Source organism: Pseudoalteromonas sp. APC 3250, from assembly GCF_030407915.1.
Classification (GTDB): Bacteria; Pseudomonadota; Gammaproteobacteria; order Enterobacterales; family Alteromonadaceae; genus Pseudoalteromonas; species Pseudoalteromonas tetraodonis.
In genome coordinates, this window is record NZ_JASDCM010000022.1 from 1 (window position 1) to 55,679 (window position 55,679).

49 protein-coding genes are annotated in these 55,679 nt (G+C 40.9%); 29 read left to right on the forward strand and 20 right to left on the reverse strand.

The genetic code is table 11. The annotated features are described in order from the left end of the window. Positions 1 to 10: 10 nt before the first annotated feature. The 5 genes from QL986_RS18885 (at position 11) to yacG (ending at position 3,874) form a co-directional block, all read left to right on the forward strand. Positions 11 to 91 carry an IS3 family transposase gene (locus QL986_RS18885; protein WP_356736069.1) on the forward strand — a complete coding sequence of 27 codons (81 nt, stop codon included), beginning with the start codon at positions 11 to 13 and terminating at the stop codon, positions 89 to 91. Between the two features lie 133 nt (positions 92 to 224). Further along, complete coding sequence (locus QL986_RS16870) at positions 225 to 1,136, forward strand: A24 family peptidase (RefSeq protein WP_290191732.1); 912 nt, start codon at positions 225 to 227, stop codon at positions 1,134 to 1,136. Between the two features lie 2 nt (positions 1,137 to 1,138). Beyond that, the gene (gene coaE / locus QL986_RS16875) at positions 1,139 to 1,768 is read left to right on the forward strand and encodes a dephospho-CoA kinase (protein ID WP_290191733.1); all 630 of its coding nucleotides are present in this window, start codon (positions 1,139 to 1,141) and stop codon (positions 1,766 to 1,768) included. Positions 1,769 to 1,902: 134 nt separating this feature from the next. Continuing rightward, complete coding sequence (gene pilB / locus QL986_RS16880) at positions 1,903 to 3,579, forward strand: type IV-A pilus assembly ATPase PilB (protein ID WP_024601729.1); 1,677 nt, start codon at positions 1,903 to 1,905, stop codon at positions 3,577 to 3,579. A 64-nt stretch (positions 3,580 to 3,643) separates the two neighbouring features. Then, positions 3,644 to 3,874: a DNA gyrase inhibitor YacG gene (gene yacG / locus QL986_RS16885; protein ID WP_008114915.1), complete on the forward strand. Its 231-nt coding sequence runs from the start codon at positions 3,644 to 3,646 to the stop codon at positions 3,872 to 3,874. A gap of 59 nt (positions 3,875 to 3,933) precedes the next feature. Here the strand turns inward: yacG and QL986_RS16890 are convergent, their stop codons facing one another. Further along, complete coding sequence (locus tag QL986_RS16890; RefSeq protein ID WP_290191734.1) at positions 3,934 to 4,422, reverse strand: Spy/CpxP family protein refolding chaperone; 489 nt, start codon at positions 4,420 to 4,422, stop codon at positions 3,934 to 3,936. A gap of 167 nt (positions 4,423 to 4,589) precedes the next feature. Here QL986_RS16890 and QL986_RS16895 point away from each other — a divergent pair, with 167 nt between their 5' ends. Genes QL986_RS16895 through QL986_RS16905 form a run of 3 tightly spaced genes read left to right on the forward strand, consistent with a single transcriptional unit; the run spans position 4,590 to position 7,618 of the window. Continuing rightward, a complete protein-coding gene (locus QL986_RS16895) occupies positions 4,590 to 5,279 on the forward strand; it encodes a response regulator transcription factor (protein ID WP_016899750.1) in 690 nt (229 codons plus the stop codon). Further along, complete coding sequence (locus tag QL986_RS16900; protein ID WP_028835603.1) at positions 5,257 to 6,684, forward strand: ATP-binding protein; 1,428 nt, start codon at positions 5,257 to 5,259, stop codon at positions 6,682 to 6,684. Before QL986_RS16895 ends, QL986_RS16900 begins: the two co-directional genes overlap by 23 nt. Next, entirely contained in the window at positions 6,674 to 7,618 is a 945-nt protein-coding gene (locus QL986_RS16905; RefSeq protein ID WP_290191735.1) for an alpha/beta fold hydrolase, read from the forward strand. Before QL986_RS16900 ends, QL986_RS16905 begins: the two co-directional genes overlap by 11 nt. Here the strand turns inward: QL986_RS16905 and QL986_RS16910 are convergent. Further along, entirely contained in the window at positions 7,615 to 8,445 is an 831-nt protein-coding gene (locus QL986_RS16910; RefSeq protein WP_076916062.1) for a cation diffusion facilitator family transporter, read from the reverse strand. The genes QL986_RS16905 and QL986_RS16910 overlap by 4 nt on opposite strands. A gap of 157 nt (positions 8,446 to 8,602) precedes the next feature. Here QL986_RS16910 and trmL point away from each other — a divergent pair, with 157 nt between their 5' ends. Then, positions 8,603 to 9,067 carry a tRNA (uridine(34)/cytosine(34)/5-carboxymethylaminomethyluridine(34)-2'-O)-methyltransferase TrmL gene (gene trmL, locus QL986_RS16915; protein WP_013465943.1) on the forward strand — a complete coding sequence of 155 codons (465 nt, stop codon included), beginning with the start codon at positions 8,603 to 8,605 and terminating at the stop codon, positions 9,065 to 9,067. A 66-nt stretch (positions 9,068 to 9,133) separates the two neighbouring features. Here trmL and gpsA read toward each other — a convergent pair whose 3' ends face one another. Genes gpsA through QL986_RS16935 form a run of 4 tightly spaced genes read right to left on the reverse strand, consistent with a single transcriptional unit; the run spans position 9,134 to position 11,393 of the window. After that, on the reverse strand, positions 9,134 to 10,141 hold the full coding sequence (gene gpsA / locus QL986_RS16920; RefSeq protein ID WP_013465944.1) for an NAD(P)H-dependent glycerol-3-phosphate dehydrogenase: 1,008 nt from the start codon (positions 10,139 to 10,141) through the stop codon (positions 9,134 to 9,136). Positions 10,142 to 10,144: 3 nt separating this feature from the next. After that, on the reverse strand, positions 10,145 to 10,633 hold the full coding sequence (secB, locus tag QL986_RS16925; RefSeq protein ID WP_013465945.1) for a protein-export chaperone SecB: 489 nt from the start codon (positions 10,631 to 10,633) through the stop codon (positions 10,145 to 10,147). Between the two features lie 38 nt (positions 10,634 to 10,671). Then, a complete protein-coding gene (grxC, locus tag QL986_RS16930) occupies positions 10,672 to 10,929 on the reverse strand; it encodes a glutaredoxin 3 (protein WP_016899746.1) in 258 nt (85 codons plus the stop codon). 32 nt (positions 10,930 to 10,961) lie between these two features. Beyond that, positions 10,962 to 11,393: a rhodanese-like domain-containing protein gene (locus QL986_RS16935; RefSeq protein WP_013465947.1), complete on the reverse strand. Its 432-nt coding sequence runs from the start codon at positions 11,391 to 11,393 to the stop codon at positions 10,962 to 10,964. A gap of 447 nt (positions 11,394 to 11,840) precedes the next feature. Between QL986_RS16935 and gpmM the strand changes: the two genes are divergently transcribed. The 4 genes from gpmM (at position 11,841) to QL986_RS16955 (ending at position 16,647) form a co-directional block, all read left to right on the forward strand. After that, positions 11,841 to 13,385 carry a 2,3-bisphosphoglycerate-independent phosphoglycerate mutase gene (gene gpmM / locus QL986_RS16940; protein ID WP_290191736.1) on the forward strand — a complete coding sequence of 515 codons (1,545 nt, stop codon included), beginning with the start codon at positions 11,841 to 11,843 and terminating at the stop codon, positions 13,383 to 13,385. 3 nt (positions 13,386 to 13,388) lie between these two features. Continuing rightward, the gene (locus QL986_RS16945) at positions 13,389 to 14,528 is read left to right on the forward strand and encodes a peptidoglycan DD-metalloendopeptidase family protein (protein ID WP_290191737.1); all 1,140 of its coding nucleotides are present in this window, start codon (positions 13,389 to 13,391) and stop codon (positions 14,526 to 14,528) included. Positions 14,529 to 14,561: 33 nt separating this feature from the next. Next, a complete protein-coding gene (locus QL986_RS16950) occupies positions 14,562 to 15,827 on the forward strand; it encodes a S41 family peptidase (protein ID WP_290191738.1) in 1,266 nt (421 codons plus the stop codon). A gap of 67 nt (positions 15,828 to 15,894) precedes the next feature. Continuing rightward, complete coding sequence (locus tag QL986_RS16955) at positions 15,895 to 16,647, forward strand: divergent polysaccharide deacetylase family protein (protein ID WP_013465952.1); 753 nt, start codon at positions 15,895 to 15,897, stop codon at positions 16,645 to 16,647. A 58-nt stretch (positions 16,648 to 16,705) separates the two neighbouring features. Here the strand turns inward: QL986_RS16955 and QL986_RS16960 are convergent, their stop codons facing one another. From QL986_RS16960 to ftsY, 5 genes are all read right to left on the reverse strand, one after another. Beyond that, entirely contained in the window at positions 16,706 to 18,577 is a 1,872-nt protein-coding gene (locus tag QL986_RS16960) for a methyl-accepting chemotaxis protein (protein WP_290191739.1), read from the reverse strand. Between the two features lie 327 nt (positions 18,578 to 18,904). Next, positions 18,905 to 19,768 carry an RNA polymerase sigma factor RpoH gene (rpoH, locus tag QL986_RS16965; RefSeq protein ID WP_013465954.1) on the reverse strand — a complete coding sequence of 288 codons (864 nt, stop codon included), beginning with the start codon at positions 19,766 to 19,768 and terminating at the stop codon, positions 18,905 to 18,907. Positions 19,769 to 20,010: 242 nt separating this feature from the next. After that, entirely contained in the window at positions 20,011 to 20,997 is a 987-nt protein-coding gene (ftsX, locus tag QL986_RS16970; RefSeq protein WP_028835596.1) for a permease-like cell division protein FtsX, read from the reverse strand. Continuing rightward, the gene (gene ftsE, locus QL986_RS16975; protein WP_013465956.1) at positions 20,994 to 21,671 is read right to left on the reverse strand and encodes a cell division ATP-binding protein FtsE; all 678 of its coding nucleotides are present in this window, start codon (positions 21,669 to 21,671) and stop codon (positions 20,994 to 20,996) included. The genes ftsX and ftsE overlap by 4 nt, the downstream gene beginning before the upstream one ends. A gap of 85 nt (positions 21,672 to 21,756) precedes the next feature. Then, the gene (gene ftsY / locus QL986_RS16980) at positions 21,757 to 23,676 is read right to left on the reverse strand and encodes a signal recognition particle-docking protein FtsY (protein ID WP_290191740.1); all 1,920 of its coding nucleotides are present in this window, start codon (positions 23,674 to 23,676) and stop codon (positions 21,757 to 21,759) included. Between the two features lie 204 nt (positions 23,677 to 23,880). On the opposite strand from ftsY, the gene rsmD reads away from it, so the two are divergent. The 13 genes from rsmD to QL986_RS17045 all read left to right on the forward strand — a co-directional run bounded on the left by rsmD (position 23,881) and on the right by QL986_RS17045 (position 39,333). Continuing rightward, entirely contained in the window at positions 23,881 to 24,486 is a 606-nt protein-coding gene (rsmD, locus tag QL986_RS16985) for a 16S rRNA (guanine(966)-N(2))-methyltransferase RsmD (RefSeq protein WP_013465959.1), read from the forward strand. A gap of 145 nt (positions 24,487 to 24,631) precedes the next feature. Further along, positions 24,632 to 24,847 (forward strand): 30S ribosomal protein S21, encoded by a 216-nt coding sequence (gene rpsU, locus QL986_RS16990; RefSeq protein WP_002957797.1) that lies wholly within the window; start codon positions 24,632 to 24,634, stop codon positions 24,845 to 24,847. A 19-nt stretch (positions 24,848 to 24,866) separates the two neighbouring features. Further along, on the forward strand, positions 24,867 to 25,313 hold the full coding sequence (locus QL986_RS16995) for a GatB/YqeY domain-containing protein (protein WP_016899740.1): 447 nt from the start codon (positions 24,867 to 24,869) through the stop codon (positions 25,311 to 25,313). 166 nt (positions 25,314 to 25,479) lie between these two features. Continuing rightward, positions 25,480 to 27,231 carry a DNA primase gene (gene dnaG, locus QL986_RS17000; protein WP_058155287.1) on the forward strand — a complete coding sequence of 584 codons (1,752 nt, stop codon included), beginning with the start codon at positions 25,480 to 25,482 and terminating at the stop codon, positions 27,229 to 27,231. 124 nt (positions 27,232 to 27,355) lie between these two features. Then, positions 27,356 to 29,200 (forward strand): RNA polymerase sigma factor RpoD, encoded by a 1,845-nt coding sequence (rpoD, locus tag QL986_RS17005; RefSeq protein ID WP_028835594.1) that lies wholly within the window; start codon positions 27,356 to 27,358, stop codon positions 29,198 to 29,200. A gap of 71 nt (positions 29,201 to 29,271) precedes the next feature. Then, a complete protein-coding gene (prmA, locus tag QL986_RS17010) occupies positions 29,272 to 30,153 on the forward strand; it encodes a 50S ribosomal protein L11 methyltransferase (RefSeq protein WP_008114871.1) in 882 nt (293 codons plus the stop codon). A 282-nt stretch (positions 30,154 to 30,435) separates the two neighbouring features. Then, positions 30,436 to 31,407 carry a tRNA dihydrouridine synthase DusB gene (dusB, locus tag QL986_RS17015; protein ID WP_024601713.1) on the forward strand — a complete coding sequence of 324 codons (972 nt, stop codon included), beginning with the start codon at positions 30,436 to 30,438 and terminating at the stop codon, positions 31,405 to 31,407. Positions 31,408 to 31,426: 19 nt separating this feature from the next. Further along, on the forward strand, positions 31,427 to 31,717 hold the full coding sequence (gene fis, locus QL986_RS17020; protein ID WP_002957804.1) for a DNA-binding transcriptional regulator Fis: 291 nt from the start codon (positions 31,427 to 31,429) through the stop codon (positions 31,715 to 31,717). A gap of 332 nt (positions 31,718 to 32,049) precedes the next feature. Next, positions 32,050 to 33,636, forward strand: a complete 1,587-nt coding sequence (gene purH, locus QL986_RS17025) for a bifunctional phosphoribosylaminoimidazolecarboxamide formyltransferase/IMP cyclohydrolase (protein WP_290191741.1) — start codon at positions 32,050 to 32,052, stop codon at positions 33,634 to 33,636. Between the two features lie 109 nt (positions 33,637 to 33,745). Further along, positions 33,746 to 34,564 (forward strand): methyltransferase, encoded by an 819-nt coding sequence (locus tag QL986_RS17030; protein WP_290191742.1) that lies wholly within the window; start codon positions 33,746 to 33,748, stop codon positions 34,562 to 34,564. Between the two features lie 14 nt (positions 34,565 to 34,578). After that, the gene (purD, locus tag QL986_RS17035; protein WP_290191743.1) at positions 34,579 to 35,862 is read left to right on the forward strand and encodes a phosphoribosylamine--glycine ligase; all 1,284 of its coding nucleotides are present in this window, start codon (positions 34,579 to 34,581) and stop codon (positions 35,860 to 35,862) included. Between the two features lie 93 nt (positions 35,863 to 35,955). Continuing rightward, entirely contained in the window at positions 35,956 to 38,496 is a 2,541-nt protein-coding gene (locus QL986_RS17040; protein WP_290191744.1) for an EAL domain-containing protein, read from the forward strand. A gap of 21 nt (positions 38,497 to 38,517) precedes the next feature. Then, on the forward strand, positions 38,518 to 39,333 hold the full coding sequence (locus tag QL986_RS17045) for a DUF2797 domain-containing protein (RefSeq protein ID WP_028835589.1): 816 nt from the start codon (positions 38,518 to 38,520) through the stop codon (positions 39,331 to 39,333). Here QL986_RS17045 and QL986_RS17050 read toward each other — a convergent pair. After that, positions 39,306 to 41,834 carry an EAL domain-containing protein gene (locus tag QL986_RS17050; RefSeq protein ID WP_290191745.1) on the reverse strand — a complete coding sequence of 843 codons (2,529 nt, stop codon included), beginning with the start codon at positions 41,832 to 41,834 and terminating at the stop codon, positions 39,306 to 39,308. The two genes, QL986_RS17045 and QL986_RS17050, sit on opposite strands and share 28 nt — an antisense overlap. Positions 41,835 to 41,911: 77 nt before the next feature. On the opposite strand from QL986_RS17050, the gene QL986_RS17055 reads away from it, so the two are divergent. Then, complete coding sequence (locus QL986_RS17055) at positions 41,912 to 42,211, forward strand: DUF4144 family protein (RefSeq protein ID WP_024601707.1); 300 nt, start codon at positions 41,912 to 41,914, stop codon at positions 42,209 to 42,211. Here QL986_RS17055 and QL986_RS17060 read toward each other — a convergent pair. From QL986_RS17060 to QL986_RS17090, 7 genes are all read right to left on the reverse strand, one after another. Next, complete coding sequence (locus tag QL986_RS17060; protein ID WP_024601706.1) at positions 42,191 to 43,114, reverse strand: histone deacetylase family protein; 924 nt, start codon at positions 43,112 to 43,114, stop codon at positions 42,191 to 42,193. The genes QL986_RS17055 and QL986_RS17060 overlap by 21 nt on opposite strands. Positions 43,115 to 43,217: 103 nt before the next feature. Continuing rightward, a complete protein-coding gene (locus tag QL986_RS17065) occupies positions 43,218 to 44,759 on the reverse strand; it encodes a serine hydrolase (protein ID WP_290191746.1) in 1,542 nt (513 codons plus the stop codon). Positions 44,760 to 44,786: 27 nt separating this feature from the next. Then, complete coding sequence (locus tag QL986_RS17070; RefSeq protein ID WP_013465973.1) at positions 44,787 to 45,281, reverse strand: gamma-glutamylcyclotransferase family protein; 495 nt, start codon at positions 45,279 to 45,281, stop codon at positions 44,787 to 44,789. Positions 45,282 to 45,293: 12 nt separating this feature from the next. After that, positions 45,294 to 45,920 (reverse strand): LysE family transporter, encoded by a 627-nt coding sequence (locus tag QL986_RS17075; protein ID WP_290191747.1) that lies wholly within the window; start codon positions 45,918 to 45,920, stop codon positions 45,294 to 45,296. 2 nt (positions 45,921 to 45,922) lie between these two features. Continuing rightward, entirely contained in the window at positions 45,923 to 46,705 is a 783-nt protein-coding gene (locus QL986_RS17080) for a hypothetical protein (protein ID WP_290191748.1), read from the reverse strand. Positions 46,706 to 46,708: 3 nt separating this feature from the next. Continuing rightward, on the reverse strand, positions 46,709 to 47,179 hold the full coding sequence (locus QL986_RS17085) for a CreA family protein (protein WP_041708852.1): 471 nt from the start codon (positions 47,177 to 47,179) through the stop codon (positions 46,709 to 46,711). Between the two features lie 185 nt (positions 47,180 to 47,364). After that, complete coding sequence (locus QL986_RS17090) at positions 47,365 to 50,385, reverse strand: TonB-dependent receptor (protein WP_033103719.1); 3,021 nt, start codon at positions 50,383 to 50,385, stop codon at positions 47,365 to 47,367. Between the two features lie 315 nt (positions 50,386 to 50,700). Between QL986_RS17090 and QL986_RS17095 the strand changes: the two genes are divergently transcribed. Continuing rightward, positions 50,701 to 52,821 (forward strand): winged helix-turn-helix domain-containing protein, encoded by a 2,121-nt coding sequence (locus QL986_RS17095; RefSeq protein WP_024601702.1) that lies wholly within the window; start codon positions 50,701 to 50,703, stop codon positions 52,819 to 52,821. A 161-nt stretch (positions 52,822 to 52,982) separates the two neighbouring features. Continuing rightward, positions 52,983 to 53,312: a 5-carboxymethyl-2-hydroxymuconate Delta-isomerase gene (locus QL986_RS17100; RefSeq protein WP_008114843.1), complete on the forward strand. Its 330-nt coding sequence runs from the start codon at positions 52,983 to 52,985 to the stop codon at positions 53,310 to 53,312. An 84-nt stretch (positions 53,313 to 53,396) separates the two neighbouring features. On the opposite strand, the gene QL986_RS17105 is transcribed toward QL986_RS17100, so the two are convergent. Then, complete coding sequence (locus tag QL986_RS17105) at positions 53,397 to 55,274, reverse strand: methyl-accepting chemotaxis protein (protein WP_290191749.1); 1,878 nt, start codon at positions 55,272 to 55,274, stop codon at positions 53,397 to 53,399. Positions 55,275 to 55,679: the final 405 nt, after the last annotated feature.

The following is a 55,679-nucleotide window of genomic DNA, read 5'->3' on the forward strand; positions in this document are numbered from 1 at the left end:
TCGCTTTTATATCGAAAACTACTACAACTCAGTAAGAATGCATGGCACGCTAGGAAATGTGAGTCCCATGCAATACGAGTTAATGAATTAAAAACCCGTGTCTACTTTATCGGGGTCGTATCAACCTCGAACCTCGAACCTTGAACCTAACATCCTAACCCTAACTTTGCACTTATATAAAACAACTGTATTATCAACACAGAATTTAGTTTTAGGTAAAATAAATGCAAAGTCTTTTTATTGATATCACCACCGCAATGCAAAGCCATTTATGGTTTTACTTAACCACGATTGGCCTAGTGAGTTTATGTATTGGTAGCTTTTTAAATGTGGTGATTTATCGCTTACCGCTGATGATGCAAAAAGAATGGCAAACTGAATGCCGCTTATTATTAGCCGATGAACTAACCAGCCCAAAGGCTAAACAGACCACTGAACACACTACTGACACGTTTAACTTAGTTAAACCCAACTCATGTTGCCCAAAGTGCAAAGCGGCGATTAAACCGTGGCAAAATATTCCCATTATTAGTTGGTTATTTTTAAAAGGTAAATGCGCAACCTGTAACAACCCAATATCAGTGCGTTACCCTCTCGTTGAAGCCATTACCGCTATTTTAAGTTTAGTGGTTGCCTACACCTTTGGCGCTACAGAGCAGGCTTTATTGTACATTGTAGTGACTTGGGCGTTGGTAGCACTGACTTTTATTGATATTGATCACATGCTACTGCCGGACCAGCTTACTTTGCCACTTTTATGGTTAGCGCTAATCGCCTCGGTCATGGGCTACACCATTGCCCCTAGCGATGCCATTATTGGCGCGGCATGTGGCTATTTAAGCTTATGGAGTGTGTTTTGGTTGTTTAAGTTAATAACCGGTAAAGAAGGCATGGGCTATGGCGACTTTAAATTACTTGCCGTATTTGGAGCCTTGCTGGGCTGGCAATCGTTATTGACCATTATTTTGCTCTCAAGCGTGGTTGGCGCAGTAATTGGCATTGCCCTTCTGAGTATTCAAGGTAAAGACAAAGCAACCCCCATTCCTTTTGGCCCTTACTTAGCAATAGCCGGCTGGATCACTATGCTATGGGGAACGCAACTGCAAAACAGCTATTTTAACTTTATTGGCTACTAATTATGAGCAATACACAACATCACATAAAAAATTGGGTATTGGGACTAACCGGCGGGATTGGCTGTGGTAAAACCGCAGTTAGCGATATGTTGGCAGAGCTAGGCATTACTATTGTGGATGCAGATATTGTGGCTCGCCAAGTGGTTGAACCCGGCACTGAAGGCCTAAAAGCGATTATTGCGTATTTTGGCAATGATATACTCGATGAACATGGCGCTTTAAATCGTGGCGAGCTAAGAGCGCGCATTTTTAGTAACCCTGAGCAAAAAACATGGCTCAATGCCCTGCTGCACCCATTAATACGCACTCAGCTTATTATTGATTTAAAAAACGCGCAAAGCGACTACGTGGTGTTAGTTGCCCCACTTTTATTTGAAAATGGGCTTGATGGCTACTGTCATCGTACTTTGTTAATAGATGTTCCCAAAGAGGTGCAAATTGCACGTACTACACAGCGCGACAATATAAGCATTGAACAAGCAAAGCAAATTATTGACGCGCAAATGTCTCGAGAGCATAAACAACAAAAAGCGGATGATATTTTAAATAATAACCGCGACCTAAGCGATGTAAAACAAGACTTACTTAAACTGCATAATTATTATTTACAGCAAGCTAAGTCTACAATATAAATAAATTAGCCCAATGGCAGCGCAATAAACTGATATTTTTATCAGTAAATTGTCTGCTGCGTTGGTACGATTAATGTATTCCTTTCTTTTTTCTGATAAATTGCTGACTAAAGAAGGATTAAATCAGGTGCGCAATGAATATTAACTCACCGTTATTAAGAAAATTTATTACCCTCGGCCGGGTTGATACTGATACCGTAAAAACACGGCAGCAAGATTTTGCGTCAACTGCAGAGCTTATCTCTAAATGTGGAAAAATAGACAGTAAAGATTTAGCTGAGCAATGCATTGATTTATTTAGAGTGCCTTTTTTTGATTTAAAAGATTTTAATGTTGCACAAATATCAGCTGAGCTAGTTAAAGAAAAACTGATCCGCAAACACCACATTTTGCCTTTGGTACAAAAAGGCAGAAAAGTGTATATTGCCGCCTCAGATCCTACCGATTATGGTGCCTTCGAAAACTTTGAATTTAGCACGGGTTTATCGTGCGAAGTAGTTGTGGTTGACTACGTCCAGCTCGATAACAAAATTGAGCAATTACTCGATGCCACTGGCAGTTTAAATTTAAGTGAAGACGAATTTAAAGAGTTCGCTGAACTCGATTCTGAGCAGCACAAAGAACACACTCCTAAAGACGATGACAAAGACGACGCCCCAATAATTGTCTACATTAATAAAATTTTAATGGATGCAATAAAAAAAGGCGCCTCAGATTTACACTTTGAACCTTATGAACACAAATATCGTATTCGCTTTCGCATTGATGGTATTTTGCACGAAGTAGCCAGCCCGCCAAATACATTGGCCAGTAAGCTATCGGCGCGAATAAAAGTAATGTCGCGACTGGATATTGCAGAAAAGCGTAAACCACAAGATGGCCGTATTAAGCTTAAAATCACTGAGCGTAAAAGCATTGATTTTCGTGTTAGTACCATGCCAACTTTGTGGGGCGAAAAAATTGTAATGCGTATTCTTGATTCATCCAGTGCCATGCTAGGTATTGATGTATTAGGCTATGAACCCGAGCAGAAAAAACTATACCTCGATGCACTTGAGCAACCGCAAGGAATGATTTTGGTTACCGGCCCAACCGGTTCAGGTAAAACGGTTTCTTTGTATACGGGCTTAAATATACTAAATCAGCCGGAACGGAATATTAGTACCGCCGAAGATCCGGTAGAAATTAACCTCGAAGGGGTTAACCAAGTACAAATAAATACTAAAGCAGATATGACTTTTGCTAATGCACTGCGGGCGTTTTTACGTCAAGATCCCGATGTGGTGATGGTGGGTGAAATACGTGATTTAGAAACTGCGGAAATATCAATTAAAGCGGCGCAAACAGGTCACTTGGTGCTCTCAACACTGCATACCAACTCAGCGCCAGAAACGATTACTCGTTTGTTAAATATGGGTGTACCCGCGTATAATGTGGCCAGTTCTATTAGTTTAATTATAGCTCAGCGTTTAGCCCGAAGATTATGCTCTAAATGTAAAACACCAGAGCAGTTACCTCGCGAAGAGCTTATACGCCAAGGCTTTAGTGAACAACAAATTCAAGACATGGTTTTATACGCACCTAAAGGCTGTGAAAACTGTACCGATGGCTACAAAGGCCGTGTTGGTATTTACGAAGTAATGAAAATTACGCCTGAAATTGCCCAAATTATAATGCGCGGCGGTAACTCATTAGAAATTGCTGAGGTATCACTTAAAGCAGGATATAACAATTTGCGTTTATCGGGTATTCGTAAAGCCGCAGAGGGTGTGACCTCACTTGCTGAGATTAATCGTGTCACTAGTTTTTAAATAGAAAGCTTAGCCGTTTATTATAAATTGAGTCGCAAAGCCTATATTAATGTGAGAGTAAATTATGCCAACAGTGGTTAACTGCCCAACCTGTAAAGCAAAAGTAGAATGGTCAGAACAAAGTCCGAATCGCCCTTTTTGTTCAAAACGTTGCCAACTTATTGATTTAGGTGAATGGTCGTTTGAAAATAATAAAATTTCAGCGCCGATTACATCTGCAGATGAGTTCAGCCAAGACATGATTGAAGATATTGAAGCAATGATGGCAAAAAACGAAGATGACTTTTTTAAGTAATAAAACGACTTAAAAACAAAAGCCAGCTAAAAGCTGGCTTTTTGCTTTAGTTGAAAGCGTTATGCTCTTTGTTTGCGATGCTTTTTATCTTTACGTTGTTGCATTTTTTCAAGCTGTTCACGTTGCTCAGCATTTAAGACCTGCCAAATTTGATGTTGCGTTTTAAGTTTAATTAATCCCATTTGCTCAGCTTTTACTTGGCGCTCGCCAAGTAGCTCTTTGGCTGCGTTTTCATCAAATGTTGATGCTGATAATAACACCTCTTTTTTTTCTTTGTACGCTTCACGTATTGCTTTACGGGCTTCTTTATTAGCCCCTCTTAGTGCTTGGAGCTGTGTTTTTTGTGTTTCAAAAATCGCTTTTAGTTGTGTTTGTTGATCTTCAGTAAGCGCCAGTTTATCTGCTGCTCGCTCAGAGAGTAAAAAGCGTGCTTGAGAGTGGCCTTGTTTATAGCCATCACCTTTTGCAAGTGCGCTGCCCGCACTGAGCGTTGCTGCTGTTAAGCCACATATAAGTACTAATTTTGATAGCGTGTTTATCTTAGTCATAATCATCACCTTAATATTGAGTTGGTTGTTGGCTGCTAGCCAGTGTGTTCACTATAACCGGCTCAATGCAAAGTAACGCAAAGCAGTGTAAAGGTTATGTAAAGACTAACTTTTAGTACATTAAACGCGTAAAATAAAACCATAAAACAGCGCGTAAGGCTTAATGTATGAAACTATTAATGATTGATGATGACACAGGTTTATGTGAGCTATTAAGCGAGTATCTGAGCGCACAAGGCTTTAGCATACAAACCGCACATGATGGCCAACAAGGCTTAGAGCTTGCTTTACAAAACGATTACGCGCTTATATTACTTGATGTTATGTTGCCCTCTATAGATGGCTTTGAAGTACTCAAACAACTGAGGCAAAGTAAATTAACGCCGGTGATTATGTTGACCGCTAAAGGTGAAGACTTTGACCGTATTTTTGGTTTAGAGCTCGGCGCTGATGACTATATTCCAAAACCGTTTAACCACCGCGAACTCCTTGCCCGCGTTAAAGCCATTACTCGCCGTATTGAACACATTAATAGTGTAAGCAATAACAATAATAAAAAGCTCTCTTTAAACGGTATTACTATTAACTTTGCCACGCGTGAAGCCAGTGTAAATAACACCACACTCACGCTTACGGGTACCGAATACGAAATATTGGCTTTATTAGTAAAACACGCTCCTGATGTTATAAGCAAAGAGCAAATAAGCGAAGAGGTACTAGGACGGCGTTTAGCGTCATTTGATCGCTCTATTGATATGCATGTGAGTAATATTCGAAAAAAAATAGCCGAGCATATCGCGGGTGAAAAAATTAAAACTATTCGAGGGACGGGTTATGTCTTTATCCAAGGAGAGTAAAGTAACGCGTTTTAGCTGGTTAAGACACCCTCGACATTATTTGTTTTTTAAAGTCTTTGCTTGGTTTTGGCTAACGATCATTGGCACTTTTACTGCGCTATTTTTCTTAAGTAATATTTCGCTGATCAATGCTATTAGCCATGACCCCCTAAAAGGGCCGATGCAAAAAAATCTAGAACACTTGGCTCGAGGTATCGAACGTAGTGCACATAAACACAAGCGCTCTATTCATGACATTATTACTCACCCGCGTGTGAGTAAACGCAAGTTACTTTATTTAAATTCACTAAGTAGCGATGAGTTTTTGATCAGTAAAAAAGTTGAGAATAATATTGATTTTAGCTTACTGAACTTTAGTGAAGGCATGCCACCTCAAATTATTTTTACTGAATATTACCAAGCTTTTGGCCCTGTGCGCATTCGAGTACCTGAAGGCGAATTTGCGTTATATGAAATCGATATAAATCAACAGCGACCGCTCTTTATTCGCTTAAGATTGTTGCCGGTTTGGTTAAAAATTTCTATCGCCATTATCGCCTCACTTACATTAAGCTTTTTATTTAGTCGTAACTTAATTGCCCCTATAAATAGTTTAAAACAAGCTGCAATTAGACTCTCAAATGGCGATTTAAGTGCGCGCGCGGCAATAAATAGTCAGCGAAAAGATGAGCTTGGAGTTTTAGGACGCGATTTTAACCGTATGGCTGATCAATTAGAGCAACTACTTAGCGCTCAAAAGCGTTTACTTGCCGATATATCCCATGAATTGCGCTCCCCACTAACACGCTTAAAAATGGCCACAGGGCTGGCGCAAATGCAAGCGAGTGAGGCCAGCCAATCGTATTTATTGCGTATTGAAAAAGAAGCAAATCAACTTGATAAAATGATAGCCGATGTATTGCAGGTATCGCGCTTAGAAGCCAATAGCCAACCTTTATCACTGCAAGCGCAGTCGTTACAAGTTATTGTTGACCATGTGATTAACGATGCTCAGTTTGAAGCAAAACAGCACAATAAAACGCTGCATATTCAAGGTGATGCTGAGGTAAATATAGAGTGCGACGAAATGCTGATTGCCAGTGCTCTAGAAAATATTTTACGTAATGCAATTAAATACGCACAACATACTATTAGCATCACCTTAAAACACAGTGATATCATTACTATACAAATATGTGATGACGGCCCTGGCGTTCCCGCAGCGCAACTTGATAAACTATGTGAGCCATTTTTTAGGCAATCAGACGCCCGCGACCGAGTCAGCGGCGGCACTGGGCTGGGTTTAGCCATTGCAAAAAATGCGGTGATTGCCCACGGCGGAAATTTAGCTTTATCAAATAAGGACGCTGGCGGGTTATGCGTTGAGATAAGCTTACCAATACAAAAGAGAGACCATGTTTTATAGCAATGAAAGCGAGCTTGAAAATAACCTACCTGCCATTAATGAGTTTTATACTAATACACTCAAAAAAGCCTATTTAAGCACGGCTGCCGGTAAATTATTTTATGCTTACGCTAAGCCTAAACAGGCTCACACTGCCATTGTTATTAGTTCTGGGCGCATTGAAGGACTCGATAAATACAAAGAGCTGCTTTGGGAGCTTTATTGTAATAATTTTGCTGTTTTTATTGTTGATCACCAAGGCCAAGGGCGCTCTTATCGGTTATTAAAAAACCCCCATAAAGGCTATGTCAAACAATTTGAAGATTACAGTCACGATCTCAATCAATTCAATGTTGAGGTGGTAAAGCAGCATTGGCAAGGTAAAAAACTACTGCTTAGCCATTCAATGGGCGGCGCTATTGCGTTTGATTACTTAGCACGTTACTCACATGACTTTAGTGGGGCGTTTTTATCTGCGCCCATGTTTGATATTCATACTAAAGGAATACCAAAACCCGTAGCACAGTTTATCGCTGCCAGTGCGTCATTATTAGGGTTCTCAGGGTGTTATGCGTTAGGACAAAGCGATTATACACCTGAAGAGTTTGCGCTTAACACTTTAACCAGTAGCCAAATACGCTATGATCAATTTAGGGCAACTTATCAGCAAACGCCACTATTACAATTAGGCGGTGTTACCTATGGCTGGCTGCATACTGTTTTTTCATTTATTAAAGCGCTCGATAAACTATCCATAACAACCCCGTTATTTATAGCCAGCGCAGAAAATGACGAAGTGGTTGATAACCAAGCTCAGCATAAGCTTGCAAGCCGACATAAAAACACCCTAATAAAGCAGTTTAAAGGGGCTAAGCACGAGCTGTTTTTTGAGCGGGACGAAATTCGCCAACCATTGCTAACAAGCCTTTATAAATTTTGTGATTCAATAGGTTAACTACTAAGCGACAGCGGATCTAGGTGAATCAAAATATCAACTTCAGATTCAAATTGCTGAGTGATCATCAGCTCCACTTCATCTGCCACTTTATGGGCACGAATAAGCGGTAAATTGTCATCAAGCTCTAAATGCAGTTGAATAAACTTAACTTTACCGCCCTGTCGAGTGCGAATACCGTGCACCCCATAAACATCATTATGGTTACGCGCTATTTCAAAAATACTTTGCTTTTCTTCATCGGGTAGCTCTTTGTCCATTAAATGCGAGGCACTTTCGGTTGCTATATCCCAACTGTTATACAACAAATAACCTGCCACACCGATAGCAAACAATGGGTCGGCATACAGTACGCCATAGTAGGCGAGTAAAATAGCAAGCAATACCGCCGCATTTAAAATTAAATCGCCCTTGTAGTGAACGGAGTCGGCTTTGATGGCGATTGATTCAGTGTGCTTTACGACTTTATTTTGCACAAATACAATTACCAAGGTACAAGCAATGGCAAAAATACTCACCCATACACCTAATAATGAGTGCGAAAGCTCTACTGGGTTTATTAATCGCTCGATACCGTGAAACATTAATAAACAGCCCGAGCCCGCAATAAATGCAGCTTGGCCTAACCCTGCAAGCGCCTCCGCTTTACCGTGACCAAACCGGTGGTCATCATCCGCAGGACGCAGTGCATACGATAAAACTAAAAAGCTCATTAGCGTCGCGGTAATATCCATTAATGAATCAGTGAGTGAGCCAAGCATCGACGCCGAACCCGACGCCAGCCAAGCCCATGCTTTGGTCGCAATCATTAGGCTCACCATGACCATGGTCACTATGCTTGAAGCTTTGACCCAAAATTCATAACTGCGATTATGCACGTATCTGTCCAAGTGTAAGATGTATTTAATGTTTGTAGTATATCATTTTTTATTCATTGTTCGTGTATACTGAGCCAGTCAAATTAAAGATTTTATAGGGCTTATTGTGCTGGATATTGTTTTATACCAACCTGAAATTCCGCCTAACACCGGGAATATCATTCGTTTATGTGCCAATACTGGCTATTCATTGCATTTAATTGAACCGTTAGGGTTTGAGTGGGATGACAAACGTGTAAAACGCGCTGGACTTGACTATCACGAATTTAGCCATGTACAACGCCATGCCTCATTTGATGCTTACTTAGAAAAGTGCCAACCTAAAAAGGTGTATGCTTGCACCACTAAAGGTAGCCAATTTCATCACCAAGCACAGTATGAAGCGGGTGATTGCTTAGTATTCGGACCAGAAACCCGAGGCTTACCTGATGACATGATTCAAGCACTGCCAAACGAGCAACGCGTGCGTATACCTATGCAAGCCGATAGCCGCAGTATGAATCTGTCTAATGCAGTAGCTGTGTTTGTGTATGAATCTTGGCGCCAGCTTGGCTTTGTAAACGCGCAGTAATTATTTACCAATAATAAAAAACCGACATTATGTCGGTTTTTTAATTTTAAAAGAATAATGAAGCATTTATTCTGACTTTTGTTCACGACCTAATAACGCCATAGCAGCTGCTTTCATGTCTTTATTTTCATAGAGTACTTTGTATATTTGCTCGGTAATTGGCATTTCCACACCAGCGCGTTGAGCTAGTAAGTACACTTCTTTGGTATTTCTAAAGCCTTCAACTACTTGGCCGATTGATGCAATGGCATCATCAACACTCTCACCTTTGCCTAAGGCTAAACCAAAACGGCGATTGCGCGATTGGTTATCGGTACAGGTCAGAATTAAATCACCTAACCCGGCCATACCCATAAAGGTTTCAGGTTTTGCACCCAGTGCACACCCTAAACGCGACAACTCTGCTAAACCACGAGTAATAAGCGCGGTACGAGCATTTGCACCAAACCCCACTCCATCAGAAATTCCCGCACCAATGGCAATCACGTTTTTAACCGCACCACCGAGCTGTATACCAATAAAATCATCATTGTTATACACCCTAAACGAGCGCCCGCAATGCAATAAATCGGCTATTTGTTTAGCAAATGCCGATGATGTTGATGACACCGAAATTGCAGTTGGTGATCCCATCGCCATTTCTTTGGCAAAGGTTGGCCCTGAAAGCACCGCTAATGGCACCTCTTCACCTAGCTCTTGCACTGCTACTTCTTGTAACAAACGCCCAGTATTTGGCTCCAGTCCTTTGGTGGCCCATGCTATTTTTGCATTTGGGCGCAAAGCAGGTTTGATTTGCTTTAATGTGTCAGCAAATGCGTGGCTTGGCACAACAACCAAAACAATATCGCTACTTTGCGTTGCACGCTGTAAATCTGCTTCAAGGATTAAGGTGTCAGGAAAAGGAATATCAGGTAAGTAACGTTGATTTTTTCGCTCAGCTGCAAGCGTCGCAACGTCTTGGCTATTGCGTCCCCATAAAGTCACTTTGTGACCATTTCGGGCTAAACAAATAGCAAGGGCGGTGCCATACGACCCCGCCCCTAAAACAGTAACAGCTGATGTGGCTGTATTCATAAATTAAGCGTCTGCTGTAGCCTGCTCAGCTTGCGCTGTGCGTTGCTGCATGTACTGTGCAAATAATGCGTCAAAGTTAACTGGCGCAAGATTAAGTTGTGGGAACGTACCACGATTTACTAAGTTAGATACCGCTTCACGTGCATACGGGAATAACACGTTAGGGCAAAATGCACCTAGCATGTGCGCTAATTGCATTTCTTCAACGTCAGCAATCGTAAAGATACCTGCTTGTTGAATTTCACATAAAAACGCAGTTTCTTCACCGATAGATGCCGTTACAGTTAGTGCAAGCACTACTTCGTAAACACCTTCATCAAGTTTGTTAGAGCGTGTATCTAAATCTAATTTTACTTCTGGAGCCCACTCTTTTTGAAAAATAGCTGGCGAATTTGGCGTTTCAAACGATACATCTTTAGTGTAAATACGTTGAATAGTAAACTGTGCACCTGCATCAGCTTCTGCTGCTGCGTTTTGATTTTGTTCGTTCATTGTTATTCCTAACCTGTTATTTATTATAATTAATTAAATTAAGCACTGAGCTTAGCATCAAGGTGACCTTGCGCTTCTAGTGCCATCATGTCGTCACAGCCACCGATGTGTTCATCGTTGATAAAAATTTGTGGAACCGTGCTTGCGCCACCGGCTTTGGCGATCATTTCATCGCGAAGCTCTGGCTGAACGCCAATATCAATATTTGTGTATTTTACACCTTTACTGTCTAACAGCGCTAATGCGCGATGACAAAAAGGACAATATCCTTTGGTGTATAAAACAACGTTACTCATAATTAATCCTTAATCGGTTTAGCTAAGAGATATTAGCGACCGCTTGTTGTTGGCAGACTTGCTGATTGCCACGCACCCATACCGCCAGATAAAACATAAACCTGTTCATAGCCTGCTTTATGCATTGCGGTTGCAACACCTGAAGCAGTCATGCCTGCAGCACATACCACTATAATGGGTTTGCTCTTATACTTTTCAAGGGTTGAGAAATCAGATTCTTTAGCTTTTTCTGGGTTTAAGTGCACAGCACCGGCAATATGGCCGGTTTTAAACTCTTTTTGCCCACGCATATCAACAACCTGGCCGTCTTCGCGGTTAATAAGTAACGTTAACTGCTGAGGATTGATTTGACGAATTGCTGAAAATTTACTTTTTATTGCGCCACTAATAATAAGAAACGCAATCGCAACCCAAGCTAGGCTTAGAATTGGATGGTTTGAGACAAATTCAATATATTGATCCATTCGACTTCCACTATAAAGTTACATACTAAAACGGATGTTTTAGATATTTTAAATTCTTACCAATTGCACTTGCACAATGAGCAGTTACTCATCAGCAAATCAATAGAGCGCTGTTAGGCTACTCTGAATTTTCACCTACAAGATAGGCTTAACTTACCCCACAACCCTATTCAATACTTGAATAAAATAGAGATTAGCCGCGCAAGTATACCCAAATCAGCTAAAAATGCGAGTTTAAGCACGCTTGAAAGCCACAATGCCCTGCTCTTTTTAACTGAAAAATAACCTAGCCCTTTAAAGCTTTCAATTTAGCCAATCCTAATTGAAAATTTTTAATATCTTCTTTTCATTGCTGATCCTAGCTATAAAACGCGGTATGCTAAGACTTGGCATGTTGGCATTAATGTTAGCGTGTATTTTAGCAACGCTAATTTTTCAGGAGTGACTATGACAGAGCATAAAAAACCACTGGTATTAATGATTTTAGATGGCTGGGGATACAGAGAAGATGAGCAAAGCAATGCTATTTTAGCTGCTAACACCCCTGTATTAGATGAGCTTTGGGCCACACGTCCTCATACATTAATTTCAGCATCGGGTTTAGATGTCGGTCTTCCTGATGGCCAAATGGGTAATTCTGAGGTGGGCCATGTTAATTTAGGCGCAGGCCGTATTGTGTATCAAGATTTTACCCGTATCACCAAAGCCATTGATGATGGCGAATTTGATACAACTCCTGCACTTGTTGAAAACATTGATAAAGCCGTTCATGCCAACAAAGCTGTACACATTATGGGACTGTTAAGTCCAGGTGGCGTGCATAGCCACGAAGATCATATTGTTGCCAGTATACAACTGGCTGCAAAACGCGGCGCTAAAGAGGTGTACTTTCATGCCTTTTTAGATGGACGCGACACACCACCGCGTAGTGCTAAAGCGTCTATTGAGCGTATTGAAGCCTTATTTAGCGAACTTAAATGTGGCCGTTTAGCCTCACTAATTGGCCGTTACTATGCCATGGACAGAGACAACCGCTGGAACCGTGTTGAAAAAGCCTATAATTTAATCACCTTAGGTGAAGGCGATTTTGATTATGAAGAAGGCGTAAGTGCACTAAATGCCGCTTATGAGCGCGATGAAAATGACGAATTTGTAGCAGCCAGCACGATCACTCCTAAAGGCAGCGAATATGTAAAAGTAAATGATGGCGACACCATTATATTTGCAAACTTTAGAGCAGACCGCGCACGCGAAATCACTCGCGCCTTTGTAGAGCCTGGCTTTGACGGCTTTAATAAGAAAAAATCGCCTGAGCTGAGCGGCTTTGTGATGATGACTGAATACGCAGCCGATATAGATGCGCCTGTTGCTTTTGGCCCCACGCCGCTTAATAACGTACTTGGCGAATGGTTTGAAAAACAAGGTAAAACTCAACTGCGTATTTCTGAAACTGAAAAATATGCTCATGTTACCTTTTTCTTCAGTGGTGGACGAGAAGATGAGTTTGACGGCGAAACCCGTGAACTTATTCCATCACCTCAGGTTGCAACTTATGATTTGCAGCCGGAAATGAACTCAAAAATGCTTACCGATAAGCTAGTAGAAGCAATAAAAAGTGGAAAATACGATGCCATTATTTGTAACTACCCTAATGGCGACATGGTCGGTCACTCAGGTGTATTTGAGGCTGCAGTTAAAGCCTGTGAGGCAGTAGATAACTGTATTGGCCGTGTAGTGGATGCATTGAAAGAATATGGCGGCGAAGCACTTATTACCGCCGATCATGGCAATGCAGAGCAAATGGCAAACCTTAAAACAGGCCAAGCGCACACAGCACATACCAGTGAGCCCGTGCCGTTTATTTATGTAGGTCGCGATGCGCAAGCTTATTCAGGCAAAGCCTTGAGCGATGTTGCCCTAACCATGCTGCATTTAATGGGGTTAGAGCAACCTGCAGAAATGACAGGGTCGCCAATTATGGTGTTGAAATAACCTATGAAAAAAAGCGCATACCGCGTCATTGCGTGTATCTGTGTACTGCATTCATTAGTCACTGGCGTTGCCGTGGCTAATGAAGATCGTACTAAAAAAGACCTATCCCAAGTTCAAGTGGCTTTAGAGCAAAGCCAAGCTGAATATCAACAACAGCAAAAAGAAATAGCTAAACAGCAGCAAAAGCTAAAAGCACATGAACTCGCTATAGCGAAAAACGCTAAAGCACTCAATATGGCTGAGCAATCTGTTAAAAAAACACAACAACAGCAAGCAGAGCAACAACAACGCGCGGCAAAGCTTGAAAAACAACAAGCCCAATTTCAGCGTGTTTTAGCAGCACAGTTAAAAAGTGCTTATATGGCAGGTAGTGATGACTATTCAAAAATGCTGCTTAACCAAGAAGATACCGCTAAATTTGAACGTACGCTTAGCTATTACAACTACTTAAATAAAGCCCGCATAAAGCAGCTTGATGAACTTAAAGCGCTGCAAATAGAAATTGCGAAAAACCAAGCTGAGCTTGAAAAAACAAAAGAAAAGCTAGTTGCTTTATTTGATGAACAAAAAAGGCGACAAGCAGCGCTTCTTGACGCTAAAAATGAGCGCCAAGCCAGCCTAAAAAATCTAAAACAGCAGTTAAATAAAACAAAAAATTCAATTAGTTACTTAGAAGAGAACGAACAAACGCTGATCGCAACTATTAAAGAACTTGAAGAAGAAAAAACCACAAAAATTGAGCTATTGGGCCTAAATAAAAATAAAGGAAGATTAAGCTGGCCGAGTAAAGGCAAACTAACGCACAAGTTTGGCCAACGTAAGCACGGCGGAATTAACTGGAAAGGCGTGTTAATTTCTGCTGCAGAGGGCACTTCAGTAAATAGCATTCATAACGGTCAGGTGGTATTTGCAGATTGGTTAAAAGGTTACGGCTGGGTGATTGTTGTGGACCACGGTGAAGGCTTTATGAGCTTATACGGGCATGCACAAACCTTACTCAAAGATGTGGGTGATATGGTCAGAGAGGGTGAAAGCGTTGCTTTAGTTGGGCAAAGCGGTGGACAAGCCGATTCTGGTCTATACTTTGAAATACGCCACAAAGGGCGTGCTGTTAATCCCATAAAATGGTGCAGACGTATTTAATCTTAAAATAACTGCATCCTAGTAGAGGCAGTTATGATAAACACACACATTTGCCAAAAAAAAGTATCACAAAAAAAATCAATATTTTGGTTTTGTTTGCAGGTATTTTTTTTATTGGCACTTTTTGGCTTTATAAATAATGCTCATGCCAGTTCGGTCAAAGATTTAGAAAGCCAAAAAATAAATGAAATACTGTTTAATATTCATACCTACTACGTTGATGATTTAGCACTGCATAACAGTGAATACATTGAATACAACACCTCTCAATTTGAACGCTTATACTCTAAACTCGATCCCTACTCTAAATATTTAGATAAAAATGAGCTAAATGCGTTATTTGATAATACCAATGGTCGCTATACTGGCTTAGGCATTGAGGTCAAAAATATTGAGCAGCGCACCACGATTGTTAAAGTAATTAATAATTCACCTGCTAAACAAGTCGGCCTGCGAGCTGGCGATATTATTACAGCAGTTAATAATCAGCAGGTTAAAAATAGTCCTATTGATATAGTCGCGCAGCAAATTAAAGACAGCCCCAACAATAAAGTACAACTAAGTATTATCCGAAATAACAATCTAACACCGCTCATATTTAACCTCAGCAGAAAACAAATAAAACTGGCCAGTGTAACTAAGCAACTACTTGATGCTGGTAGCGGTTATATTGCTATAAATACCTTTTCAAATCACACCTTGCATGAAGTTGCCTTACAAATAGCCGCTATGCAAAACCATTACGGCCACGCATTAAAAGGCTTAATTATTGATTTACGAGACAACCCTGGCGGGACTTTAAAAAGCGCGGTTGCTGTGGCAGATCTCTTTTTACAAGATGGTCTAATAGTAACAACCAAAGGACGTTTTTATGATTCTAATCAGTCGTTTTACGCTAAACGCGGCGATATTTTAAAAGGCGCACCTATTGTTGTACTGATTAACGAAAACTCAGCCTCTGCAGCAGAAATACTGGCTGCAGCACTAAAAGAAAATATGCGTGCAAAAATAGTGGGGAGTCAGTCATTTGGCAAAGGGTCGGTGCAATCACTCATTCCATTAGGCGATGGTGATACCGCCTTAAAACTAACTACCGCACGCTACTTTACGCCATCAGGTGAATCGATTGAAGGTATTGGCGTGACTCCGAATGTGGCGATTAATCAAACAACGCTTCCACAAACAAATAAAGCCGTTATAATAAAAAATGAACAGTTAGAACAAAACACCGTTTTTAGCACTGAAGATTTAGCCGATATCCAGTTAACCAAGGCAAAACAGCTACTCAACATGCACTAAATTCGGTAAATTATTTTAAACACGACAAAGATAATAAAAATTATAAAACGTGAAAACTATAAATTTAATGGTGTTAGCTGGGCTGTTTTTAGCCTTATTTGCAACATCGAGTGCTGTTAAAGCCAAGCAAATAGCCATAGTGATCGATGACATAGGTTATCATCAACGTGATTTAGAATTCCTGAGTTTACCTGGGCAGTTGTCCTATTCAATATTGCCCCACACCCCCTATTCTCAAATATTTGCAACCCTTGCTAGTCAGTCAAATAAAGAGCTCCTGTTGCATGTTCCTATGCAGGCTTTAAATGGTAAAAAACTCGGGCCTGGTGCGCTCACTTTAAATATGGATAAAGCACAACTTCAACAAACGCTCGGGAATGCGCTGGCCAGTTTACCGCAAGTTAAAGGAGTTAATAACCATATGGGCTCTGCGCTGACTCAACAAAGCCAAGCAATGAAATGGACCATGGAAGTACTCAAAAAACGCCAGCTGTATTTTCTTGATAGCCGTACAACTGAATTAAGCCAAGCTCAGAATGCAGCCAACTTTTTGGGAGTGGAAAATATTAGCCGACATGTATTTTTAGACAATATAACGACCACAGAGCAACTACAATTAAGATTAGAAGAGCTAAAATCAAAAGCAACTAAGTATCAGTTTGCCATTGCAATAGCGCATCCCTATCCCGAAACCATCGATTTTTTACGCCACGCTTTGCCGCAATTAAGTGAGCAAGGATTTGAACTGGTGCCAGTATCGCAACTGGTCGAACGTAAATATGTACAAATAGCTCAGCAAGAAGCTATTTCATTAAACTGATGGGGTAAGTAACCCCCTTACCCCGTCAGTTAATTTAACTCACTTAAACACATTATATTTATAAAATAAACGTCGCTACTTTGGCATTTAAATCTGTAGCTCTGTCTTTTAATACTTCAGCTTGGCTTAAATGCGCAGTTGCTGAGGTAGTAATTTCATCGGTTACATCTTTAATGGCGACCGTATTTCTAGTAATTTCATTAGTCACTTGCGTTTGCTCTTCTGCTGCAACCGCTATTTGACCCGCCATATCAGAAATTTCATTCACTGCTAATGTGATTTCCTCTAGTGCATGAGCTGCTGCATTAACATCATCCACACTATTGTTAGCATACCCCTTACTGCTGTCCATCAAGCTCACTGCTTTTTTGGTCGTATTTTGTAAGGTTTCTATGGTGGTGTAAATTTCTGCTGTGGAGTTTTGCGTTCTTCTTGATAGTACACGCACCTCATCGGCAACCACTGCAAAGCCACGCCCTTGTTCACCAGCACGGGCAGCCTCTATTGCGGCATTGAGTGCTAAGAGATTTGTTTGCTCAGCAATTTCTTGAATGGTAGTCAAAATACTCGATATAGCCTGAGCATGTAAGCTTAGTTCGCCAATGACGGTGGTTGTTTGGTCTATTTCACCCGCAAGTGAATTAATCGTATTTCTGGTTTTATCAACTAACAGTTTACCTTCACGACTACTTTGCGCTGACTGCTGTGATGCCGTCGCGGTATTTTCGGCATTAGCAGCAATCTCATGGGTTGCACTTGCCATCTCTGTGACCGCAGTGGCAACCATCGCCACTTCTTGCTGCTGACGCTGCAACTCACTGACACTGTTTTGATTGGTGGTTAAGCTTTTCTCTGCATCAAAATCTAAATCAGTAGCTAACTGGCGAATATGGCTTATAAGCTCATGCTGGCTGCTTACAAAGCGATTAAAACTATCAGCCAGTACCCCAACTTCATCTTGTGTATCAACACTAATACGCTGGGTCAAATCACCGTTACCATCAGCAATTGTTGATAACGCTTGAGATACTCGGCTTAACGGCGCAAGCAACACACTTAATAACCATGAAATAGCCAACACGCTCAATAAAAGTGCCACACTGACTAATACGAGTTGAGTTACTAATAAACTAATTAGCGGTGCCTCTAAGGTTTCTTTATCCAGTACAAATAGCAACTGCCAATCGGTATTATTTATATTTTCACCCCAAACAAGCTTCTCTCGGCCTTCATCTTTAAAATAAAGGGGAGTAAATTCACCGTTTTGACTATTAGATAAAATGAATTGGTGATTTATTTTCGAGTCAATATGCGTAATATTTGCCATTACTTTTTTAGTGTCTTTATAGGCAATCACAGTGCCATCTTGATGCATCATGATGGCATACCCATTTGCCGGTAAAGACATAGTATTAACATCATTAACTAAAGACTCAATCGATAAATCACCCGCTACCACGCCACTTTGTGTTGTTCTAGCAATAGAAACAACCAACTGATTAAACGCAGTATCTAAATAAGGTTTGGTAATTACGGTGCCATTTTTCAGCTGTGCTTGTTTATACCATGGACGAGTGCGCGGGTCGTAGCCGGTTCGATCAATACTTGGATCAGAGTCAGTCATTTTCCCGATACTATCTCCAAAGTAAGTTAATTGAAAACCACCCGACACTTTGGCTTGCTGTAATGCGCTGAGCGTATTGTCCTCAACCTTACTCGCAACTGACTCTATGATCTGCTGACGACTAGCTAGCCAATCTTCAATACTCGCAGCTTGTTGCTTACCAGACTGACTTACATTATCAATACTGCTTTTTAACAGTAACGCTTTTTGAGAGGTGTAGCTATTCCACGATAGCAATACAATAATAACGGCTAGGGCAAGAACCACCGATAGCAAGATCTTTTTCTTTAGTGAATATGAGTTCATATTGAGTGTAAATACTCGCGTTAAATGAAATTGAAAGGCAATAAGCACAGCAATTAATAATTTAATTTAGGCTACGGTTTGAACGACAAGTCGCTCAGGTGCGCGAATATTTTCATATACCCAAATTAAAAACAAACTAAAATCATGTATTTAAATTAAAACCAAACTTATTCATTAACTTTAACTAGGGTATATTTAATTAAAAGATATACAGATGTGACTAGAGGTAAGCAAAATAAGAAAAAAGATACTTTTTGTTAACCTCTTTTTTTAACTAAAAAAAAGCCCCGCATTTTCATGCAGGGCTTTATAACTTTTTAAGTACGATTAACTCATCGCGCTTTGTAATTTTTTCATTGCTGTTTTTTCCAGCTGGCGAACACGCTCTGCTGATACGCTGTATTTTTCAGCCAACTCTTGCAGTGTTGCTTTATCATCTGACAACCAGCGTGCGCTAACGATATCTTGAGAACGCTCATCGAGGGTTTTCAAAGCGCTAAATAATCGCGTATGCGACTGCTCTTGCCATTGTTGCTGCTCAATATCATCGGCTAAGTCAGCAGAACCATCCGTTAAGTATTGCACTGGTGAGTAAGTACTGGTTGGCGCATCGTCGTTATCGTCGCCCGTTAAATCAAAGCCCATGTCTTGGCCGCTCATACGCGATTCCATTTCACGCACTTCTTTTTCACTCACACCTAGCTCGCTCGCTACTGTGCTAACTTCAGCTTGATTAAACCAGCCTAAACGTTTTTTGTTTTTACGAAGATTAAAAAACAGTTTACGTTGCGCTTTGGTTGTCGCAACTTTTACGATACGCCAGTTTTTAAGCACAAACTCATGAATTTCGGCTTTGATCCAATGAACCGCAAATGAAACCAAACGTACACCCACTGATGGGTCAAAACGTTTTACTGCCTTCATCAGTCCAATGTTACCCTCTTGAATTAAATCAGCTTGTGGTAACCCGTAACCCGAGTAGCTTTTAGCTATGTGCGCTACAAAGCGCAAATGCGACATAATGAGTTGCTTTGCAGCACTAAGATCGCCTTCTTCCTGAAGTTTTTTTGCAAGTTCCTGCTCTTGCTCAACTTTAAGCATAGGAATAGTACTAACAGCTTGAAGATAGCCATCCATACTTGCGCTTTGTTGCCCAACTGTAAGTGCCATTGCGTATAAATCTTTACTCATTTTTCACCTCGGTGATAAACATTTGAAACCATCTTAGCACTCTTTTAGTAAGAGTGCTAACTTGAATTTAAAACTTTTTTGAATCATAAATCAAGTGGTTTTTTTAGTGTTAAGTCAGTCTACACTAGGCGACTGAATAACCTATGAATTGGTTTAGCCAAAGCAAAGATTAATCTTTTTGCTTTGGCTTTTTTATAATTTTAAACTTAAAACATGACAGTTTTAAGAATTATATTAGGGCCCTAAACCTTATCGGGTTCTATTTCTGAGATGTAACGGTTAACCGATAAGTAAGAACCAATAAAGCCTAAGCTAGTGGCCAACAATACCAACGCGCCAAATTCATTAAGGCTAAGCCCTATTAGCGTAAAGCTGGTTTGATATACCCCTGCAACACTGCTTACCGCAGCAGATAGCCACCACATCATTAATGCTACGCAAATAAAAGCAAACAACCCGCCAATCACGCCATACCAAATGCCAGTCCATAAAAAGGGGGCATGAATAAAGGTATTAGTTGCCCCTACGAGCTTCATTACCTGTATTTCTTCTTTTTTATCCATAATAGATAAACGAATTGTGTTGCCTATAATAAGCGTCACTGAGGTAAGTAATAATAGCGCAATCGTAATTACACTTTCTTTTAACAAACTGAGTAATGCATTTAAACGTTCAAGCCAAGCAATATCAAGCTTACCAAAATCAACTTCGCGTTCACCTTCAAGTTTTTTAAGCAATAGCTTAGCCGCATTAGGTTGGCTATGTCGCTGGGTTGGTGTAACTAAAACCACATTCGGTAATGGGTTACTATCTAGGTATTCTAAAGCTTGACCAAACCCAGACATTTCTTTGAATTCATCCAAAGCCTCAGTGCGAGAAATAAAAGTCACACTTTGTATTTCAGGATATAGCGCTAAGCGTTTAACTAAAGTTTGTGTTTCTTGCTCGCTCATATCCTCTTTTACAAACAAGGATATTTCGCTGGCTTGCTCAAAACCACTGCTCACTTGCTGCACATTTTTAACCACTAAGTATAACGTCGCGGGCAAGGTTAAACTCAAACCCAGAACAGCAATAGTCATCATAGAGGCTAATGGCGTGCGCCACATTTCTCCTAGGCTGTACACACCTTGGCGAAAAATATTAATAATGAAAAAGTAACCGCCAGAGAATACGGATTTTTTTTGTTTATCATTACTATTTTGACGGCTTTTGAACAGTAAACTCATAATACACCCTCAGCCAGTGGATCTTGGCTCATCCGCCCATCATGAAGCGTTAAGCTACGATACTTCATTCGTGATACTAACCCCAAGTCATGGGTGGCAATTAAAACCGTGGTGCCATGCTTATTAAAATCTTCGAACAGGCGTAATATTTCCATCGATAACTCAGGATCAAGGTTACCGGTAGGTTCATCAGCTAATAGTATAGGAGGAGAATTAACAATGGCTCGTGCAATCCCTACACGTTGCTGCTCACCGCCAGAGAGTGTGGAGGGATGACAGCGTACTTTATCTAACAAGCCCACTTTATCGAGCGCGCCATGCACACGCTTGGCAATTTGCTTGTGGTGAGTCCCTTCAATAATTAAGGGCAAAGCAACGTTATCGAACACCGTATATCGTTCTAATAGACGATGATTTTGAAAAATAATACCAATGTCGCGGCGTGCATACGGAATTTGTCGTGAATTTAACTTATTTAAATCCACGCCATTGATAAACACATTACCCGCAGAGGGGCGTTCCATCAAGCTAATAAGCTTTAAAAGTGTACTTTTACCGGCACCACTGTGGCCCGTTAAAAAAGCCAGTTCGCCTGGTTTTATATGAAAACTCACTTTTTCAAGCGCGCGATGCCCACCGGCATAGGTTTTACTTACTTGCTGAAAATTTATCATTTTTTATTATGCCAACCTCATTAAACGTCCTAACGCAATTGGTATTCCTTGCAATTAAAAAGGGAGCAGGCTCCCTTTTGGTAAATTAAACGTCGTCCTCATCTTGGCTAAATAGCGCGTCAATAAAGTCATCGCTCTTGAAGGTGCGTAAATCATCAATACTTTCACCTACACCAATGTAACGAATAGGAATATTAAACTTATCAGCAACGGCAAAAATAACCCCGCCTTTAGCGGTGCCATCAAGCTTTGATAGTGTGATACCCGTTAAACCTACACATTGGTTAAATAAGTTTACTTGGCTAATAGCATTTTGGCCTGTGCCAGCATCAATTGTCAGCATCACTTCATGCGGTGCATCTGGGTCTACTTTTTTCATCACACGGGCTATTTTTTCAAGCTCTTGCATTAAGTTATCTTTATTTTGCAAGCGCCCTGCTGTATCGGCAATTAACACATCAACATTACGCGCTTTAGCGGCTTGAAAGGCATCAAATACCACTGAGGCGCTATCAGCACCAGTGTGCTGAGCTATAACAGGAATACTATTACGCTCACCCCAAACTTGAAGCTGCTCTACTGCTGCGGCTCTAAATGTATCACCGGCAGCAAGCATTACCGATTTACCTTGGTTTTGAAATTGTTTCGCCATTTTACCAATGGTGGTGGTTTTACCTACGCCGTTTACACCTACCATAAGGATAACGAAAGGTTTTTTGTCTGCTGGTATTTCTAAAGGCTGCTCTGCTGTTTTCAGCATAGTTGCCATTTCTTGCTTCATTAATTCATAAAGCGCATCACCATCTTTAAGCTGCTTGCGATCAGCGGCGTCGGTCAGGCTATCGATTAGCTTCATGGTGGTATCAACACCAAGATCGGCAGTGAGTAACTGAGTCTCTAATTCTTCAAATAACTCATCGTCAATTTTTTTACCGCTGAAAATTGAGGCAAAGCCAGAACCAATATTAACGCGTGTTTTCAGTAAGCCTTTTTTGAGGCGAGAGAAAAAACCTTCTTTTTTAGGTTTTTCCGCTTTTATAGCTTCTTCCTTTGCAAGCTCTGCGGTCAGTCGCTCTTGCTCTAGGCGTTCAGACTCCTCTTCAGCAGCCAGACGCTCTTGTTCTAAACGCTCGTTCTTAGCTTGATCTGCTGCAATACGCTGTTGTTCTAAACGTTCGTTCTCAGCTTGTTCTGCTGCAATGCGCTGTTGTTCTAAACGCTCATTCTCAGCTTGCTCTGCTGCAATGCGCTGTTGTTCTAAACGCTCGTTCTCAGCTTGCTCTGCTGCAATACGCTGTTGTTCTAAACGTTCGTTCTCAGCTTGTTCTGCTGCAATGCGCTGTTGTTCTAAACGCTCATTCTCAGCTTGCTCTGCTGCAATGCGCTGTTGTTCTAAACGCTCGTTCTCAGCTTGCTCTGCTGCAATACGCTGTTGTTCTAAACGCTCGTTCTCAGCTTGTTCTGCTGCAATACGCTGTTGTTCTAAACGCTCGTTCTCAGCTTTTTCTGCTGCAATGCGCTCTTGCTCTAACTGCATTTGCGCTTCTTGTTCTGCTAAACGTTTGGCTTGCTCTTGTCTTTGCTGCTCTGCATCTGCCTGCTGTTTAGCTAATAGCTCTGCGTTAGCGTGTTCAATCGCTTGTTTTTCTTCTGCCGCTGCGCGCTGTGCTTGCGCCTGTTTCTCTTGCTTTAAACGCTCGGCCTCTGCTTCAGCTTGTAAACGCTCTGCCTCAGCTTGCTCTGCAGCTAAACGTTCTTGCTCGGCTTTTTCTGCCTGCTCTTGTGCTAAACGATCTTGTTCAGCTGCAATTCGAGCTTGTTCTATACGCTCGGCTTCTGCTTCAGCCTGTAAACGCTCTGCCTCAGCTTGCTCTGCAGCTAAACGTTCTTGCTCGGCTTTTTCTGCCTGCTCTTTTGCTAATGCTTGTTGTTTATCAGCTTCTGCTTGTTTTTTATCTGACTTGCCAAAACCGAGCCACGACATGAATTTACTTTTTTTTGCCATACTTGCTAATAACCACTTATAAAAATCTGATAAACTAACGATAATGATAGCGTGCTTTTAAGCCTAAATAATTGCTTTTAGCAACACGTTATCCTCGAGGGTGCATAATAGTAACACTTTTAGCGCAGTTGAAAAATGACACGCCGTGATATGATTGCAATATTATCTGAGCTAGATCATAGATACCAATTTTTAGTGAGTTAAATGAGAAAAAAAACCACACAAAATAACACCACTCATAAATCAGCTGATGGGGTTATTAGAATCATTAGCGGCCAATTTCGCGGTCGAAAACTGCCAGTAAAAGATGTTCAAGGTCTGCGTCCTACAACCGACCGAATTAAAGAAACGGTGTTTAATTGGTTGATGCACGATACCCGCGATGCGCACACTCTCGATTGCTTTGCCGGTTCCGGTGGATTGGGATTTGAAGCATTGTCGCGTTTTGCAAAACACACCACATTCATAGAGCTTGATTCACAAGCAGCAAAACAATTAGAGCAAAACATTGCGACGCTTGATGCACAAAACGCGCAAGTCGTTAATACCAATACACTGACGTTTTTAGAGAGAAAAAACACCAGTGACACATTTAATTTGGTTTTTATTGACCCGCCATTTCGCAAAAATTTAGCTCAATCATGCTGTGATTTATTGGAAAATAATCAATGGCTCGACCCCGAAGCATTGATATATGTTGAAGTAGAAACTGAGCTAACCTCGTTTAAAGCACCAAATAACTGGTTGTTAATTAAAGAGAAAAAGGCAGGTCAGGTTTTTTGTAGGCTGTACCAACGCCATATAAATTAACACTGTTTTAGCTGCTGTGTTTCTGTTAATATTATCCTTTACATGTGGTGTTGCTTCGGATTACAATACCGCACCATTTTTGAACCACTTGATCAATGTTTGATCAACTTGAGCAACGCTCATAATTTAGGTAGGTGAATTTTTAATGCCAGTAATTAAAGTAAGAGAGAACGAACCGTTTGACGTAGCACTTCGTCGCTTCAAGCGTTCATGTGAAAAAGCAGGTATCCTTTCAGAAGTTCGTCGTCGCGAGCACTATGAAAAACCAACAGCTGAGCGTAAGCGTAAAAAAGCAGCTGCTGTTAAACGTCACATGAAAAAACTTTCTCGTGATAACGCTCGTCGCGTTAAATTATACTAATATATTAGGTCTTGTATAAATGAGCCTTTTAATAACGCTAAAAGATGCGCAAAAAGATGCGATGAGAGCCAAAGACAAACAACGTCTTAACCCTATTCGTATGGTACTTGCTGCAATCAAGCAACGTGAAATTGACGAGCAAATAACACTAGACGACGCAGGTATTACCTCCGTTATAGTGAAGCTTGTTAAACAACGTCGCGACTCTTACACTCAGTACAAAGATGCTGGGCGTGATGATTTAGCTGATATTGAAGCCAATGAAATTACAGCACTTGAAGCTTTTTTACCTCAACAATTGAGTGAAGAAGAAATTATTGCTCTCATTGACGCGGCTATTGCTGATACTAACGCAGCAGGTATGCAAGACATGGGTAAAGTAATGGGTATAATCAAAAGCAAAGCCGAAGGTCGTGCCGATATGGGCAAAATCTCAGGTTTAATTAAGCAACGATTAACTGCCTAATACCCCCACATACATTTAGTATGATTGAAGTAAACCGAGCCTTGAGCTCGGTTTCTTCGTTTAGATATTTAGTACTTCAAAAAATTATGCATTTGTGTTCAAATCTTTGCGTATTATAATTCGTTTTCATCACTTTTCTATTTATCTTAGGGCTGTACTTTAAACAATGGCTGGAAAGATCCCACGCAACTTTATCGATGATTTATTGGCACGAACCGATATTGTCGACCTGATTGACTCAAAGGTAGGGTTGAAAAAAGCGGGCAAAGACTATCAAGCTTGCTGTCCTTTTCATAATGAGAAGTCGCCTTCATTTACCGTATCGCAAGATAAACAGTTTTATCATTGCTTTGGCTGTGGCGCTAACGGCAATGCTATTTCTTTTGTAATGGAGTATGACAAACTCGAGTTTGTTGATGCAATTGAGGAACTAGCCAGTTTACTTAACCTTGATGTTCCTCGCGAACAAGGGAGCAGTAATGGACCAGAGCGCACAGCGGCACAAAAACGTTCAGACTATGATCTAATGCTGCATGCAGCACGCTTTTATCAACATCAGTTAAAACATCACAGTAACTCTGAAGCGGTAATCGATTACGTTAAAGGTCGCGGCTTAAGCGGTGCAACCGTTAAAAAGTTTATGATAGGTTATGCGCCCAGCGAATGGGAAGGGCTCTGCCAACAACTTGGGCGAAACCAAGAACAAAAAGAACAATTAGTTGAGCTTAAACTCGCATCTGAGAAAACCCCAGGCAAACAGTTCGACTTTTTCCGTGATCGCTTAATGTTTCCAATTCGTGATAAACGCGGCCGCGTTATTGCTTTTGGTGGGCGAGTAATGCAAGCCGATCAAGGGCCTAAATATTTAAACTCTCCGGAGACGCGCATATTTCATAAGGGCTTTGAACTCTATGGGCTTTATGAAGCTAAACAAGCACACAAGAAGCTTGACCATGTACTGATTGTTGAAGGCTACATGGACGTAGTAGCGCTGGCAGAACAAGGTATTGAATATGCCGTAGCAGCCCTTGGTACAGCGACAACCAGCGAGCACATGCACACTTTATTTAGAACCACAGATAAAGTTATTTGTTGTTACGATGGTGACCGTGCAGGTAAAGATGCTGCGTGGCGCGCACTCGAAAATGCGTTGCCTTACTTAAACGATGGCAAAGCACTGCATTTTGTATTTTTACCCGATGGTGAAGACCCTGATTCACTCGTACAACAAGAAGGTAAAGCAGCTTTTGAGCAACGCCTTGAAAACGCAGATGACTTCACTAAAGTGCTGTTTAATAAACTAAGTAAAGAGATTGATTTAACACTAGATTCCGGTAAGGCTAAGTTACTCAGTGCGGCACTGCCCCTGATTGAAAAGATCCCAAGTGAGTTTTACCAAGAAAATATCCTAGAGCAACTTGGGCGATTGATTGGCCGCACCCGTGAGCAACTCAATAATCACTTAAAAACGCCAAAACAGCAGCAAGCAATTGAACGAAAATTTAAAATTACACCCATGCGCCAAGCAATAGGGATTTTAATTCAGCACCCTAACTTGGCTAAAAGTGTGCCCTATTTACCCGATTTAGCTCAAATGAATATTGCGGGTATTGGCTTATTATTGCGACTACAACATCAAGCATTACAAAAAGATGGCATTACCACCGCACAAATTCTTGAATCATTTCGGGACACCGATGACTACGAGCCATTAACTAAGTTAGCGACATGGCAACATCAAATAAATGAAGAGCGTTTAGAGACTGTTTTCCAAAATACTTTCAAATTTATTGAAGATCAGTGTTTAAATTATCGACTAGAGACCCTATTAATAAAAGACAAGACACAGGGCCTAAATAGCGACGAACGACTAGAATGTCATTTACTAATGACAGCGTTAAAAGCAACGAACAGCTAGTCAGATTTGATTTAGGCTGTTATACTGTGCTATTCACTGCGTCACATTATTCTGGTTAGCCTTTGAGCAAACTCCATGATGGCGCCTGTTGTATCAACTTATCAGAGTGGAAGAAACAATCTCTATGGATCCAACTCCTCAGTCACAATTAAAACTTCTGATTCAAAAAGGTAAAGAGCAAGGTTATTTAACTTTTGCAGAAGTTAATGATCACCTTCCACAAGATATTATCGACTCAGATCAAGTAGAAGATATCATTAGCATGATTAATGACATGGGTATCAAGGTTAGCGAAAACGCGCCTGATGCCGATGAATTAATGATGCAAGAAACCACGACAGACGAAGACGCAGCGGAAGCTGCCGCTGCAGCCCTTGCTACTGTAGAAAAAGAAATTGGCCGTACAACTGACCCTGTTCGCATGTATATGCGTGAAATGGGTACTGTTGAACTTCTTACCCGTGAAGGCGAAATTGTTATCGCTAAGCGTATTGAAGAAGGCATTAACCAAGTTCAAATTTCGGTTGCTGAATACCCAGAAGCGATCACTTACCTACTTGAACAGTGGGATAAGTTTGAAGCAGAAGAGATGCGTCTTAGCGATATTATCTCTGGCTTTTTCGATCCTGATGCAGAAGAAGCACCACCTATTGCTGCCACCAACATTGGTTCTGAATTAAGTGAAAAACAACTTGATGACAGCGACGATGATGACGATGACAGCGATGATGAAGACGAAGAAGAAGTAGATACAGGTCCAGATCCTGAAGAAGCGCGCATCCATTTCGAAAATTTACGTGATTTATACACCAAAGCACGTGAAACATTCGATAAGAAAGGTCGCTCTCATCCAGAGTCTCAAGCCGCTATTTTAGAAATCGGTGAGCTGTTCAGAACCTTTAAACTCGTACCTAAACAGTTTGATCGCATGGTTAATAACATGCGTGAAATGATGGACAGAGTTCGCGTTCAAGAACGTCTTATCATGAAGCATGCAGTTCAAGTTTCAAAGCTGCCAAAGAAAACCTTTGTTAAGCATTTTGCAAACAACGAAACTGACACAGCATGGCTTGATATTGAAATTGCAGCAAACGAAAAGCATTCAGCTAAACTTGAAGAAGTGAAGCCTGAAATACTTCGTTGTATTAGCAAACTTACTTCAATGGAAGAAAGCACTGGCTTAAGCATTGAACGTATTAAAGATATAAACCGTCGCATGAGTATTGGTGAAGCGAAAGCGCGCCGTGCTAAAAAAGAGATGGTAGAAGCAAACTTACGTCTTGTAATTTCAATCGCTAAAAAATACACCAACCGTGGTTTACAGTTCTTAGATTTAATCCAAGAAGGTAACATTGGTCTGATGAAAGCGGTTGATAAGTTTGAATACCGTCGTGGTTATAAGTTTTCAACTTATGCTACGTGGTGGATCCGTCAAGCAATTACGCGCTCTATTGCTGACCAAGCAAGAACAATCCGTATTCCAGTACATATGATTGAAACGATCAATAAATTGAACCGTATTTCACGTCAAATGTTACAAGAAATGGGTCGTGAGCCAAATCCAGAAGAATTAGCTGAACGCATGATGATGCCTGAGGATAAAATCCGTAAGGTACTTAAGATTGCAAAAGAGCCAATTTCAATGGAAACACCTATTGGTGATGATGAAGATTCGCACTTAGGCGACTTCATCGAAGATACCACTATTGATTCGCCAATCGATTCGGCAACAATGGAGTCTCTTCGTGGCGCAACTAACGACGTGCTTGCTGGCTTAACAGCCCGTGAAGCGAAAGTACTACGTATGCGTTTTGGTATTGATATGAATACCGACCACACGTTAGAAGAAGTAGGTAAACAGTTTGACGTAACACGTGAACGTATTCGTCAAATTGAGGCGAAGGCACTGCGTAAATTACGTCACCCTTCTCGCTCTGATTTACTGAAAAGCTTTTTAGACGCTAAATAATCTAGCGTTACATTATAAGTTAATTTAAAAGGCCGCTGTAGCGGCCTTTTTTCTATTTCAAGGAAATAAACATGGCTTGGATCCAAATCCGTATCAATGCCAATGCTGCAACCGCTGATGCAGTAAGTGACCTATTAATGGAAGCAGGCAGTGCTTCTGTTACTTTTATTGATGCTAAAGACACGCCTATCTATGAGCCTAAAATTGGCACTGTTGTATTTTGGGCTGACACCACAGTAATTGGCTTGTTCGAAGCTAATCACGATATGAACGCAGTGGTTGCGTTATTAAAACGCCATGATGAGCTAAAAGACAATTTAGTTTACAAAATTGAGCAACTCGAAGATAAAGACTGGGAACGTGAGTGGATGGATAATTTTCACCCTATTCAATTTGGCGAAAAACTCTGGATTTGTCCTAGCTGGCGCGACATTCCAGACCCAGACGCAGTCAATGTACTACTTGATCCAGGTCTTGCTTTTGGTACTGGCACACACGCCACCACGGCACTGTGTTTAAAATGGTTAGAAAGCCAAGACTTAACTGGTAAAACCGTGGTCGATTTTGGCTGTGGCTCAGGCATATTAGGCATTGCAGCAATAAAATTGGGTGCTGAGCGCATGATAGGGATAGACATTGACCCACAAGCGCTGGAAGCAAGCCTAGATAACGCTAATCGCAATGGTGTTGCTGACAAGCTTGAAGTGTACCTGCCAGAAAATCAACCTGAGTTTACTGCTGACATTGTAGTGGCAAATATTTTAGCGCAACCACTGCGTGAGCTTCATAGTGTTATTTTAGGCTTATTAAAGCCAGGCGGTAAAATTGCGATGTCGGGAATTTTAGAAGAACAAGCACAATCGGTTGCTGACATATACGCGCCCTTTATTGAGCTCGATGAAATTGCCATTGAAGGCGATTGGACCCGAGTAAGTGGCATTAAAAAAGCGTAATAGTGCGTTATTAAAAAATTTAGAGTATTAACTCAAAAGTCGTATCTAAAGCCTGTATTTAACAGGCTTTACTATTTTTTTACATAATAAAAAATAAAGATTTTTTATTATAAAAGTAACAGCCGTTCAAAATTCACACAAATAAACCGCTTCGTCATACGGTTATCAAATGTCAATACGAAAAGAGCAAAAAAAAGTCACTTTTGTTCAATTTATAGCCTTTGATTTTTGCGTAAAAAGCCGTAAACTTAGCGCCCCTTGAAAAGAGGCCTATTGAATATCGTGCGTATCGGTTCATACCAACTTGAGAATAATGTCATTGTCGCGCCTATGGCGGGCATAACGGACAGACCATTTAGACAGCTATGTCGTCGTTTAGGCGCTGGCCTTGCTGTGTCTGAAATGCTGTCGTCTAATCCGAAGGTTTGGAAAACCGAAAAGTCGATGAACCGGATGGATCATTCTGGTGAGTCGGGTATACGTGCGGTGCAAATTGCAGGAGCAGACCCTGAGCTTATGGCACAGGCCGCACAATTCAATGTTGCAAACGGTGCACAGATCATAGATATCAATATGGGGTGCCCAGCAAAAAAAGTGAACAAGAAACTTGCAGGCTCAGCCTTATTACAGTTTCCAGAACTCGTGGAAGAGATTATTGATGCCGTAGTAAACGCGGTTGATATACCTGTGACACTTAAAATCCGTACCGGATGGGATCAGGACAACCGTAATGGTGTAGAGATTGCAAGAATAGCTGAACGTTATGGCATTGCATCACTGGCTGTACATGGGCGCACGCGCGCATGTATGTACAAAGGTGATGCTGAGTACGCCACAATTAGGGATATAAAACGTTCAGTGTCGATACCTGTGGTTGCTAATGGTGATATTACATCACCTGAAAAAGCAAAGCAGGTTTTGGACTATACGGGTGCAGATGCCATCATGATTGGTCGAGCCGCCCAAGGTCGCCCTTGGATATTTAGGGAGATAGACCACTATTTGCGAACTGGTGAACATATGCAGCCACCTGCTATTGCAGAGGTGCGCAGTATTTTAATGGAGCATTTAACCAACCTCCATGTGTTTTACGGTGAGCCAATGGGAGCACGAATCGCTCGCAAACATGTATCTTGGTATTTGCAAACCCATGACAGTGACGGTCAGTTTAGGCGAGTATTTAATGCGCTCGACAATTCAGAGGCACAGGTCGTCGCATTAGAGCAATACTTTAAAACACTAGCAGCTAACTAAGAAAGAAAGAGACTTTATAATGTTCGAACAAAACGTGACTTCTCCATTTATCACTAACCCTCATGTTCAGTCACACGAGAAACCGCAGCCATTGCGTGATGCAGTGAAAAAAGCTGTTCACCACTACTTAAAGCAGCTTAACGGTCAAGATGTGCAAGACGTTTACGACCTTGTTCTTTCTGAGCTAGAAGCGCCATTGCTTGAAGAAGTAATGACTTACACACGTGGCAATCAAACTCGTGCGGCAATTTTACTAGGTATCAACCGTGGTACTTTACGTAAAAAGCTTAAAAAATACGGTATGAACTAATACCAGCTATATTGAAACCGTAATCATTCTAACGAGCTAAATAAGCCCCTAACTGCGTTAAAAATTTTTTATGTAGAATAACTACACAGCAAAATTTTTGCCTTGTTATTGACTTATTTCTTTGTCGTTATAATTGCTTACTAATCCAATACAGCTGGTATAAAGTATTTTGAGTAAAAAGCACCTTAGGGTGCTTTTTTTATTTGTAAAATTTATTAACGAAATTGCAAAATGCTCACGCTTTATGGGTCGTTATAAGTCGTTTTTTGAGTCGTAATCAGTTAAAATACGCGCTTCTAAGCTAGCTCATTAACTGAGGAAATCAAACTACAATGGATACACATCGTCCTATACGTCGCGCACTTTTGAGTGTGTCAGACAAAACCGGTATTGTTGAATTTGCCCGTGCACTAGAAGCACAAGGTGTTGAAATACTTTCAACTGGCGGCACGTGTAAACTACTTGCTGACAATGCAATTAAAGTAACTGAAGTATCAGATCACACCGGTCACCCTGAGATCATGGATGGTCGCGTAAAAACCCTACATCCAAAAATTCATGGCGGCATTCTTGCTCGTCGTGGCCAAGATGAAGACGTAATGGCAGATAACAATATCTCTGCTATCGACATCGTTGTAGTTAACTTATACCCCTTTGCGAATACTGTCGCTCAAGAAAACTGCAGCCTTGAAGATGCTATTGAAAACATCGATATTGGTGGCCCAACGATGGTACGTGCGGCAGCTAAAAATCACAAAGATGTGACGATCGTTGTTAACGCAAGCGACTACGACCGTGTTATTAGCGAAATGCAAAATAACAACGGCTCAACAACCTACAAAACACGCTTTGACTTAGCTATTGCAGCGTATGAGCATACAGCGCAGTACGATGGCATGATTGCTAACTACTTCGGTAAAATGGTTCCTGATTACACAGAGGAAGCGGCTGAAGATACTAAGTTCCCTCGTACTATCAATATGCAATTCACTAAAAAACAAGATATGCGCTACGGTGAAAATTCGCATCAGGATGCCGCGTTTTATGTTGAAAATGACATCTCTGAAGCGTCAGTGGCGACAGCCACTCAACTGCAAGGTAAAGCATTATCGTTTAACAATATTGCCGATACCGATGCCGCACTTGAGTGTGTTAAAGAATTTGATGTACCGGCGTGTGTTATTGTAAAACATGCTAATCCATGTGGTGTTTCAATTGGCGACAATATCTTAGAAGCATACGATCGCGCCTTTAAAACTGATCCAACGTCAGCGTTTGGCGGCATTATTGCTTTTAACCAAGAACTTGACGCAAAAACTGCACAAGCGATTGTTGAACGTCAATTTGTTGAAGTTATTATTGCGCCAAGCGTGAGTGCAGAAGCCGCTCAAATAGTATCAGCTAAACAAAACGTACGTTTATTAGAGTGTGGTGAGTTCTCTGCTAAAGGCACAGGCCATGACATTAAACGCGTTAATGGCGGCGTTCTAATTCAAGACCGTGATTTAGGTATGGTAACGCAAGGCGACTTAACGGTTGTTTCTAAGCGCCAGCCTTCTGAGCAAGAACTTAAAGACTTACTGTTCTGTTGGAAAGTGGCTAAATTTGTTAAATCAAACGCCATTGTTTATGCCCGCGACGGTATGACCATTGGTGTTGGCGCAGGCCAAATGAGCCGTGTTTACTCAGCTAAAATTGCCGGTATTAAAGCCGCTGATGAAAACCTTGAAGTTAAAGGCTCAGTCATGGCATCAGATGCATTTTTCCCATTCCGTGATGGCATTGATGCTGCAGCCGCAGCAGGTATTACCGCGGTTATTCAACCGGGTGGTTCAATGCGCGATGAAGAAGTAATTGCCGCCGCTGATGAAGCCGGTATGGCAATGGTGTTTACGGGTATGCGCCATTTCCGCCATTAATCGCTTAAAGAGCTAACTGCTTCAGTTAGCTCTTTTTGTTTGCATCAAATTCACGTATTCTGCTTATTCTATAACCATGACTAACAATTATAATGTGAAGGATTAGACGATGAAATTTGCACTAAAATCTCTACTGGTTGCCACATTGTCATTAAGTTCAACAATGGCATTAGCACACAACCATGGCCACGACTCAGCATTAACAAATGCAGTTAAAGCAAGCGAGCGCAGCAGTGAACGCGACCAATACCGCAATCCTGTAGAAACCCTCGAGTTTTTTGGCTTTAAACCAACAATGACTGTGGTAGAAATTGCGCCTGGCGGTGGTTGGTATAGTGAAATTTTAGCGCCAGCATTAAAAGAGCAAGGCACCTATTATGCCGCGCATTTTCCTGCTGATTCATCGGTAGGTTACTACCAACGTTCTCTTGCTGGTTTTAAAGCTAAAATCGCTGAAGATGCCCGCTTTAGTGACGTTAAACTTACTGAGTTTGCTCCTTCTACTCATTTAGATATTGCTCCTGCAAGTAGCGCCGATATGGTACTTACTTTTCGTAATGTCCATAACTGGTACATGAGTAAAGATAAAAAAGCTGCAAGCAATGCGTTTAAGTCATTTTATACAGCACTTAAACCTGGCGGCACTTTAGGTGTGGTTGAACACCGCCTACCCGAAGAGCAAGCCGATGAAATGCAAAAGTCATCAGGTTATATGAAGCAGAGTGTGGTTATTGCACTTGCTGAACAAGCAGGTTTTGAACTTGAAGCAAAAAGCGATATTAATGCAAACCCTCTTGATACAGCCGATCACCCTAAAGGGGTATGGACCCTTCCACCGAGCCTTAGACTTGGCGAGCAAGATGCCGCTAAATATAAAGCCATAGGTGAAAGCGACCGTATGACGCTGAAATTTAAAAAACCGCTTTAAATAGGAAATTCGCCATGAATGTATTAGTCATTGGCAGCGGCGGCCGCGAACACGCACTTGCGTTTAAGGCCGCTCAAAATACAAAAGTAAACACTGTTTATGTTGCTCCAGGTAATGCGGGCACAGCCCTTGAGCCAAAACTTGAGAACGTAGCAATTAACGTTGAAGATCTTGATGGACTACTTAGCTTTGCACAGCAAAATAATGTTGAGCTAACCATTGTTGGTCCAGAAGTGCCGCTAGTATTAGGTGTTGTTGATAAGTTTCGTGAACACGGCTTAGCTATTTTTGGCCCAACAGCAGGCGCTGCCCAGCTTGAAGGGTCTAAATCGTTCACTAAAGACTTTTTAGCACGTCATGCTATCCCAACCGCTGATTACCAAACGTTTGAACAAATCGACCCTGCGCTTGCCTATTTAAAAGAAAAAGGCGCACCGATTGTTATTAAAGCCGATGGTTTAGCGGCTGGTAAAGGCGTGATTGTTGCTATGGACGAACGCGATGCTGAAGAGGCTATTCGCGATATGCTTGCGGGTAATGCCTTTGGTGACGCCGGTAGTCGTGTAGTCATTGAAGAGTTTTTAGAAGGTGAAGAAGCGTCGTTTATAGTCATGGTTGATGGTAAAAACGTACTGCCGTTTGCAACCAGCCAAGACCATAAACGCGCTTACAATGGCGATGCTGGCCCAAATACTGGCGGTATGGGCGCTTATTCTCCGGCACCGGTAGTGACTGATGAAATTCATCAACGCATTATGAACGAAGTGATCTACCCAACGGTAGAAGGTATGGCTAGCGAAGGCCATCCGTACACTGGCTTTTTGTATGCAGGCTTGATGATAGATGAGACCGGCACACCAAAGGTTATTGAATATAACTGTCGTTTTGGCGATCCTGAAACACAACCTATGATGCTACGTTTGCAATCAGATTTAGTTGAATTGATTGAAGCTGCTAACCGTGTAGAGCTTGATAAAACCACCATTGAGTTTGATTCACGCGCTGCAGTAGGTGTTGTTTTAGCCGCTAAAGGCTACCCAGATAGCTACCCGAAAGGCGATGCGATTAGTGGCTTGAAAGTAACTTACCCTGAAGGCGAAAAAGTCTTCCATGCAGGGACTAAGCAAGACGGCGATAGCATAGTGACTGCCGGTGGTCGTGTACTGTGTGCTACTGCACTGGGTAATACAGTTACACAAGCGCAGCAGCGTGCCTATAAACTGGTTGATGAAATCAACTGGGATGGCATGGAATACCGTACAGATATAGCCTATCGCGCAATTGCTCGTGAACAATAATTATTGAGTTTTACTCATTAAACTTTATAAGCGCAGATTATCTGCGCTTTTTACTGCTACACTATAAAAAAACAATCAGGGCACAGGTTAATATTGGAATTTAAAACCTTGCGCTACCATGCGGTAGCAGTTGTAATACTTATTTTTATCTTTTTTATTATCAGCACATTGGCAACAAACTTTGTGATGCCATCACGCTATACCATAGATAAAATAACCCCTGTTTATCTTGATCATGCGTATTACATAGACAAAAGCAAAACACAAAGTTTTGAAGAAGTAATAACCAAGCAGGCGCTATTTACACAGCAAGAATTTAACGATATACCTTGGAGCTTTGAACAGCAAAATTATTGGTTACGCCTCGATTTAGAAAACAAAAGCAGCCAACAAGAAGATGTGGTTGCCCACTTTGATAACCCGATGGTGGATCACCTCACTATATATAGGCTCAATAGTAACAACCAACTACTCGACACTTATAAGCTTGGCGATAAAGAGCCACGTCTTACTTTATTTAAGTACAGCGTGCCCCACATTCGCTTTAACCTCGATGGCCAATCTACACAACGACTAATTATAAAAATAGATACCGTGGGGATCAGTAAAACTCCAATTCACTTATATCGCCATAATGTATTTGTTGACTTAGTTCGCTCACAAACAGGCATTTGGGGAATTTTCGCGGGTGTCTTATTAATGGCCTCACTATATAACCTATTACTCTATTTTGGCATTAAAGACCGCGTGTACTTAGTTTATATTGGCTACATTATTAGTGCTATAGCATTAATGGGCACCGTTCTGGGGTTTGGTTTTTATTTATGGCCGCTAGAATGGCAGTTGTTTATTCACGAAAAAATAATTGTCGTTAATTACACTATTGCGTTTTTCACTCTCGCTTTTTGCACCATGTTTTTGCGATATCATAAAGACCGTTGCTGGCGTTATAAATTAAGTGTTGGTTTACTCTGGCTAATGCTAGTGCTCGGTACATTAAGCTTTTTTATTCCCGAAAATATAGCTGCCCCCATATTTTTTGTAATTTTGGGATTACTTTATATCGTCTGCTTTATTTTAATTTATAACAAATTAAAAAGTGGCTTTAGATGGGCTAAGTTTTACGTATTTTCATGGGTGCCATTGATTATTGGTGCAGCCATTCAGCCTTTAGAGCTTACAGGCGTTATCACTTATAGCTTTTCAATACGTCATGCTTTTTTAATGGCCATTTTGTGTGAAATTGTCCTCATGGCCATGGCACTTGCCGATCGGGTTCGTTATCAGCGTGAGCGCGCTTTATATCATGCCACGCATACCCAGCAAACAAAACTGCTCAATAGCGCAAAGTTAAAGTATGCCTTTATGGCACTCAAAGCCCAGCAACGTTCCACCACTTTATGTTTGGTTAAAATACGTCATTTTAACTCGCTAAATACCATTATTACGCCCTCCCAAGGATATGAATTAATTAAGCATGTTGCGCACGAATTAGAATGCCAATTGAGCTTTGAGAGAGAATTTTTTAACTTAAGTAGTGGCATTAATCAACCCGCTAAAATTGCTGATTTAGGTAGCGGTGTTTTTGCCTGTATCTCGACTAAAAACCAAAGCCCACACACGCTCGAAGAGTTATTAAAAAGGGTAGTAAATAAGTTACCAAAAACCTATCAAATCAAAGGGCTAGACTTACAACTCAATTACAGCGTGGGGATTAGTGCCTTTGGTAAACGTGATGACTTTGAATTTTGGTTGAAACGAGGCTACTTGGCATTACATAACGCTAAACATAGTCTAAGTAAGGTAAGCTCATCATCTGCGAACAGCAGTTTAGCTATGGACGTTGCGCTTGCTGCTAAGCTTCAACAAGCGATAAGAACGGATCAGCTCGCTCTGTTTTATCAACCACAAATTAGTTTAAAAGATAACAGTGTCAATGGTGCCGAAGCTCTACTACGCTGGCCTAATACTGAGTTTAAAAACATTTCCATAGAAAAACTAATTCTACTTGCCGAACACACCGGTATTATTAATGAATTAACACTTTGGGTGATAGAGCAAGCCTGCAAAGACATTGCAAAACTGGCAAATGAGGGCATAACTGAACATAGTATTAGCGTTAATTTAAGTGCAAAAAACCTAGCCATTGCCAATTTAACCGAAAAAGTAGAAAACCTTTTAATAAAGTATCAGGTTGCCCCTCATTTATTGAAGTTTGAGCTGACTGAATCAGCGTTTGTCGAAAATCAAGATGCGTTAGTCACCTTAGTTGGTGAACTCGCCACACTGGGCGTTAAGGTGGTGTTAGACGACTTTGGTACTGGTTATTCATCACTTAGCTACTTAGTTAACTATCACTTTAGTGAACTTAAAGTAGATAAGTCGTTTGTGTTTGATTTAACCGATAACCGGGCTCATCAGGTCATTGTGCAAACAGCCATAGATATGGCGCATAACTTGGGCCTTACTATCACGATTGAGGGAGTAGAAACTCAAGAAGTTCACCAGCTGCTCAACACCATGAAAGCTGACCGTACCCAAGGCTATTTGTACGCAAAAGCACTCTCTTATGATAATTATTTAGACTTCTTGAACAGCCAATACCGCCTAAAAATGTTAAGCTCCCCTTTTTAACATCTTTGGGGCCAAGTAAAGATGCAAGGTACACTGCGTAAATTAAAGTCGAGCTTAACAGAACCCGTTCAATATCATTTACCTGTAGGTGATGAACTGGTTGATTTAAATGCTTTAATAGGTAAACAATTGACTCTCACTTTTAGTGGCACAATTTTGTGTTCTAACTGTGGTAAAAAAACAAAAAAAAGCTATTCTCAAGGGCATTGCTTTGTATGTATGCGCAAGCTTGCAAGTTGCGACATGTGTATCATGAAACCTGAAACCTGCCATTACGATCAAGGCACCTGCCGCGAGCCACAGTGGGGTGAAGAAAACTGCATGATCCCGCATTATGTGTATCTAGCTAATACATCAGGGTTAAAAGTAGGCATTACTCGCCACACCCAAATACCTACCCGTTGGATTGACCAAGGGGCAACCCAAGCATTACCTATTTTTAAAGTACAAACTCGTTTACAGTCGGGCTTAGTGGAAGTGGCGCTCGCGCAGTTTATTGCTGATAAAACCAATTGGCGCAATATGCTCAAAGGACAAAACGACGTTCTTGATTTAAAAGCAGCGGCTGCTGAACTTATTCCACAAATTAGCGAAAAACTAACCGAGCTGAGTGAGTTATTTGGCGCAACCGCTATTGAACAGCTTGACCAAGACGTTGTGAATCTTGATTTTCCTGTAAGCGAATACCCAAGCAAAATCAGCTCATTTAACTTCGATAAAAACCCCGTTGTTAGCGGTATTTTACAAGGCATTAAAGGCCAATATTTAATTTTTGATAACGGCGTTATTAATATTCGTAAGTTCACCTCTTATGAAGTGAGTGTAGACTCAGAATAACCTTTTGCTGCTTGGTTATAAAATGCTATCCACTGCTGCTGCGTTAATGGATGGCAATAATAATAGCCCTGAATAACATTGCAGCCTATTTCGACTAAGTATGCCTCTTGCGAGGCATGCTCAACGCCCTCAGCAACCACATCCAATCCTAAACTTGTCGCCATGGCTATAATGGCCGCCACAATTTGGCTATTGCCATACTCATCAGGAATCTTAGCAATAAAGCTCGCATCAATTTTTAATGTATTAAACGGTAATTTGGTTAAATAACTGAGTGCAGAATACCCCGTACCAAAATCATCCAGCGCAATATGCACGCCCAGCGCTTTGAGCTGTTGTAGTTGCTCTTTTGCCTGTGAAAACGAGCTAATAAAGCTGCTTTCGGTCAGCTCAATTTCAAGTAAGCTGCCAGGTAATTGGTAACGAGTAAGCATAGCTTTAATATTATCAGCCAACTTACCTTGGCTTAAATGACACGCAGAGACATTAATCGCTAAACGTCCGGCATCAATCCCCTGCGCTTGCCAAAGGGTTAACTCTTTACCTGCTTGGTTTATAACCCATAAATCTAAACGCACCACTAAACCTAGCTCTTCAGCAAGCGGAATAAACTGCGCTGGTGAAATAGTCCCTAAATCAGGGTCACGCCAACGCAGTAGTGCTTCAGCTCCCATAATCACCCCTGTTTTTAAACATTGCTTAGGCTGAAAATAAAGCTCAAACTCATCATTTTCTAGCGCATGTTGAAAGCGGCTCATCATCGCTAAACGCTCTAAAGATCGTGCATTCATTGAGGGTTGAAACAACTGAAACGAATTGCGACCGACATCTTTTGAGCGGTACATGGCAATATCAGCATGCTTTAATAATGTTTCACTGTCTAAGCCATCATCAGGGTAAACAGCCGCCCCTATAGACGCGGTAACACCAACCTCAAAGCCTTCAAGCTTAAACGGTGTATTTAAGTGATTTAAAATACTCTCAGCAAGGGTGATAGCACCTTCTACATTGTTTATTTCGCACAATACAATAAACTCATCGCCCCCTAATCGCGCCAGCGTATCTCCCTCATTGAGGGTGTTAATAATGCGCTCAGAGACTAATTTTAATAAGGTATCACCGGCATTATGGCCTAAGCTGTCATTCACCTCTTTAAAACGGTCAAGGTCAATAAACATTACCGCTAACATTTGTTTATCTCTGTGCGCTGAGGCCAGTGCCATAGAGAGCCTATCGTTAAATAAACGCCGATTAGGCAAGCCAGTTAGCTCATCAAAATACGCTAACTGCACCACTTTTTCTTCTGCGCTTTTTCGCTCAGTTATGTCACTAAAAATAGCGGCGTAAATCACATCACTATGACTTGGCTCTTTTATTTCTATAATACTGAGCCACTCAATATAAATATCGCCAGATTTTTTACGATTATGAATTTCCCCCTGCCATACCCCTGTTTTGGTCAGTGAATCCCACATTTTTATATAAAAGTTTTTATCATGACGCCCTGAACTCAACATATTGGGTCGCTTACCTATCACCTCATATTCTTTGTAACCGGTTAGATGAGTAAATGCAGGGTTTACTTGCATAATCACTCCATTCGAGTCGGTGATCATGATGCCATCTAGGGAGGAGTCGATAATTTTATTGGCTAAAAATAAGTTACGCTGCGAATGCTGCAATGCAATATCACGCTGCTGAAGTACTTTTTCAAGCTCACAACAATAAGCCGTTTCAATTTCATTAATTAAGTTTTCAAGCGATAATACACCGTTAATTTGATTATTTTCGCTTACTACTAAATGTCGAATGTTACTTTCAGACATCAACCTGTAAGCATCAAAAAGGCTGTCTTGGGGGCTTATCTGATAAAGGGGGCGACTGGCTAAATCCCAACAAACAAGATGATTGTGCTGCTCGGTGATGAGCTTTAGTAAATCGCGCTGGGTAATAATGCCATGAACATTTTCATCCTCATTAAACACCAAAATCACTTTCTCTGCATATTCACGCATCATGCTCACCGCGTCATTGATTGCCAATGAACTCGGTACTATCCGTATGTTTTTATTATATTGATCATTAATAGGTCTAAATTGTAAGTAATGCTCTAGCCCTTGATTGTTTACAATATCTGTAATGCTGATCACGCCGCTGGGAATGTCATTTGTATCAGTGACTAACAAATGCCTTACACCCTGCTTATTAAACACCATGGCCGTCTCGGTTAATAATTGTTGGCTGGGCACACTTAGTACAGGGCTCGACATAACGCTTTCAATCGCTAACTGCCTAAGTGAGTGATTAGAAAAGTTAAGTGTTAAACAATCGGTTTCAGTCCATACGCCTATTATTTGTTGCTGTTGTTTTACAAAAATAGCGCTAACATTGTGCGCTCGCATTAGTTTCACCGCTTCAATTAAAGGGGTATCCTTAGCGCAGGCGATCACCTTATTGGTAAAAACATCGCATACTTTTTGATAGCGGCTAGTGTGAGGCATTGCTTCTACTTCCAAAATTAAACCAATTAATGATTATAAATTATTCAGTAAAAAAACAATTTGATTTAGGACAATAGATGAGCATCAGTTACCCACAAATTATTATTTATAATAATGAAATTGAGCTAATAGAGCACGCCAATGATTTACACGACTTTATTTACACTATGGAAGCAAGTGAACAGCAAAAAGTCATTATTTTAGATAAGGTTAGTGGCTATCAAAGCTTAAGCGGCCATTCGCTCACGGCGCTCAGTGCAAGCCAATTAGCAGAGCTAGTAAAAGAATATTTAGCAAAAGAAGGGCAATGCTGCTTAAGTAAAATAGAGCAGCTCACACCAAGCCAAGCGTTTGCGTTACTCGCCGAAATCAACTAACGCTTTAACGTGTGCAATCGCGCTGCGCCCGAGGGCCGACAGTGAGTACCCTCCCTCTAAATAAGAAATAATACCTAAACAATGATGCTGTTGGCTAAATTGCGCTAACTGCTCAGTAAGCCATATATAATCACTTTCAACAAACTTAAGACTGGCCATGTCATCTTCTAAATGTGCGTCAAATCCCGCGCTTATAAAAAGTAGCTCAGGCTTAAATTCTGTTAATTTTGGTAGCCATTGTTGCTCATAAAGTGCTTTTAAATCAGCACCATCACTAGCTATCGGTAAAGGTGAATTTACCAGTGTGGCATTATTTTTAATGGCGGTATTAGGATAAAATGGATATTGAAATAACGAGCACAGCAACACATTTTCATCATCCATAAAAATATCTTGAGTACCATTGCCATGGTGTACGTCAAAATCAACAATGGCAATGCGTTTTACCCCTTTGCTTTGTGCATATTTAACTGCAATCGCAAGGTTATTAAACACACAAAAACCAGAAGAGCTATCTCGGTTAGCGTGATGCCCTGGCGGGCGTACTGAACAAAACGCAGCGTCTAACTTACCCTCTAAAATCTCATCAACAGCGAGTAAGCCTGCTCCGACTGCACGCTCAATGGCCTTTAAAGAGTCGGGGCATAACCACGTATCTCCATCTAGATCGCTGAGCCCCTCAGTGGGGATCATGTCTTCTACATGCTTAATATGCTGCTCACTGTGCGCCAATAAATAATGTTCGCGCAGTGCTTTAGGGGCTTGTTTTTGCTCTATAGCCACATCCAGTCCACTAGCAAGTAAACGGTCATTAATCGCATCTAAACGCTCAGGGCATTCTGGATGATCTTCAATCATTTTATGTTTACGACAGTGAGGATGAGAAATAATCGCAGTGCGCATAGCTAACTCCAAAAATAAGTTGCTCATCAAGTATAACAAAGCCACCTTGTGGTGGCTTTGCGACTTTGGTTGATACTAAACAACTCTTTAACCAAAGTTATGATTATTTAGCTTTTAAGTCGAGATTTCTAAAATTAAAGCTAAAGTCGGTTACCTGCGTTGAAACTGCATTCATTTTCGCCGATTCCACGCGGTTATCGGCGCTCATAGAAAAGCGAATAAAGGCATCTGCCTCTAATAACTTTTCATCCCACTTCACAATAAAAGTATTACCTGTGTAATGCTTTAGCTCACCTTTAAGGCGTTTTGTATGGGTAAAATCAATGCGTAATTTACCATCTAGTTCTTCAACGATTACATCGCCATACCAATCATCATGTAATGTACCGGTGTAGTTTATATTAGGCAATTGCGGTTGAGTGTCTGTTGGCGCTTTTGGAGCGGCGTTAGCATAGGCTTTTTCTTTACCTGCAAAATGCTTTTTAGCTAACTCTTCAACCCAATCTTTATCTTCAAGCTCGAGTACATCTTCAAGTACTTCATGAGTCACTGCCGATAATGCAGAAAATGCTTGTTGGTTGCTTAATATCACAATCCCCACGTTTTTTTCTGGTAGTAAAGTCACCTGCGAGACCATACCTAAAATGCCGCCACCATGTGCCAGCTTTTTAACGCCGTGGTAATCTTCTATACTCCAACCTAATCCGTAACCTCTAAATTGTTGATGATACGCTTCATAGGCACTTTTAGATGCCAGTGACGTAATATGTGGATGCCACATTTGTGCTTGCTGCTTTTCACTAAATAACTGCTCGCCATTAGGCATTTTGCCACCCGCAAGTTGAGTACGGAGCCATTGGCTCATATCATTTACGCTTGATGCAATGGCGCCTGCCCCTCTAAAGTCTTCAAGGTAATTAACAAAAAAAGGATGCAATTTGCCATCCATTGGGATGTGTCCAATCGCCCAGTTTTTGTTATTTTTTGCGATACGCGAAAAGCCAGCGCGCGAGTTGGTCATATTTAGTGGCTGTAAAATGTTTTTTTCAATGTAGTCGTTCCAGCTCATCCCCGATATACGCGCAACAACTTCACCAGCGGTAACAAACATTAGGTTGTTGTAAGCATATTGGCTACGAAAACTGCTCGCAGGTTTTAAATATTTCAGCCCAGATAAAATATCGGCTACCGATTTATCTGTACTTGGCCAAATCATTAAATCGCCTTGACCAAGCCCTAAACCGCTACGATGACTAAGTAAATCGCGTATGCGCATTTCACGAGTAACGTAAGGGTCGTACAATCTAAACTCAGGAAGATGGTCAATTACGCGGTCATCCCAGCTTAACTTGCCTTCATCCACCAGCTTAGCCAATGCTGCACTGGTAAATGCCTTGGTATTTGAAGCAATACCAAATAAAGTGTCTTTATTCACCTTGCTATTCGTATCAAGGTTGGCAACACCAAAGCCTTTAGCGAATACAACTTTGTCATTTTCAACAATGGCAACGGCCATTCCGGGTACATCAAAACGTGTCATTGAGGCGTTGATCACCTCTGAAATTTTATCGGTATCAACCGCTGCAGAGCTCGTAAACGCCCAGCCAGCCAATAATGCGGCTGTGGCTAATTTTTTTAGTTTCATAGTGTTACCTTAGGTTATTATTTTTGTTTAGTCTTGATGAACCGCAAATTCTATTTCGGCGCGCGCTTTATTAGTATCTTGCTTACTCGGGTAAGCTAAAATGCGTTGACTGTAGTGTTCGGGTACGCCCGCCTCAAGTGCGCCGCGGTATACATGCTGCACGTACCAATCATAAGGTAGCAGTGTGTCGTCATGTGTGTTTGCTATGTAGCAGTGTACATTAATATCATCGTCATCTAGAAGGCTCACGGTTAAATCAACACAGTCGTAATTAGGGCCTTCAATTTTATCTAAGATCTCTTTTTCGGCTTCATTAAGCTGATACACTACCCCATATACCACAGCATCGGGTTCATTGGTGGGCACAATAGTGCATTTACCTGAACCATCTGAAAAGGCCATATTAAAGGTTAACTTATAGCCCTTTAAAAGTGCCGTACCCACACGTTTTGCATTAGGTAAACGTGCCAATAAACGATTAGATGACATATTGGAGCCAAACGAAAAATTATATAACGCCATACTATTCCTTCTTTAAATAACAACTCGCACAGCCAGTGCGATTAAAATAATGCCAATGCCGCGGTCGAACCAATAACCACTTTGCTGAAAAAAATCACGTACACGCGCTTTTGATAACAATAGCGATAAAATAGAAAACCAAGCCCAGGTAGCAAGCGCCATATAAACGCCGTATCCCATTTGTATTATTACCGGCGTAGTTGGGCTAATCACCAGGGTAAACAACGACATAAAAAATAAAGTTGCCTTAGGGTTAAGTGCATTGGTAAAAAAGCCACGTCGAAACGCACACCATGATGACTCAGCTGCAAGGCTGGGTTTTGCAGTCGGTTCTGATGAGGTATTTGTAGGTTTAGCAGCGCGCAGTGCCTGCACGCCTAAATACGCTAAATACGCGCCCGCTATATATTTAAGCGCCATAAACAACGCAGGTGATTGAGTTAACACCAGCGCAACTCCCAATACACAATAGGCTATGTGTAATAAAATAGCCGCACCAACACCTGCACTTGTCCATAAGGCATTACGCCTGCCGTGTTGTACACTTTGTTTAAGGACTACCGCAAAGTCGGGCCCAGGGCTTGCTACCGCAAAAAAATGAGCCACCGCAATTAATAAAAATTCATCGATATAGTTCATACTTAACTGGCTTGCTCTGGCGAAAAAGCCAATAATAATGGATTAGCCGATTGATTAACCAAGGCTTTTATTTCTTTTTGCGCTTTTTTAAATTGGCCTCGTAAATGCGGTTTTAAATGTTTTTTAGAGTGTTTATCTTGCTTAAAGTAGCTCACTAACGCATGCATAAATACGGTATGCGTTTCACTGAGCGCCGCTTCGCGATTTGCATACGGGTTATAACATGAGCCACAGCCACCTTTAAACTGGTACACGGTATTGCTCATCATTACCCCAAAGCCTAAAAAACACGCTAAAGCATCAGTGGCTTGCGGTAAATACTCTTTACCACCTGGGGGCAAAACCCCTACGTGATGAATTAATATGGTGGCAAGTGTACCGGCAAAACTCGCCACTAAGTCTTGCGGTTGATTAATTTGATTAGGGTTAAACGACACATTAATAGTATGACTGGCTGGCACTATTAAATGACACTCTTCGCCACGTAAATGCTGACTAAATTCAAAGTGTGGAAACACCTGTGGTTGTAATTGTTGCGGTGCAACCAAGGTTACTGGCCATTCATTCATACCAGCGTATTGCTTAACACGCGCAAACACTTTGCTGGCCATTTCCTCAATACTTGAAACCGAGTCAGGAAAAAACTCAACCGTTGGTAAAATAACTTGACTGTGTTTGGTAAAAAAATTCAGGTCAAAGTTTTCTGCTGCCCAAATAAAGGTATCAACCAGCCATTGTTGTTCTTGTTCTGCCAATAAGGGTTTTGATTTAAATAGGGTTAACATAAACTATTCTTGCCCCTTCGCCCATTGCCATGCTTGTGTATTGTATAAAGGCACCGTAGAAAGCGCGTGATGATGACTGCCTGTAGATTCTTTCGTTGAGTACGATAAATACAATAACGTATGGGTTTTAGCATCATAAATGCGACGAACTTTTAACGACTTAAACAAAATACTCTTAGATGATTTAAACACGACTTCACCGGATTTACTGCGGTCGATAGACTGTAATTGGTCTGCGGTAATTGGCCCTGTTTGACGACAAGCAATCGACATATCTGAGGGATCTGAAAAATCTAAATTAGCCTCAATGTGACTAATATGACAAGTAACCCCTGTAACAAGCGGGTCTTGCTGTGAGTTAACCACCACATCTTTAGTGGTAAACAGCCCAAGACTTACTGAAGCAACATCATCAGAACACCCTGTAAGCCCTGCTAAACACGCAATTAGACTACCCATTTTGAGATACTTCATAGCAAGTCCTTCGTTCATATTAAAAATTAAGTTACGCCTTATACTAAACGCTTTCACCGCGATAAAACAAATTTTATCCACCAACTCAATACTGTAATGGTTTAAAGGGTATTTCGCAGCAAGATACACAATAAAAAAGGCACGCCCGAGGGAGTGCCTTTGCAAACAAATACAGCTAAAGGTTATTAAAAGCTATATTGTGCACCTAGATAAACATAACGACCGGCACCGCCGCCGTAGCCACTATAAAAGTTACCACGACCACTTGGGTAAAATGCCCCTTTGTCGTCAAATACATTGTTAATACCGCCAAATACACGTAAGTCACTTTTATCAGTCAGTGCCAGAGTGTAAGACGCTGATAAACTATGCTTTAAAAATGAGCCATAATCTTGATACGCAAGTGGCTCTGGGTTTGCAATACAACCGGCATCGCCCGCAGCACAGCGCTCATCGTTTGCAGCAACATACTCAAGGTAGTCTTTCTCATCTTCTTGGCTTGCTTTAAACGCGCCTACGTAATTTGTACGCCAGCGGATACGTAAATCATCTATTTTCCATACAATCGACATAGCGGCTTTATCTTTTGAGCGCCCATAACCTGCATACTGTGAAGTAACACTGTTACCATCTAACCCTTCATAGGTTTGCGAGTTTTCAATAATGTGATTGTAATCAAGCTTGAATGACAAGTTGCCATAGCTGCCGATGTCATATTTGTAAGTTGCAACCACATCGTAACCGCGCGCAGTTAACTCATCCAAGTTATATTCACGCTGTAGAATTTTTACAATGTTACCTTCGTCGTTACGGGTAATATCGTTACAGTATTCGTTATCACTGCCCCACGCAGCCTCTGAGTCATAACATTCGCGCATGATGTTTTCGTTACTTATTTCATCAATTGCATCAACAATGGCAATATCGTAGTAATCCACCGCTAAGTTAAAGCCATCTAAAAACTCAGGAGATACAGTAATACCAAAGGTATAGGTATCGGCTGTTTCTTCTTTTAAGTTTGGATTACCAGTATTTGGCGAGTAGTTATTGTCTTCACTTTCAAATTCAAAGTTAGGATCATCAGCTAGCTTTTGTGCCAAGGTTGGCTCTAAACGACAGTTATCGTGTCCTGGGTTTGTTGATGTTGCTGTTAGACCATCACAAATATCATCAAATGAATCAAAATCGCCGCGAGGGGGTGATAATAATTCCGTGATAGTCGGCGCACGCTGTGCACGTGCATAATTGGCACGTAACATGTACCCATCAATTGGTTGCCATAAAAGGCCTAGCTTATAACTGGCAACAGTGCTGATATTATCAATGCTGTAATTTGCTAAACGCAGCGACGTTTCTGCCGACAAACTTTTAGCAAATGGCGCATCTTTAAGTAGTGGCACTGCAAGTTCAGCAAATGCCTCATACACTTCTACTTCACCGTAAAAAGAAGGCACAACATTAAACGTAATACCGCCCGCTTTCATATCATCACTGGTATCTAGGCTTTGTGAGTCTTTACGGTACTCTGCACCAAATACTGCAGACACATTACCTGCTGGTAATTCGTATAGGTCACCAGTGATATAACCCATTACCGTATATTGTTGAATCTCAGTATCAATAATTGGGTTAGTACGGATCCAGTCAGCCATTTCAGGGGTAATAGACCCTTCACCAAATAGATTAAGCGGGACACATCCTTGCGCTCGCGCTTCGGCGTCTTTACATTGAATAGTGCCATCGGCTAGCTTTTCAGCTTGCAGTGCTTGATTAACACGTACCGTGTTTAACTCGTTACTACGAATTTGATGTTGCTTGAATTGCCCGTATCCAGCAGAGATATCCCAATCCCATGTATCATCAAACATCATGCCCTGTAGGCCTGCCCAAGTTCGGATGGTCGTACGGTCGTTATCAGTGCTGATATTACCTACTTCACCAAAGCGACGATCCCAATAAATACGGTCTTTGTATGGGTTGCTGTCAATAATTTCTTGTGGCACGTATGGGTTATCAATAGGAATGTAACCGGGCGCAATATCATCGATAGGGTCGCCAGTCACTGGGTCGTAGCGAGGTACGTAAGCCCCTTCGTATTCATCTTCAGGTGACTTATCGTTGAACGAGCCACTTTTGCTGTATTGAATTTGGAAGTAGCTCATAATGTCGTCTGTTACATCATAATCTACTTTTATCGCGGTCGAAAAGTTATCACTAGGTACATCAAGCATGACGTATTGTGACGAATTTATACCATAAATTTCTTCATTACCTTTCCAGTCATCACGCAGCGTTTGCCCGTCATACCAAAACTGGGTATCGTTTCGGCTGCTTTCTAAAAATACACCGCCTAAGGTACCATCGCTTTTGCTTGCCCAATCAGCTTGTGTAATACCACTCATACACTGATAACCATCGGCAGTGTACATTTGATTACACATCAACTCATCATCGTAACTATGCGCGGCTTCTATTTTGGCGCGGTCACGGTCGTAAAAGGTCATGCCAAAATCACGATCCCAGTTTGAGCTGACAAATACATAACCGCGGTCATCAGCAAATGACGTTCCGTAGTTTAAATCAAGCGTAAACTCACGACCGCCACCATCTGTTGTTTCACCGCCACGGGCTTGAAATTCAAAGCCTTCTTTTTTTGACTGGGTAATAATATTCACTACACCGGCTACCGCATCGGCACCATAAGTGGCCGACGCACCACCACTTATAATTTCAACGCGCTCCACCATGCCACTTGGAATGGTATTTAAACTCACATAGTTACCACCATAACTATTTGATACCACACGGCGGCCATCAATAAGCGTTAGCGTTCTGTTAGCGCCTAAGTCGCGAAGCTGCACCGTTGATAAACCGGTCCCCGAAATACTTGATTGGCTGGTTGTGTTACCAATACTTTCGCTCAGTGCAGGCATGTTATCGATTAATACATCTGAAAGGTTGCCTAGGCCTGTATCCTGAATCGACGCTCTATCCATGGTTACCAGCGGGGTTGTTACCGAAAAACTATCACGCTTTAAACGCGAACCCGTTACGGTTATTTTTTCTGGTGCTTCTTGTACTACTTCTTCGCTTGCTTTAGCCGTTGATTGACGAGCAATAGCCTCGTCATTTGCTATTGCATGCCCAGATAAACTGGCTGTTATAGCCAATGCTAAAGCGCATTTTTTTGTTGATATATTACTCACAAACTTCCCTTATTATTTATTATTCCATTAGTACAAATCGTTTTTGATTAACTTTTTAGTTATTAAATTTGTTTTGTACCAATTGGTTTATTTTACTAATAACATGTTGTAAGTAATCGTGAATAAAAGCACAATGAGAGGTGTCTCGTTTATATCCCTATTTTATATCTATTTAATATCTATTTATTTATAATCATACACTTAAGGTTTTCGTGTTAGAATGATGTAAAATCGAATGTTAACCAACTATCGCTTTATTTTGCATTAAACACTGCCTAGTAACGTAATTAATCAAGAGGTTTAAATACACAAACTATGAATACTCAACAGACATTTTCAATTGGAAAATGCCAAATATCGGTGTTTGAAAATAAGCTGTTTTGTGCCGATAAAACCTGTGTATTACAACCTAAATTTATAGAACTACTTGTTTACTTGGTAGAGTGTTATCCAAACGCAGTGACGCGTGAGCAACTAATAGAGAATGTGTGGGGTGGTAATCAATATGTGGGCGAAAAAGCACTGACAAATGCCATATGGCATCTTCGTAAAAGCTTTAAAGAACTCGACCCCGACAATACCTATATAGAAACACTGCGTAAAACGGGTTACCGCTTAGTACAAAAACCAACAACGCCAGAGCCTGTTAATAGCATTAACAATACGCCGCTTCGCTCTGGGTATATTTACGCTAGCGTACTTGCTATTGTTATATTATTAGGTAGCTATTGGGGTTATAGCGCCCTTTTTGAAAACGCAAAGCAGCCACTTGCTCAATCGCAACATGCAGCACGTTTGTACGATTACATTGAAACAATTACCACCAGCCCAGGAAGAGAGTTGTTTCCGGCTATTTCTAATGACAGTCATTTTTTAGCGTATTCGTGGCGTCGCCCAGGACACAAAGCTAATTTATACTTACGTGATCTTCATTTACCAGAGCAAGCTGCAATAGCACTTACCGACACCCCATTCATTGAGGGCAGAGCGGTATTTAGTCCTGATTTAACGTTTATTTATTATTACCGCCGTATAGCTGCTCAAGGTTGTGAAGTCATTCAGCAAAATATTGCCTCGGGCAATACCACTGTTTTAGGGCTGTGCGGTAGTAAAACAAGTACCGATATAGACATTAATGCCACAGGCACTAAGCTGGTTTATATTAGTGAAGATGAAAAAAATAATAATCTTACCCAGCTTAACATTGTCGATTTAACCTCATCGCCATACACAGTTACTCAAGTCCCTTGTACGTCGGCATGCCAATATACCGATGAGTCGGTCGTGTTTTCACCAGATGCGACACAGCTGGTGGTATCGCGTAATTTACCAACGGGTTTTGAAGAATTATTTTTAATCGACATAAAAACAGCTCATGCCAAGCAATTAACTTCAGGTTTTGTTGATATGAGAGGCGTTGATTGGCACCCTAATAAGCCACAACTCGTCTTTTCGGGTGTTAAAAAAGGCAAGCGCCAAGGTTATTTTTATAACCTTAAAACACAACAAATGATCAATGCGCACATCGATGGGTTAAGTTACCCAGAATATGCACATGATGGCAGTTTGTATTTTCATCAATGGAATATCGACTCTGCATTAATGCGTGTAGAAACCAGTAATGCGGTTGCAAGTTCCCCTTTTCCGGTATTATCAAGCGACTTTAATACGCGCTTTCCTGATTACAGTAAAGCCAGAAAAAAGTTAGTTTTTGTATCTAACGAATCGGGCTCAATGGAATTATGGACTGCAAATCAAGACGGCACCTCACGAAAACAGCTTACTAATCTCAGTGCAAATATTTACAACCCGGTGTGGTCACCTGATGGTAATTACATTGCCTTTGTTGCTTCTCATCTTGGTGAGCATGCGCTATACCTTTATGACTTTAACACCCAATCAAGTCAGTCATTACCCACAGGCTTTAGTTACCATGGAAAACCGAGTTGGGCTGCAGATAGTAAAAGCCTATTGGTAGCGAATGATAAACACGTTTATCGCTTCGACTTAAAGGGCAATAAACTCGCACAGGCCATAGATTCACCAACACTATACGCTTATGAAAACAAGCAAGGCGCTTTAATTTTTGCAAACCAAGCAACCAATCAGTTATGGATAAAAGACCCAGATAGCCAAACTGAGCAACCACTGGTTAGCGAAATTAATTTATCAAATCATAATTCGTGGTATTTTTTTGAAGGCGACACCTTAGCGCAATCGCGTATTTACTATTTTAATGTAAAACAAGGTGATTACCGTTTGAGTTATTACGACTTCTCAACCAACAGCCATCATGACGTAATACGCCTTCCCGAACGCGCATTTAGTCGCACCTCTGGCTTAACCTTTATTACAAATACCAACTGGCTTGTGTACTCTTCGTATAAGTCACCACAAATTGACATAAAACGTATCAACCAAAAATATTTGCCATAATAAATCTAAAATTAAACACGCTACAGGTCTTGTAATTGCTTAAATAGTTTATTGCTAAAAATATGTTCAAGCCAAATTTTTAAAAATTAAGCTCTATAGGGTTAGCGTGTACAAACCCGTTTGGTATAATTAAACAAACCAATCTAAAGAGGATACGCTAAATGCCACACATTATTATTGAACACTCAGAAGATCTGCCTTTATTACCTCAGGTTCTAGTGGAAAAAATCCACACAACAACATTTGAAAGTGGCTTATTTGATTTAGAAACAATAAAAACTCGTGCGATTGCGTATCAACATTACCAATTAGGTGTGGGTAAAGAAGGGTTTATTCATATTGCTGTACATATTATGGCTGGGCGCTCTATTGAGCAAAAGCAAAAACTAAGTGAGCAGTTACTAGCGTGCCTACAAACATATTGCAGAGCCTCTGATAGCTTAAGCGTTAATATTTACGAAATGAATCACGAGATTTATCGTAAAAATTAACGGCTATTAAAACATCATAGTTATAGGCAAGTGCTCTATAACTATGATGGTATCCCCGCTATGCTAATTTTTATAAAACCGCGGTTAAAGCGTAAACTTACCCAGTAAATCCCTTAAAATATTCGACTCTTTATTTAAACCATTACAAAGCTGCTCTGACTTTTTCATATTTTCTTTGGTTTGCTCTGCCGAGTCGGAGATCATTACAATATTTTGGCTAATTTCTGAGGTTGCTAACGTTTGCTCTCGCGTTGCTGTAGCCACTGAGTTATTTAACTCGCTTAACAGTACAATTTCCTGTGAAATACCATTTAATGTATGGCCTGTTTCTTTTAATCGTTCGGCATTTTCTAAAGTGTTTTTGCTGCCCAATTCAATCGCAGTTACCGTGCTTGAAGCTTTAGCATTTAACGAAGCAATCATCTCATTAATTTGCTCTGTAGACTCCGCAGTACGCTGTGCAAGCGTTCTCACTTCATCAGCAACTACTGCAAAGCCACGCCCTTGCTCTCCAGCTCTCGCCGCTTCAATTGCCGCATTTAACGCCAATAAGTTAGTTTGCTCAGAAATCCCTTTAATGACATCCAATACATGAGAAATTGATTTAATCTCTGTCGAGAGCTCTAACACCGAAGCCACAGAATTAGCCATTGACGCTTCTAACTGTTCCATTTGTTTAATTGTGCTTTGCACAAAACCAACGCCTTTATGCGTCGTTTCTTCGGTTTTAGTCGCAATATCTGCCGCATTGCTGGCACTGCCAGAAATATCCTGAACCGTAACTTCCATCTCATTAACCGCTGCCGCCACCGTTTGTGTACTCGATGATTGCACTTCAGCTAAATTAGCTGCTCCTTGTACTTGCTCAAGTACATCTTGGGAAATACCTTTAACATGAATTGCCGACTCAGAAACCTGTTTAAACATATAATGTAACTGCTCTAAAAACAGATTAAACTTAATCGCCAAATCTGAAATTTCATTATTATCGTCAGTAGGAAGTCGCGCTGTTAAATCGCCATCTTTTTCTGTTAACGCATTCACTGCTGCAGTAATGTTTTCGATTGGCCTAAATATTTGCCCTACCAACACGCGTGCTGACGCTAAACCGACAAGAGCAATAATTACACCAAAAATGATATTAGTATTAATAGCACTATTAATTGGGCCATATAATTGCTCTTGGGGAATTTCAGCAACTAGATGCCAACCTAATGAGTTTACAGGCGTACTTGATACAACATAGTCATCACCATCAATTACTTTACTTTGAATTGCCCCATTTTTAATCGGCGCCAAGTCAACAGATTGCCCTATTTTAGTTTTATTACCATGCAGCATAATCTCGCCACTACCAGAGACCAAATAAACAATGCCGCCCTCACCTATCCTATATTCACTTATGAGATTCACCATAGAATCGAGCGAACGGCCAATCCCGGCAATTCCTTGTCGTTGCCCATCAAGCTCAATGGCATAATTAATAAATACCATCACCTCAGAGCTGCCTTTATCTATGTCGAGCGCTACTTCAAATGGTCTATCCGATGCTAAAAAAGCATCAAACCAAGTATCACTACTATCTATTTGCCTGGAAATACCTTCATCGGTGTAATAGTTACGGGAGTTTTTAGAAATAATGTATGCGTTACTGGCTTGGTTTTTATTTTTTATATGTTTGAGGTAATCAATGAATTTACCTCGGCTTTGCGCATCTTCATTATTATTCATCCATTGTTGCACAAATAAGTTTTGCGCTATTTCTTTGCCAACAATAATAGGAGTCGATAACTCTAATTCGATTTGGCTTTTCACTTCACTAAGCGCTGTTGGTAAATCTACTTTGGCTAGTTTGTCTTCTGTATTTGAGCGAATACTATTTGAAAATATTAGAGTAGATATTGCTAAAGGAGCAACAACAGCCAAAATAAGGCTAAGGTATACTTTTCGTTTTAATAACATAGAGCACCTAAGGGGTAACAAAGCGGTATTTTATATACTGCACACAATTAACAGTAGCGACATTAAAGGTCATAAAATAAAGATTTTTATAATAAAATCCCATAACACTTTAATAGTAGATTCAACTGTGTTTATTGCAATGTATTCAATAAAATTAATAAAAAAATCAGTGCGCTGATAAAAATACAATAGAAGTAATAGAAATGAAGTTTTATAAACTAGGAAGGTGAGTTTCTATTTACTTGGAAAGCGTGTAAAAGTGGTGGCCCCTCCCAGACTGAATCGCCCCGAGTTCATCGGAGACCAGTTTGTTTAAGTCAGGCCACTTTACCTGACTCGTTTAAATTATCATAGTAGTCTGTTTCATATTGAGCTGGTGAAATATACCCAATTGAAGATAATAAG

What these genes read in the sequence shown, in the direction of transcription:
- rpoH (WP_013465954.1), bottom strand. Translation starts at nt 19,768, where the DNA reads ATGAGTAAAGATTTATACGCAATGGCACTTACAGTTGGGCAACAAAGC.
- purD (WP_290191743.1), top strand. Translation starts at nt 34,579, where the DNA reads ATGAATGTATTAGTCATTGGCAGCGGCGGCCGCGAACACGCACTTGCG.
- QL986_RS17050 (WP_290191745.1), bottom strand. Translation starts at nt 41,834, where the DNA reads ATGCCTCACACTAGCCGCTATCAAAAAGTATGCGATGTTTTTACCAAT.
- QL986_RS16945 (WP_290191737.1), top strand. Translation starts at nt 13,389, where the DNA reads ATGAAAAAAAGCGCATACCGCGTCATTGCGTGTATCTGTGTACTGCAT.
- QL986_RS16950 (WP_290191738.1), top strand. Translation starts at nt 14,562, where the DNA reads ATGATAAACACACACATTTGCCAAAAAAAAGTATCACAAAAAAAATCA.
- rpoD (WP_028835594.1), top strand. Translation starts at nt 27,356, where the DNA reads ATGGATCCAACTCCTCAGTCACAATTAAAACTTCTGATTCAAAAAGGT.
- yacG (WP_008114915.1), top strand. Translation starts at nt 3,644, where the DNA reads ATGCCAACAGTGGTTAACTGCCCAACCTGTAAAGCAAAAGTAGAATGG.
- prmA (WP_008114871.1), top strand. Translation starts at nt 29,272, where the DNA reads ATGGCTTGGATCCAAATCCGTATCAATGCCAATGCTGCAACCGCTGAT.
- rpsU (WP_002957797.1), top strand. Translation starts at nt 24,632, where the DNA reads ATGCCAGTAATTAAAGTAAGAGAGAACGAACCGTTTGACGTAGCACTT.
- purH (WP_290191741.1), top strand. Translation starts at nt 32,050, where the DNA reads ATGGATACACATCGTCCTATACGTCGCGCACTTTTGAGTGTGTCAGAC.
- QL986_RS17055 (WP_024601707.1), top strand. Translation starts at nt 41,912, where the DNA reads ATGAGCATCAGTTACCCACAAATTATTATTTATAATAATGAAATTGAG.
- QL986_RS16960 (WP_290191739.1), bottom strand. Translation starts at nt 18,577, where the DNA reads ATGAACTCATATTCACTAAAGAAAAAGATCTTGCTATCGGTGGTTCTT.
- QL986_RS17100 (WP_008114843.1), top strand. Translation starts at nt 52,983, where the DNA reads ATGCCACACATTATTATTGAACACTCAGAAGATCTGCCTTTATTACCT.
- QL986_RS17070 (WP_013465973.1), bottom strand. Translation starts at nt 45,281, where the DNA reads ATGGCGTTATATAATTTTTCGTTTGGCTCCAATATGTCATCTAATCGT.
- gpmM (WP_290191736.1), top strand. Translation starts at nt 11,841, where the DNA reads ATGACAGAGCATAAAAAACCACTGGTATTAATGATTTTAGATGGCTGG.
- ftsX (WP_028835596.1), bottom strand. Translation starts at nt 20,997, where the DNA reads ATGAGTTTACTGTTCAAAAGCCGTCAAAATAGTAATGATAAACAAAAA.
- QL986_RS17060 (WP_024601706.1), bottom strand. Translation starts at nt 43,114, where the DNA reads ATGCGCACTGCGATTATTTCTCATCCTCACTGTCGTAAACATAAAATG.
- fis (WP_002957804.1), top strand. Translation starts at nt 31,427, where the DNA reads ATGTTCGAACAAAACGTGACTTCTCCATTTATCACTAACCCTCATGTT.
- QL986_RS16910 (WP_076916062.1), bottom strand. Translation starts at nt 8,445, where the DNA reads ATGGTCATGGTGAGCCTAATGATTGCGACCAAAGCATGGGCTTGGCTG.
- QL986_RS17105 (WP_290191749.1), bottom strand. Translation starts at nt 55,274, where the DNA reads ATGTTATTAAAACGAAAAGTATACCTTAGCCTTATTTTGGCTGTTGTT.
- rsmD (WP_013465959.1), top strand. Translation starts at nt 23,881, where the DNA reads ATGAGAAAAAAAACCACACAAAATAACACCACTCATAAATCAGCTGAT.
- QL986_RS17085 (WP_041708852.1), bottom strand. Translation starts at nt 47,179, where the DNA reads ATGAAGTATCTCAAAATGGGTAGTCTAATTGCGTGTTTAGCAGGGCTT.
- QL986_RS17065 (WP_290191746.1), bottom strand. Translation starts at nt 44,759, where the DNA reads ATGAAACTAAAAAAATTAGCCACAGCCGCATTATTGGCTGGCTGGGCG.
- QL986_RS17045 (WP_028835589.1), top strand. Translation starts at nt 38,518, where the DNA reads ATGCAAGGTACACTGCGTAAATTAAAGTCGAGCTTAACAGAACCCGTT.
- ftsE (WP_013465956.1), bottom strand. Translation starts at nt 21,671, where the DNA reads ATGATAAATTTTCAGCAAGTAAGTAAAACCTATGCCGGTGGGCATCGC.
- QL986_RS16995 (WP_016899740.1), top strand. Translation starts at nt 24,867, where the DNA reads ATGAGCCTTTTAATAACGCTAAAAGATGCGCAAAAAGATGCGATGAGA.
- QL986_RS17095 (WP_024601702.1), top strand. Translation starts at nt 50,701, where the DNA reads ATGAATACTCAACAGACATTTTCAATTGGAAAATGCCAAATATCGGTG.
- ftsY (WP_290191740.1), bottom strand. Translation starts at nt 23,676, where the DNA reads ATGGCAAAAAAAAGTAAATTCATGTCGTGGCTCGGTTTTGGCAAGTCA.
- QL986_RS17075 (WP_290191747.1), bottom strand. Translation starts at nt 45,920, where the DNA reads ATGAACTATATCGATGAATTTTTATTAATTGCGGTGGCTCATTTTTTT.
- QL986_RS16900 (WP_028835603.1), top strand. Translation starts at nt 5,257, where the DNA reads ATGTCTTTATCCAAGGAGAGTAAAGTAACGCGTTTTAGCTGGTTAAGA.
- QL986_RS16895 (WP_016899750.1), top strand. Translation starts at nt 4,590, where the DNA reads ATGAAACTATTAATGATTGATGATGACACAGGTTTATGTGAGCTATTA.
- grxC (WP_016899746.1), bottom strand. Translation starts at nt 10,929, where the DNA reads ATGAGTAACGTTGTTTTATACACCAAAGGATATTGTCCTTTTTGTCAT.
- QL986_RS17080 (WP_290191748.1), bottom strand. Translation starts at nt 46,705, where the DNA reads ATGTTAACCCTATTTAAATCAAAACCCTTATTGGCAGAACAAGAACAA.
- QL986_RS16870 (WP_290191732.1), top strand. Translation starts at nt 225, where the DNA reads ATGCAAAGTCTTTTTATTGATATCACCACCGCAATGCAAAGCCATTTA.
- QL986_RS17030 (WP_290191742.1), top strand. Translation starts at nt 33,746, where the DNA reads ATGAAATTTGCACTAAAATCTCTACTGGTTGCCACATTGTCATTAAGT.
- QL986_RS16905 (WP_290191735.1), top strand. Translation starts at nt 6,674, where the DNA reads ATGTTTTATAGCAATGAAAGCGAGCTTGAAAATAACCTACCTGCCATT.
- coaE (WP_290191733.1), top strand. Translation starts at nt 1,139, where the DNA reads ATGAGCAATACACAACATCACATAAAAAATTGGGTATTGGGACTAACC.
- pilB (WP_024601729.1), top strand. Translation starts at nt 1,903, where the DNA reads ATGAATATTAACTCACCGTTATTAAGAAAATTTATTACCCTCGGCCGG.
- gpsA (WP_013465944.1), bottom strand. Translation starts at nt 10,141, where the DNA reads ATGAATACAGCCACATCAGCTGTTACTGTTTTAGGGGCGGGGTCGTAT.
- QL986_RS16955 (WP_013465952.1), top strand. Translation starts at nt 15,895, where the DNA reads ATGGTGTTAGCTGGGCTGTTTTTAGCCTTATTTGCAACATCGAGTGCT.
- secB (WP_013465945.1), bottom strand. Translation starts at nt 10,633, where the DNA reads ATGAACGAACAAAATCAAAACGCAGCAGCAGAAGCTGATGCAGGTGCA.
- QL986_RS16890 (WP_290191734.1), bottom strand. Translation starts at nt 4,422, where the DNA reads ATGACTAAGATAAACACGCTATCAAAATTAGTACTTATATGTGGCTTA.
- dnaG (WP_058155287.1), top strand. Translation starts at nt 25,480, where the DNA reads ATGGCTGGAAAGATCCCACGCAACTTTATCGATGATTTATTGGCACGA.
- QL986_RS16935 (WP_013465947.1), bottom strand. Translation starts at nt 11,393, where the DNA reads ATGGATCAATATATTGAATTTGTCTCAAACCATCCAATTCTAAGCCTA.